Origin of the sequence: Streptomyces sp. NPDC047108 (assembly GCF_040643575.1) — a bacterium.
GTDB lineage: Bacteria > Actinomycetota > Actinomycetes > Streptomycetales > Streptomycetaceae > Streptomyces.
The window spans coordinates 1-56358 of sequence record NZ_JBEYUP010000011.1 but is presented as its reverse complement, the minus strand read 5'-3'; the positions used below and the strand labels follow the sequence as shown (position 1 = coordinate 56358).

Annotated in this window: 53 protein-coding genes and 1 pseudogene (1 of these 54 only partly in view); 25 read left to right on the top strand and 29 right to left on the bottom strand. The window is 71.7% G+C overall.

Annotation, left to right across the window (positions count from 1 at the left end; genetic code table 11):
* A protein-coding gene (locus ABZ822_RS21640) for a Gfo/Idh/MocA family oxidoreductase (RefSeq protein ID WP_360856435.1) crosses the window boundary here: on the bottom strand, positions 1–1486 show its 5' portion. Its footprint begins 20 nt before the window's first position; the window shows 1486 of its 1506 coding nt (coding positions 1–1486); the start codon lies at positions 1484–1486; its stop codon lies off the left edge, out of view.
* 164 nt (positions 1487–1650) lie between these two features.
* Positions 1651–2235 carry a TetR family transcriptional regulator gene (locus ABZ822_RS21635; RefSeq protein WP_360856756.1) on the bottom strand — a complete coding sequence of 195 codons (585 nt, stop codon included), beginning with the start codon at positions 2233–2235 and terminating at the stop codon, positions 1651–1653.
* Between the two features lie 122 nt (positions 2236–2357).
* On the opposite strand from ABZ822_RS21635, the gene ABZ822_RS21630 reads away from it, so the two are divergent.
* Together ABZ822_RS21630 and ABZ822_RS21625 are read left to right on the top strand one after the other, a co-directional pair.
* A complete protein-coding gene (locus tag ABZ822_RS21630; RefSeq protein WP_360856432.1) occupies positions 2358–2834 on the top strand; it encodes a tautomerase family protein in 477 nt (158 codons plus the stop codon).
* 87 nt (positions 2835–2921) lie between these two features.
* Positions 2922–3593: a PaaI family thioesterase gene (locus ABZ822_RS21625; RefSeq protein WP_360856429.1), complete on the top strand. Its 672-nt coding sequence runs from the start codon at positions 2922–2924 to the stop codon at positions 3591–3593.
* A gap of 51 nt (positions 3594–3644) precedes the next feature.
* Here ABZ822_RS21625 and ABZ822_RS21620 read toward each other — a convergent pair whose 3' ends face one another.
* Positions 3645–4109, bottom strand: a complete 465-nt coding sequence (locus tag ABZ822_RS21620; RefSeq protein ID WP_360856426.1) for a MarR family transcriptional regulator — start codon at positions 4107–4109, stop codon at positions 3645–3647.
* 101 nt (positions 4110–4210) lie between these two features.
* On the opposite strand from ABZ822_RS21620, the gene ABZ822_RS21615 reads away from it, so the two are divergent.
* The gene (locus tag ABZ822_RS21615) at positions 4211–6034 is read left to right on the top strand and encodes an ABC transporter ATP-binding protein (protein WP_360856423.1); all 1824 of its coding nucleotides are present in this window, start codon (positions 4211–4213) and stop codon (positions 6032–6034) included.
* 192 nt (positions 6035–6226) lie between these two features.
* Here ABZ822_RS21615 and ABZ822_RS21610 read toward each other — a convergent pair whose 3' ends face one another.
* The 6 genes from ABZ822_RS21610 to ABZ822_RS21585 all read right to left on the bottom strand — a co-directional run bounded on the left by ABZ822_RS21610 (position 6227) and on the right by ABZ822_RS21585 (position 11713).
* A complete protein-coding gene (locus tag ABZ822_RS21610) occupies positions 6227–7339 on the bottom strand; it encodes an FAD-dependent oxidoreductase (protein ID WP_360856420.1) in 1113 nt (370 codons plus the stop codon).
* A 62-nt stretch (positions 7340–7401) separates the two neighbouring features.
* Entirely contained in the window at positions 7402–8610 is a 1209-nt protein-coding gene (locus ABZ822_RS21605; RefSeq protein WP_360856418.1) for an LLM class flavin-dependent oxidoreductase, read from the bottom strand.
* Complete coding sequence (locus tag ABZ822_RS21600; protein WP_360856415.1) at positions 8610–9650, bottom strand: ABC transporter substrate-binding protein; 1041 nt, start codon at positions 9648–9650, stop codon at positions 8610–8612. The genes ABZ822_RS21605 and ABZ822_RS21600 overlap by 1 nt, the downstream gene beginning before the upstream one ends.
* Positions 9651–9762: 112 nt before the next feature.
* Entirely contained in the window at positions 9763–10542 is a 780-nt protein-coding gene (locus tag ABZ822_RS21595) for an ABC transporter ATP-binding protein (RefSeq protein WP_360856412.1), read from the bottom strand.
* Positions 10515–11387 (bottom strand): ABC transporter permease, encoded by an 873-nt coding sequence (locus ABZ822_RS21590; protein ID WP_360856409.1) that lies wholly within the window; start codon positions 11385–11387, stop codon positions 10515–10517. Before ABZ822_RS21590 ends, ABZ822_RS21595 begins: the two co-directional genes overlap by 28 nt.
* A 242-nt stretch (positions 11388–11629) precedes the next feature.
* Entirely contained in the window at positions 11630–11713 is an 84-nt protein-coding gene (locus tag ABZ822_RS21585) for a putative leader peptide (protein ID WP_360856753.1), read from the bottom strand.
* A gap of 237 nt (positions 11714–11950) precedes the next feature.
* Here ABZ822_RS21585 and ABZ822_RS21580 point away from each other — a divergent pair, with 237 nt between their 5' ends.
* The 7 genes from ABZ822_RS21580 (at position 11951) to ABZ822_RS21550 (ending at position 19576) form a co-directional block, all read left to right on the top strand.
* The gene (locus ABZ822_RS21580; RefSeq protein ID WP_360856406.1) at positions 11951–12373 is read left to right on the top strand and encodes a secondary thiamine-phosphate synthase enzyme YjbQ; all 423 of its coding nucleotides are present in this window, start codon (positions 11951–11953) and stop codon (positions 12371–12373) included.
* Between the two features lie 252 nt (positions 12374–12625).
* Positions 12626–13354 carry a Crp/Fnr family transcriptional regulator gene (locus tag ABZ822_RS21575; RefSeq protein WP_360856403.1) on the top strand — a complete coding sequence of 243 codons (729 nt, stop codon included), beginning with the start codon at positions 12626–12628 and terminating at the stop codon, positions 13352–13354.
* Between the two features lie 240 nt (positions 13355–13594).
* On the top strand, positions 13595–14443 hold the full coding sequence (locus ABZ822_RS21570) for a hypothetical protein (protein WP_360856400.1): 849 nt from the start codon (positions 13595–13597) through the stop codon (positions 14441–14443).
* Positions 14440–16551, top strand: coding sequence for a hypothetical protein (locus ABZ822_RS21565; protein ID WP_360856397.1), 2112 nt, complete (start codon positions 14440–14442; stop codon positions 16549–16551). The genes ABZ822_RS21570 and ABZ822_RS21565 overlap by 4 nt, the downstream gene beginning before the upstream one ends.
* 65 nt (positions 16552–16616) lie before the next feature.
* Positions 16617–17735: a PE-PGRS family protein gene (locus tag ABZ822_RS21560; protein WP_360856394.1), complete on the top strand. Its 1119-nt coding sequence runs from the start codon at positions 16617–16619 to the stop codon at positions 17733–17735.
* The gene (locus tag ABZ822_RS21555; RefSeq protein ID WP_360856391.1) at positions 17732–18238 is read left to right on the top strand and encodes a Pycsar system effector family protein; all 507 of its coding nucleotides are present in this window, start codon (positions 17732–17734) and stop codon (positions 18236–18238) included. Before ABZ822_RS21560 ends, ABZ822_RS21555 begins: the two co-directional genes overlap by 4 nt.
* Before the next feature lie 468 nt (positions 18239–18706).
* A complete protein-coding gene (locus ABZ822_RS21550) occupies positions 18707–19576 on the top strand; it encodes a M48 family metalloprotease (protein WP_360856388.1) in 870 nt (289 codons plus the stop codon).
* A gap of 490 nt (positions 19577–20066) precedes the next feature.
* Here the strand turns inward: ABZ822_RS21550 and ABZ822_RS21545 are convergent, their stop codons facing one another.
* From ABZ822_RS21545 to ABZ822_RS21535, 3 genes are all read right to left on the bottom strand, one after another.
* Positions 20067–20903: a serine hydrolase gene (locus tag ABZ822_RS21545; RefSeq protein WP_360856385.1), complete on the bottom strand. Its 837-nt coding sequence runs from the start codon at positions 20901–20903 to the stop codon at positions 20067–20069.
* A gap of 183 nt (positions 20904–21086) precedes the next feature.
* Entirely contained in the window at positions 21087–21791 is a 705-nt protein-coding gene (locus ABZ822_RS21540) for an HAD family phosphatase (protein WP_360856382.1), read from the bottom strand.
* A gap of 79 nt (positions 21792–21870) precedes the next feature.
* Complete coding sequence (locus tag ABZ822_RS21535) at positions 21871–22350, bottom strand: Lrp/AsnC family transcriptional regulator (protein ID WP_360856379.1); 480 nt, start codon at positions 22348–22350, stop codon at positions 21871–21873.
* Between the two features lie 290 nt (positions 22351–22640).
* On the opposite strand from ABZ822_RS21535, the gene ABZ822_RS21530 reads away from it, so the two are divergent.
* Both ABZ822_RS21530 and ABZ822_RS21525 read left to right on the top strand, forming a co-directional pair.
* A complete protein-coding gene (locus ABZ822_RS21530) occupies positions 22641–24152 on the top strand; it encodes an FUSC family protein (protein WP_360856375.1) in 1512 nt (503 codons plus the stop codon).
* A gap of 201 nt (positions 24153–24353) precedes the next feature.
* Positions 24354–25418, top strand: coding sequence for a lactonase family protein (locus ABZ822_RS21525; RefSeq protein WP_360856372.1), 1065 nt, complete (start codon positions 24354–24356; stop codon positions 25416–25418).
* A 144-nt stretch (positions 25419–25562) separates the two neighbouring features.
* Here ABZ822_RS21525 and ABZ822_RS21520 read toward each other — a convergent pair whose 3' ends face one another.
* From ABZ822_RS21520 to ABZ822_RS21500, 5 genes are all read right to left on the bottom strand, one after another.
* Positions 25563–26522: a hypothetical protein gene (locus ABZ822_RS21520; RefSeq protein WP_360856369.1), complete on the bottom strand. Its 960-nt coding sequence runs from the start codon at positions 26520–26522 to the stop codon at positions 25563–25565.
* A 192-nt stretch (positions 26523–26714) separates the two neighbouring features.
* Positions 26715–27809: a BadF/BadG/BcrA/BcrD ATPase family protein gene (locus ABZ822_RS21515; protein ID WP_360856366.1), complete on the bottom strand. Its 1095-nt coding sequence runs from the start codon at positions 27807–27809 to the stop codon at positions 26715–26717.
* 151 nt (positions 27810–27960) lie between these two features.
* A complete protein-coding gene (locus ABZ822_RS21510; RefSeq protein ID WP_360856363.1) occupies positions 27961–28638 on the bottom strand; it encodes a uracil-DNA glycosylase in 678 nt (225 codons plus the stop codon).
* A gap of 257 nt (positions 28639–28895) precedes the next feature.
* On the bottom strand, positions 28896–29981 hold the full coding sequence (locus ABZ822_RS21505) for an exo-alpha-sialidase (protein WP_360856360.1): 1086 nt from the start codon (positions 29979–29981) through the stop codon (positions 28896–28898).
* 93 nt (positions 29982–30074) lie between these two features.
* A complete protein-coding gene (locus ABZ822_RS21500) occupies positions 30075–31172 on the bottom strand; it encodes an NADH:flavin oxidoreductase/NADH oxidase (RefSeq protein ID WP_360856357.1) in 1098 nt (365 codons plus the stop codon).
* A gap of 123 nt (positions 31173–31295) precedes the next feature.
* Here ABZ822_RS21500 and ABZ822_RS21495 point away from each other — a divergent pair, with 123 nt between their 5' ends.
* On the top strand, positions 31296–31652 hold the full coding sequence (locus tag ABZ822_RS21495; RefSeq protein ID WP_360856354.1) for a helix-turn-helix transcriptional regulator: 357 nt from the start codon (positions 31296–31298) through the stop codon (positions 31650–31652).
* A 57-nt stretch (positions 31653–31709) separates the two neighbouring features.
* On the opposite strand, the gene ABZ822_RS21490 is transcribed toward ABZ822_RS21495, so the two are convergent.
* Together ABZ822_RS21490 and ABZ822_RS21485 are read right to left on the bottom strand one after the other, a co-directional pair.
* Positions 31710–33233, bottom strand: a complete 1524-nt coding sequence (locus ABZ822_RS21490) for an FAD-dependent oxidoreductase (RefSeq protein WP_360856351.1) — start codon at positions 33231–33233, stop codon at positions 31710–31712.
* A gap of 77 nt (positions 33234–33310) precedes the next feature.
* On the bottom strand, positions 33311–34108 hold the full coding sequence (locus ABZ822_RS21485; RefSeq protein ID WP_360856348.1) for a DUF305 domain-containing protein: 798 nt from the start codon (positions 34106–34108) through the stop codon (positions 33311–33313).
* A 149-nt stretch (positions 34109–34257) separates the two neighbouring features.
* On the opposite strand from ABZ822_RS21485, the gene ABZ822_RS21480 reads away from it, so the two are divergent.
* Positions 34258–35739, top strand: a complete 1482-nt coding sequence (locus tag ABZ822_RS21480) for a hypothetical protein (protein ID WP_360856345.1) — start codon at positions 34258–34260, stop codon at positions 35737–35739.
* 253 nt (positions 35740–35992) lie between these two features.
* Here ABZ822_RS21480 and ABZ822_RS21475 read toward each other — a convergent pair.
* The 7 genes and pseudogenes from ABZ822_RS21475 to ABZ822_RS21445 all read right to left on the bottom strand — a co-directional run.
* Positions 35993–36601: pseudogene (locus tag ABZ822_RS21475) on the bottom strand (helix-turn-helix domain-containing protein); the annotation flags it as partial.
* 204 nt (positions 36602–36805) lie between these two features.
* The gene (locus tag ABZ822_RS21470) at positions 36806–37510 is read right to left on the bottom strand and encodes an HAD-IA family hydrolase (RefSeq protein WP_360856342.1); all 705 of its coding nucleotides are present in this window, start codon (positions 37508–37510) and stop codon (positions 36806–36808) included.
* 80 nt (positions 37511–37590) lie between these two features.
* A complete protein-coding gene (locus ABZ822_RS21465) occupies positions 37591–38328 on the bottom strand; it encodes a phosphatase PAP2 family protein (protein WP_360856339.1) in 738 nt (245 codons plus the stop codon).
* 63 nt (positions 38329–38391) lie between these two features.
* Positions 38392–39327: a M56 family metallopeptidase gene (locus tag ABZ822_RS21460; protein WP_360856336.1), complete on the bottom strand. Its 936-nt coding sequence runs from the start codon at positions 39325–39327 to the stop codon at positions 38392–38394.
* Between the two features lie 174 nt (positions 39328–39501).
* Positions 39502–40158 carry a DUF5134 domain-containing protein gene (locus tag ABZ822_RS21455; protein WP_360856333.1) on the bottom strand — a complete coding sequence of 219 codons (657 nt, stop codon included), beginning with the start codon at positions 40156–40158 and terminating at the stop codon, positions 39502–39504.
* 223 nt (positions 40159–40381) lie between these two features.
* Positions 40382–40768: a VOC family protein gene (locus ABZ822_RS21450; RefSeq protein ID WP_360856330.1), complete on the bottom strand. Its 387-nt coding sequence runs from the start codon at positions 40766–40768 to the stop codon at positions 40382–40384.
* Between the two features lie 221 nt (positions 40769–40989).
* The gene (locus ABZ822_RS21445) at positions 40990–41673 is read right to left on the bottom strand and encodes a glycerophosphodiester phosphodiesterase family protein (RefSeq protein ID WP_360856327.1); all 684 of its coding nucleotides are present in this window, start codon (positions 41671–41673) and stop codon (positions 40990–40992) included.
* A 213-nt stretch (positions 41674–41886) separates the two neighbouring features.
* Here ABZ822_RS21445 and ABZ822_RS21440 point away from each other — a divergent pair, with 213 nt between their 5' ends.
* The 4 genes from ABZ822_RS21440 (at position 41887) to ABZ822_RS21425 (ending at position 45981) form a co-directional block, all read left to right on the top strand.
* Complete coding sequence (locus ABZ822_RS21440) at positions 41887–43284, top strand: DUF6421 family protein (RefSeq protein WP_360856323.1); 1398 nt, start codon at positions 41887–41889, stop codon at positions 43282–43284.
* A 23-nt stretch (positions 43285–43307) separates the two neighbouring features.
* Complete coding sequence (locus ABZ822_RS21435; protein ID WP_360856750.1) at positions 43308–44063, top strand: SDR family NAD(P)-dependent oxidoreductase; 756 nt, start codon at positions 43308–43310, stop codon at positions 44061–44063.
* On the top strand, positions 44042–45130 hold the full coding sequence (locus ABZ822_RS21430; protein ID WP_360856320.1) for a low specificity L-threonine aldolase: 1089 nt from the start codon (positions 44042–44044) through the stop codon (positions 45128–45130). The genes ABZ822_RS21435 and ABZ822_RS21430 overlap by 22 nt, the downstream gene beginning before the upstream one ends.
* Positions 45131–45279: 149 nt before the next feature.
* Positions 45280–45981 (top strand): phenylalanine--tRNA ligase beta subunit-related protein, encoded by a 702-nt coding sequence (locus ABZ822_RS21425; protein ID WP_360856317.1) that lies wholly within the window; start codon positions 45280–45282, stop codon positions 45979–45981.
* Positions 45982–46049: 68 nt separating this feature from the next.
* Here the strand turns inward: ABZ822_RS21425 and ABZ822_RS21420 are convergent, their stop codons facing one another.
* Together ABZ822_RS21420 and ABZ822_RS21415 are read right to left on the bottom strand one after the other, a co-directional pair.
* A complete protein-coding gene (locus tag ABZ822_RS21420) occupies positions 46050–46778 on the bottom strand; it encodes a lysophospholipid acyltransferase family protein (protein ID WP_360856314.1) in 729 nt (242 codons plus the stop codon).
* Between the two features lie 190 nt (positions 46779–46968).
* Complete coding sequence (locus ABZ822_RS21415; RefSeq protein ID WP_360856310.1) at positions 46969–47406, bottom strand: DUF4395 domain-containing protein; 438 nt, start codon at positions 47404–47406, stop codon at positions 46969–46971.
* A gap of 76 nt (positions 47407–47482) precedes the next feature.
* Between ABZ822_RS21415 and ABZ822_RS21410 the strand changes: the two genes are divergently transcribed.
* The 6 genes from ABZ822_RS21410 (at position 47483) to ABZ822_RS21385 (ending at position 54338) form a co-directional block, all read left to right on the top strand.
* The gene (locus ABZ822_RS21410) at positions 47483–47908 is read left to right on the top strand and encodes a thioredoxin family protein (RefSeq protein WP_360856747.1); all 426 of its coding nucleotides are present in this window, start codon (positions 47483–47485) and stop codon (positions 47906–47908) included.
* 245 nt (positions 47909–48153) lie between these two features.
* Positions 48154–48678, top strand: a complete 525-nt coding sequence (locus ABZ822_RS21405) for a flavin reductase family protein (protein WP_360856308.1) — start codon at positions 48154–48156, stop codon at positions 48676–48678.
* A 245-nt stretch (positions 48679–48923) separates the two neighbouring features.
* Positions 48924–49709: an electron transfer flavoprotein subunit beta/FixA family protein gene (locus tag ABZ822_RS21400; protein ID WP_360856305.1), complete on the top strand. Its 786-nt coding sequence runs from the start codon at positions 48924–48926 to the stop codon at positions 49707–49709.
* 60 nt (positions 49710–49769) lie between these two features.
* A complete protein-coding gene (locus ABZ822_RS21395; RefSeq protein ID WP_360856302.1) occupies positions 49770–50732 on the top strand; it encodes an electron transfer flavoprotein subunit alpha/FixB family protein in 963 nt (320 codons plus the stop codon).
* A 183-nt stretch (positions 50733–50915) separates the two neighbouring features.
* Positions 50916–52220: an aldolase/citrate lyase family protein gene (locus ABZ822_RS21390; protein ID WP_360856299.1), complete on the top strand. Its 1305-nt coding sequence runs from the start codon at positions 50916–50918 to the stop codon at positions 52218–52220.
* A 198-nt stretch (positions 52221–52418) separates the two neighbouring features.
* Positions 52419–54338 carry a protein kinase gene (locus ABZ822_RS21385; RefSeq protein ID WP_360856296.1) on the top strand — a complete coding sequence of 640 codons (1920 nt, stop codon included), beginning with the start codon at positions 52419–52421 and terminating at the stop codon, positions 54336–54338.
* Positions 54339–54436: 98 nt separating this feature from the next.
* Here ABZ822_RS21385 and ABZ822_RS21380 read toward each other — a convergent pair whose 3' ends face one another.
* Positions 54437–55486 carry a LacI family DNA-binding transcriptional regulator gene (locus ABZ822_RS21380; RefSeq protein WP_360856293.1) on the bottom strand — a complete coding sequence of 350 codons (1050 nt, stop codon included), beginning with the start codon at positions 55484–55486 and terminating at the stop codon, positions 54437–54439.
* A 139-nt stretch (positions 55487–55625) separates the two neighbouring features.
* Between ABZ822_RS21380 and ABZ822_RS21375 the strand changes: the two genes are divergently transcribed.
* Positions 55626–56358 (top strand): ROK family protein (locus ABZ822_RS21375; protein WP_360856290.1); only part of this gene is annotated, 733 nt, incomplete at its 3' end.

Genomic DNA, 56358 nt, shown 5'->3' with positions numbered 1-56358 from the left:
AGTCCACCCCCGGCCGTGCCGCCTTCCACAGGCCGCGGGTGAAGTCCGGGATCTGCTGCGGTGCTCCCTTGGCCTTGATCGAGGCATGGCTGAGCGGTACCGGCGCGGTCCAGGTGGCCCCGTCGTACACGTCGAAGTCGGGGACCAGACCGAGCCGCATGGTCTGCATCAGCCGGAAGACCATGATGTAGTCCATCCCGCCGTGGCCCCCGGGCGGATCGGCGTGCTCCTTCCACAACCAGTGGTCCCACTCGGCGTACTTCGAGAAGTCGCCCCACGTGTCGTCGGACATCTCCGGCTCGAGATAGATGCGTTCCGGGTAGTCCTCGAAGACGCCCTTGGTGCCACCGAGGATGTTCAGCCTGCTGTACGGGTGCGGGTTGGACACCGCGTGCTCCAGCCGGATGACCCGACCCTTCGCCGTCTGCACCAGGCTGATCGACATGTCGCTCTCGACGTACGACTCCTTCCAGCTCGGGTCGCCCGGGGGCATGTGCTGCTCGCGGTAGGCGGCGAGGCCGAGGGAGGGGGAGCCGAACGTGGTGATACGGACCGCACGGTCACCGCGGTTGACGTCCATGTAGTTGGCGACCGGGCCGAAACCGTGGTTCGGGTACAGGTCCCCGCGCAGACGGGTGTGCCACAACCGTCGCCACGGGCCCTCGTAGTACGCCGGGTCGAACATCAGCCCACGCAGATCGTGGATGTACGCCCCGGCGCCGTGCAGCAGATCGCCGAAGAGACCGGCGTGCGCCATGCGCAGGACGCGCATCTCGTTCTTGCCGTAACAGCAGTTCTCGAGCTGCATGCAGTGGCGGCGGGTGTGCTCGGAGAGATCGACCAGCTCCCACAGCTGCCGCATCTCCAGCGCGAGGGGACACTCCACACCGACGTGCTTGCCGCCTCTCAGCGCGGACTTGGCCATGTCGAAGTGCCACTCCCAGGGTGTGGCCACATAGACGAAGTCGAGGTCGCCGCGCTCGCACAGCTTCTCGTAGTCGTGGTCGCCCTTGGTGTAGAGGGCGGGGGCGGGCTGACCGGCGGCGGTCACCTTGGCGGCGGCCTTCTCCGCCTTCTCCCTGACCGGGTCGCACAGCGCCACCACACGTACGCCGGGGACCGCCAGGAAGAGGTCGATCATGCTGCCGCCGCGGTTGCCGAGCCCCACGATGGCGATCCGCACGGTGCTGCGCCGCTCGAACGGTACGCCGATCATGGTCTCGCCCTGGCGCGCGGGCCACGGCTCGTCCGCCGCCCCCGCGGCGTCCGCCTCCACGGGCGCGGCAGCGGCGGCCGGAGTCGCGCCGAGACCCGTGATCCCCATGCCGAGACCGGCACTTGCGGCCCCCGCGCCCCACAGGACGGAGCGTCGGCTGACCGAGTACGGCGGGGTGGCGGCTTCATCGGCGTGATGGCTGCCGTCGGCTCGGTGGTCGTCGGCGGCGGGACCGGCGGCGGGTTCGTCGGGCGGTGCTGAGTCGTTCATCGGACCTCCAGGCAGGCGGATGGACGCGCTGGTGCACGGCGGATGGACGCGCTGGTGCACGGGAACTTCCGGACTTCCGACTGGACCCTGGCGGTTGCCGACGAGGCCGCGCAAGGGGACCGATCGGACACCGATTGGACTCTTCGCGCGGGTAGTTGGACTCGTCAGTCGTCGATCACCGAGGACACGAGCGCCTGGAGTTGCTCGGCGGTGCGGTCGAGCGGTTCGATGCTGCGCTTGGCCCGGCACATGGCGACCGTGCCCTCGACCGCGGCGACGACGAGCGTGGCGATCTGCTCGGCCTGGTGCGCGTCGGCCCCGTGCTCGCGCAGGGAGTCCGCGAGCAGGGCCTCCCAGGCGCTGAAGACCTCGGCCGCGGCGGTGAGCACGGCGGGGGTCTCGCCCTCGGGCGGCTCCTCGATCGCGACGGCGAGGACGGGACAGCCGGCCCGGAAGTCCGTGTCGAGGACGGTCTCGCGCCAGAGCGCGAAGAAGGCGCGCAGCCCGGCAGCGGGTCCCGCCGCCAGCTCGCGCCGCAGCGTACGGCTCAGCAGGTCGCCCGCGAACCGTACGGCCTCCGTGGCCAGTTGCTGCTTGCCCTCGGGGAAGTAGTGGTACGTGGAGCCGAGCGGCGCGTCGGCGTGCTTGGCCAGCGTGCGGACGGAGGTGGCGTTCAGTCCGCGGCGGCGGATCATGTCGGCCGCACCGGCGACGATGCGCCCGCGGACGTCCTGGCTGGGCTGGACCATCTGCGCGTTCTCTCCGATCACCGAGGGCTGGCTATGACGGCCGTCATAGCCTAGCGTGGTGCCGCTGCTATAACAGTCGTCATAGCGCTGGAGTCCTTCCGTCCGTACCCGAGGAGTGCCGCATGCCGTTCGTCCAGCTCACCGCCCCCGAGGGCGCTCTGACCGCCGAGGGGCGCGAGACCATCCGCACCACGCTCGCCCGGACGCTGCTGCGCTGGGAGGGTGCGCCGGACACCGCCCTCTTCCGCTCCGTGACCTGGACGCAGCTGAACGAGCTTCCGCCCGGCGCCCTGACGACCCTGGAGGACGACGAGCCGCGGTTCCGCGTCGATGTCCGCGTCCCTGAGGGAGCTTTGTCCGAACGCCGCAAGGCCGGACTGATCGGTGAGGTGACCGCCGCCGTGCTCGCCGCGGCCGGGCTGGCCGAGGCCGACGCGCTGCGGGTCTGGGTGTTCGTCCACGAGCAGCCGGACGGCACCTGGGGCGCGGGCGGATCCGTGGTGCGCTACGCCGACCTCGTCGCCCTGGCGGCTGACGGGCAGGGTGCGGGTGACGGGCGGGGTGCGGCGAGCGGACAGGGTGCCGGTGCCGCGCACTGACGACGCGACGTAGCCTCGCGTGCGGCCCGGCGTTGCGATCCGGGCCGTGTTCGTGACGGCGCAGAGGTGAACGCGAGGAGCATTCCCATGGCCGAAGTCCTGGAGCCGGGCGAGGAGTTCGGCGGACCCGGTGCACGCGACCGGGCCTGTTCGTGCGGCGGGTCCGCCCCGCGCGGCGAGGGCCTGTCGCCCGGCGGCGTGCGTACGTCCCGCGGTGTGCGCACGTCTGATGGCGACCTGCGTACCTCCGGCGACATGCCTGCGGGCGGCGCGCGGTCGCGGACGTACGCGTGGGACGACCCCACGGTGATCGCGGACGCGGCGGGGCGGTTGAGCGGCCTGGAGATCGTGCGGGCGCTGCTCTCCGGCGACCTGCCGGCACCGCCCATCACGCACACGCTCGGTTTCCGGATCGCCGAGGCCGAACCCGGTCACGTCGTCTTCAGTGCCGAGGCGGCCGAGTACATGTACAACCCGATCGGGTCCGTCCACGGCGGCGTCTACGCGACGCTGCTGGACTCGGCCGCGGGATGTGCGGTGCACACCCTGCTGCCCGTCGGCGCCCGCTACACCTCGCTCGACCTGTCGGTGAAGTTCCTCCGGGCCATGACCACGGAGACCGGCGTCGTGCGGTGCGCCGGGACCGTCACGCATCTCGGGCGGCGCACCGCGCTCGCCGAGGCACGGATGACGGACGGCAGGGACCGGCTGCTGGCCACGGCCACCAGCAGCTGTCTGATCGTCCCCGCTCCGGAGTGAGTCCCGCGGCCCGCGCCTGACGGCGGGGATCCGCCGAATCGTCGGGGCCGCTCAGCAGCGGCGGTCGGGTGCGCCCGTCAGGTCCGCCAGCAACTCCCCGAGCACCGCCCGCTGTTCGGTGCTGAGCGGGGCCAGGACGTCCTCCGCGGCAGCCCGGCGCGCGGTGCGCAGGGCCTTGAGCGTCGCGCGTCCCCCCTCGGTCAGCTCGATGCGCACCACGCGCCGGTTGGCGGGGTCGGGTACGCGGCGCACCGAACCGTTCGCCTCCAGCGCGTCGACGAGGGTCGTGACCGCCCGGGGGACGACCTCCAGTCGCTGGGCGAGGTCCGCCATCCGCGGGGGCTCCGGGAAGTGGGTGACCGTCCGCAGCAGGCGGGACTGTGCGGGGGTGATCCCCAGTGGCTCCAGATGCCGCTTCTGGGCGCGGTGCATCCGTCGCGTCAGCCGCAGCAGTTGCTCGGCGAGCGGGCCGTCGGTGTCGGGCCCGGATCCGGGGCCGTCCTGGGGGGAGCGCATGGGCGTGAGCGTATCAGGACCATGTTCATTGTGAGTATAGGTAACAATGAGCTAAGCTCTCCATCGCACGCCACTGCCGGACGACGTCACCGAAGGAGCCCATGAAGCACGGCGTACCCGACTGGACCCCGCCTCCCCCCGATCCGGAGCAGCCCGCACAGGTGCGGCGCATCCTCCGGCTCTTCCGTCCCTACCGCGGACGCCTCGCCCTCGTCGGGCTGCTGGTCGCCGCATCGTCACTGGTGACCGTGGCCTCGCCGTTCATGCTGCGCGAGGTGCTCGACACCGCCATCCCCCAGGGGCGCACGGGCCTGCTGAGTCTTCTCGCGCTCGGCATGATCGCCGCCGCCGTGGTGAGCAGCATCTTCGGCGTGCTGCAGACCCTGATCTCGACGACCGTGGGCCAGCGCGTGATGCACGATCTGCGGACCGCCGTCTACGCCCGCCTGCAGCGCATGCCGCTGGCCTTCTTCACCCGCACCCGTACCGGCGAGGTGCAGTCGCGCATCGCCAACGACATCGGCTCCATGCAGGCGACCGTGACCTCCACCGCCACCTCGCTGGTCTCCAACCTCACCAGCGTCGTCGCCACGATCGTCGCGATGATCGCGCTGGACTGGCGGCTGACCGTGGTCTCCCTGGTCCTGCTGCCGGTGTTCGTGTGGATCAGCCGCCGGGTCGGCGACGAGCGCAAGAAGATCACCTCCCAGCGGCAGAAGCAGATGGCCTCGATGGCCGCCGTCGTCACCGAGTCGCTGTCCGTCAGCGGCATCCTGCTGGGGCGGACCATGGGCCGGGCCGACTCGCTGACGTCGGCGTTCCGGGAGGAGTCGGAGCGTCTGGTCGACCTCGAGGTGCGGTCCAGCATGGCGGGGCGCTGGCGGATGTCGGTCATCGGCATCGTCATGGCCGCCATGCCGGCGGTCATCTACTGGGCCGCGGGCACGGCGCTCCAACTGGGCGGCCCCGTCGTGTCGCTGGGCACACTGGTGGCCTTCGTCTCGCTCCAGCAGGGGCTGTTCCGGCCGGCCGTGAGCCTGTTGTCCACGGGCGTCCAGGTGCAGGCATCGCTCGCGCTGTTCCAGCGCATCTTCGAGTACCTCGACCTGCGTGTGGACATCACCGAACCCGCCGAGCCCGTACGCCTGGAGAGGGTGCGCGGCGACGTCACCTTCCAGGACGTCCACTTCGCCTACGACCCCGACGCGAGCGGCACCGCATCGGCCAACCTGAGCGGGATCGACCTCGCCGTCCCCGCGGGCAGCAGCCTCGCCGTCGTCGGCTCCACCGGTTCGGGCAAGACCACCCTCAGCTATCTGGTGCCCCGGCTCTACGACGTGACGGGCGGTCATGTGCGGCTCGACGGTGTCGACGTCCGCGACCTCGACTTCGACACGATCGCGCGCGGCGTGGGCGTCGTCTCCCAGGAGACCTACCTCTTCCACGCCTCCATCGCGGACAACCTCCGCTTCGCCAAGCCCGACGCGACCGACGCGGAGATCGAGGCCGCGGCGCGGGCCGCGCAGATCCACGACCACATCGCGGGCCTGCCCGAGGGGTACGGCACCCTGGTCGGGGAGCGGGGCTACCGCTTCTCCGGCGGCGAGAAGCAGCGGCTGGCCATCGCCCGGACGATCCTGCGCGACCCGCCCGTCCTCATCCTCGACGAGGCCACCAGTGCCCTGGACACCCGTACCGAACAGGCCGTGCAGCAGGCCATCGACGCGCTCTCGCGGGGGCGCACCACCCTCACCATCGCCCACCGGATGTCCACGATCCGGGAGGCGGACCAGATCGTGGTGCTGGACGGCGGGCGCATCGCGGAGCGCGGGACGCACGACGAACTGCTCGCCCTGGACGGGCAGTACGCGGCGCTGGTGCGGAGCGACGCCGAACGCGCCCCGGCCGCACCGCTCGGAAGCTGACGCCTGGGGAGCTGACAGCGCGAGGCTCGCGTGGGCACCCGAGGTCCGCGTACGCACCCGAGGTCCGCGTACGCACCCGAGGTCCGCGTACGCACCCGAGGTCCGCGTACGCATCCGAGGCTCGTACGCACCCCGAGTCCCGGCGGACGTCTCCGACGCGCGTATGCCCCCCGGTGGCCCCGTGTCCCGGCCTCAGGCGGCGGTTACCGCCTCCGGACGCTCGTCGCGTTCCAGCAGCTCCCGGATCTCGCGCACCGCGGACCGGCCGAAGCGGTTGGCGCCGATCGTGCTCGCCGACGGCCCGTACCCGACCAGGTGCACCCGCGGATCCCGTACCGCGCGCGTGCCCTCGACGCGGATGCCGCCGCCCGGCTCGCGCAGCCCCAGCGGCGCCAGATGGCCGATCGACGCGCGGAATCCGGTGGCCCACAGGATCGAGTCCGCCGCCACCGATGTGCCGTCCGCCCACACGGCGCCGTCCGGAGTGATGCGCTCGAACATCGGCCGCCGCACCAGCACACCCCGTTCCCGCGCCTCCCGCATCGCGTCCGTGAGCGGAAGGCCCGTCACCGACACGACGCTCTGCGGAGGAAGGCCCTCCCGCACCCGCTCGTCGACGAGCGCCACCGCCTCGCGGCCCTGGTCCTCGCCGAACGGGCCGTCGCGGAAGACGGGCGGCCGCCGCGTCACCCACGTCGTCCCCGCCGCCACATCCGCGACCTCCAGCAGATGCTGGACCGCCGATGTGCCGCCGCCGACGACGATGACGCGCTCGCCCGCGAAGTCCTGCGGACCGCGGTACCGGGCCGTGTGCACCTGCCGCCCCCGGAACGTCTCCTGCCCTGGACAGCGGGGCCAGAACGGACGGTCCCAGGTACCCGTGGCATTGATCAGCGCACGGGTGCTCCACACCCCGGCAGAGGTCTCGACGCGCAGCCGCCCGCCCTCGCCCTCCCGTACGGCAGTGACGTCCACGGGCCGGTGCACCCGCAGGCCGAACTCGGTCTCGTAGCGTGCGAAGTAGCCGCCGATGACCTCCGAGGAGGGCAGGGACGCGTCCGCTCCCGTCAGCTCCATGCCGGGCAGCGCGTGCATCCCGTGCACCTTGCCGTATGTGAGCGTGGGCCAGCGGAACTGCCAGGCACCGCCCGGGCGCGGAGCGTGGTCGAGGACGACGACGTCCCGGTCGGGCTCGTATCCGGCCCGGCGCAGGTGGTAGGCGCTGGACAGCCCCGCCTGCCCGGCGCCGACCACCACGACCTCGACCTCGGTTTCTCGTCCGTCCGGCACCCCAGAGTTGTTCACGCTTCTACCAACTCGTCCGGGGTCCCGGATCTTCCCGCCCAGGGGCCCCGGACGCCGGCGGCTCAGCGGCCCCCGGCCATCAGCAGGGGCGCGCCGCCCGGCGCTGAGGCCGGACGCCCGTTGGCAGCGGGCACCCCGAGCAGCGGCGAGGCGGGGACCTGCGGCAGCAGCCCGCGCTCGGCCAGCAGCGGCGTCACGCCCTCCCCGAACCAGTACGCCTCCTCCAGATGCGGATAGCCGGAGAACACGAAGTGCTCGATCCCGAGCGCGTGGTACTCCTCGATGCGGTCCGCCACATCGGCGTGGCTGCCGACGAGTGCCGTACCGGCGCCGCCGCGGACGAGTCCCACGCCCGCCCACAGGTTCGGCGATATCTCCAGCTGGTCCCGAGAACCCCCGTGCAAGGCACGCATCCGCTGCTGACCGACCGACTCGCTGCGGCCCAGCGCCTCCTGGGCCGCGGCGATGGTATCCGCGTCGAGGTCGTCCAGCAGACGGTCGGCGGTGGCCCACGCCTCACGCGCCGAGTCGCGCGAGATGGTGTGCAGCCGGATGCCGAAGCGGACCGTCCGCCCGCGCTCCTCGGCCGACCCGCGGATCCAGGCGATCTTCTCCTTGACCTGCTCGGGCGGCTCGCCCCAGGTGAGGTACACGTCGGCGTGCTCCGCCGCGACGGGTCCCGCCGCGGCCGACGAGCCGCCGAAGAAGATCTCGGGGTGCGGATCCGGGGGCAGCGCGGTCAGACCGCCGTCGACGGAGTAGTGCTCGCCGTCGAAGTCGTAGGGGCGGCCGCCCCACACGCCCCGTACGACCTCCAGGAACTCGGCCGTGCGCGCGTAGCGCCGGTCGTGGTCCAGATGGTCGCCGAAGCGGCGCTGCTCCGTCGAGTCCCCGCCGGTCACCACGTTCAGCAGCAGCCGGCCCCGCGTGATGCGCTGGTACGTGGACGCCATCTGCGCCGCGAGAACCGGCGAGATCACACCCGGCCGGAACGCGACCAGGAACTTCAGCCGCTCGGTGTGCTGCGCCAGGGCGGCCGTGGTCAGCCAGGCGTCCTCGCACCACGTCCCCGTCGGCGTCAACACGGCCTCGAACCCGAGCTGTTCGGCCGCCTTGGCGATCTGCGTCAGATAGTCGATGTCGGGTGCGCGGACCCCGCTGACGGGGGTGATGCGCGAGCGGCGGACGCCGCCGTCGGTGTAGGCGTGACGGTCGACGAGCGTGCGCCCGTCGCCGCCGGTGGGCAGGAACCAGTGCAGACGGACGGTCATCAGGAGCCCTCCTCGAAGGTGCGCGCGGGGGTCGTGGACGGCGGAAGGTCGCCGTTGAAGCGGGTGTCGACGAAGTCGCCGAAGTCGAACCGGCGCGGGATGAGCTTCAGTTGGGCGAAGGTGTCGGCGATCTCCTGTTCGGAGGCGATCGCCTCCTGGTCGACGGCGACCGGCACGCGGGTGCCGTTGCTCCGCCTCACCGCGTCCAGTGCCACCTCGTAGGGCAGCTTGGTGTCCTTCGCCCAGACCTTCGCCCACTCCTCGGGGTGCTCGTGGGCCCAGTCCTGGGCCCGGCGCAGCCGCTCGATCAGGTCGCCGATGGCGGCGGCCTTCTTCTCGTCCTCGAGGGCACCTGGCGCCGCGACCTGGAAGCCGAGACCGTTGACGACGCCCTGCCCGTCGGTGAGCACCCTGCCCTGCTTGCTGCGCAGCACCTGGGAGGTGTACGGGTCCCAGACGGCCCATGCGTCGACCTTGCCGCCGTTGAACGCGGCCAGGGCGTCGGCCGGTTGGAGATGGCTGACGCGTACGTCCTCGAGCGTCAGTCCGGCCTTCTTCAGGGAGGCGACCAGCTGGTAGTGGGCCGAACTGCCCTGTGCGACGGCCACCGACTTGCCCTTCAGGTCCGCAGGCTTCTTCGCCGGCGAGCCCTTGGGCACCAGGATGGTGTCGCCTCGGGCGTGTCCGTGGGTCGCGGCGACGACCGAGATCTTCGACCCGGCGCCGGCGGCGAAGACCGGAGGGGTGTTGCCGACGGTCCCGGTGTCGACCGCGCCGGCGTTGATCGCCTCCAGCAGGGGCGGTCCTGAGGTGAACGTCGACCACTTGATCCGGTAGTCGAGGTCGTCGAGTTCACCGGCGGCGCGGAGGATGGCCTCCGAACCGCCCTTCTGGTCACCGACATCGAGGGTGAGCGACCCTTTGCCGTCGACGCCGCCGCTCGTGCCTCCCGAGGAGCTGTCGGCGGAGGAGGCGTCGGAGCACGCGGCGAGCAGAAGGGCGAGAGGGAGGAGGGCGAGAGGGGCGGTACGTCGTCGCATGGGATGTCCGTTCGTGCGGGGTCGAGGAGTCGAGGACGCGAGGGGCCGAGGACGCGAGGGGTCGAGGACGCGCGAGTCGTCGGGTTGCAGGGATGGGGTAGGAGACGGGCGGTCAGGCGGCCCTGTCCGCCGGCGCGGGCGACTCCACGCCCAGCCGGTCCAGCAGCCGGGCGCGCAGTCGGGCGAACCGCGGGTCCGCGATGTCACGGGGCCGCGGCAGGTCCACGGGCGTCTCGTACGCGATCCGGCCCTCGTCCATGACCAGGGCGCGGTCGGCGAGCAGCAGGGCCTCGTCGACGTCGTGCGTGACCAGCAGGACGGCGCAGCCGCGGCGCTGCCACAACTCCGCCACGAGCTGCTGCGCCTTGATGCGGGTCAGTGCGTCGAGCGCCCCGAACGGCTCGTCGAGCAGCAGTAGATCGGGCTCGCGGACGAGGGCGCGGGCCAGGGAGGCGCGCTGGGCCTCGCCGCCGGAGAGCGTCCTGGGCCACGCGTCGGAGCGCTGGTCGAGGCCGACCTCCTCCAACGCCCGTTCGGCCACGGCGCGTTCGGGCCGTCCGGGCAGTCCGAGCAGGACGTTGCGCCACACCCGCTTCCATGGCATGAGCCGCGGCGCCTGGAAGGCGACGGCCCTGCGCAGGGGGACGAGGACGGTCCCGTCGATCTCCCGGTCGAGCCCGGCGAGCACCCGCAGCAGGGTGCTCTTGCCGCATCCGCTGCGCCCCAGCAGGGCGACGAACTCGCCCGGCCGTACGTCGAGTTCGAGCCCGTCGATCACCGGCCGCCCGTCGAAGTCACGGGTCAGGCCCGAGACCCGTACGGCCGGTTCGCCGGCGGAGGAGGTGCGCGGCTCGGGGGTGTCGGTCACCGGCCGGTGAACGTCGGTCGCCATTGCAGCAGCAGCCTTTCGAGAGTACGGACGACGAAGTCGGCGAGCAGGCCGAGGAAGGCGTAGACGATCAGGCAGACGACGATCACGTCCGTGCGCAGGAAGTCGCGCGCCTGGACCATCAGGAAGCCGATTCCGGCATCGGCGTTGACCTGTTCGGCGAAGACCAGCGCCAGCCAGGCGATGCCCAGCGAGTAGCGCAGCCCGGTCATCGCGCTGGGCAGCGCACCCGGCAGGACGACATGCCGGACGAGGCCCCAGCGGGACAGCCCCAGGGACTCGCCCGCCTCGATGAGCTGGGCGTCGACGCCGCGGATCCCCGCGTAGACGTTGAGGTAGAGCGGGAAGGAGACGCCCATCGTGATGATGGCGACCTTCGGGGCCTCTCCGATGCCGAACCAGATGATGAAGAGCGGGATCAGCCCGACGAACGGCACCGTGCGCAGCATCTGCACGCTCGCGTCCACCAGGTCCTCGCCGACCCGGAACAGACCCGCGAGCAGCGCGAGCGAGGTCCCGACGAACGTCCCGATGAGCAGTCCCAGCGCGACGCGTTGCAGCGAGACGCCCATCGCCGAGGTCAGCGAACCGTCGGCGACGAGGTCGCCGGCGACCTGGGCGATCGTGCCGGGGGAGGCCAGCACGTCGGCGCGGAGAACGCCCGCGGCACTGAGCGTCTGCCAGAGGGCGAGCAGGAGCAGCGGGCCGGAGGTGCGGCGCAGCCACCGGGGGACACGGACCCGGCGCGCCGTGGTGGAGGTGATGGGCTGCAGCTCGGCGGACGCTTTCACGGGTTGTGCTGAAATGTCGGGCCGCGAGAGGCGCGGCGGGGCATGACTGACGGTCATGAGGACTCCAGGGAGGACGGAGAGGGTCGGGTTACGGGCAGCCGGACACACGTCGGCACCGGGGCCGGGGAACGGCGCGGCGCGCGGTCAGCGCAGCGCGGTGCCCGTGCCGTACGGCATCGGTGCGGCCGGGGTCAGCGGTGCGCGGGGCCGGACCGGCCGCGGACGTACGGACGGGGCAACGCGAGGGAATGCCGGGGAAGATGACGACCGGACGACGGCCGCAGTGGAATGACGGAGCGTCAGCGGCCGCGGTGACAAGCGGCGGAGGCCACCCGCAGCAGGTCGATGTGACCGCGCGTGGTGAGCAGGGCTGAACGCGACATGCGCGGGAACGTAGCGAGAGCGAACGGGCCGGGTCAATGCCGTCTCGCCAAGCGGACGGGACGCGTCCGCCACATCGGCGTCATGCGGACCCGTCATGCGGACCCGACACGCGTGCGGGCCACGCGTGCGGGCGACGTACACGGAGTCGGCGCCACGCGGTTCGGGCGCGTGTACGCCGCGTCGGCTCCGAGCGGACGCGCGATGCCGACGCGGCGGCGAGGATGGAGGATGGGGGTATGTCCGATGCCTTCACCACCCGCATGATCGACGTCGCCACCGGCTCATCCGAGACGGTGCACGACCTGACCTCCGCCTGCGAGAGCTTCCTGCGCGAAGCGGCACAGGACCGCGACGGGCTGCTCCATGTGTTCGTGCCGCACGCGACGGCAGGGGTCGCCCTGATCGAGACCGGCGCCGGCAGCGACGACGACCTGCTGGCCGCGCTGCACGCGCTCCTGCCCGCCGACGACCGGTGGCAGCACCGTCACGGCAGTCCCGGTCACGGCCGGGACCATGTGCTGCCCGCGATCGTGCCGCCATACGCGACGGTGCCGGTCATCGGCGGACGGATGCAGCTCGGCACCTGGCAGTCCGTCTGCCTCGTGGACACCAACCGCGACAATCCGGACCGTCAGGTGCGGCTGTCGTTCCTCGGGTGAGGCGACCGTCGTTTGGGTACCTTCTTGCCTTGGTTCGACAGGAAGAACTCCCCTCCACGTCCCGGCCGTGCGACTTCCGGCGGACGATCGGGACGGCCGTCGAACCTGTGGGGTGGTGCAGGGCGGTGTCCTAGTCTGGAGCACGTAGAGCCGAGGGGACGTGCCGCTGGTGCCACTTGATAGCGGCCTCGAAAATGAGAGAGGTTGCTGGTGGACACCGGTGACACGACAGGTTCCTTACCGGGTGGGCTCATGCCCGCTGCCGTCTCCGGATTACCCGTGTCCCCGGCACCGTCGGGAGCCGCTCGACTGGACGACCAGGTTCCTTTCCTCGCCCGGTTGGAACACCCGGAACGCGTTGTGCTGTTGGAGCTCGGACGCCCCGTGAGCTATGGCCCACGTACAGTCCTGATCCGCCAGGACGATTCGTCCACTCATGTGATTCTCATGCTCGATGGCTGGACCAAGGTCACCCACACTGCAGCGAACGGCTACGAAGCCTTGCTTGCGCTTCGTGGTCCGGGCGACATCGTCGGCGAGGCTTCTGCTGTGAGCGGCCGCCCTCGCTCAGCCACCGTGACGACTCTGGAGGACGTGTCAGCCGTCACGATCGATCGTGACCGCTTCCTGGCCCACCTCGCGGCCCATCCTGCGACCTCGCTCCAGCTTCTCGGTCTTGCTGTGGACCGGACACGAGCAAGTGACCGGCAACGCGTTGAACAGGGAGCGTTGGGGGCACGGGAACGGTTGGCCCTCCTGTTACTGGACTTGGCACGCACGCATGGCGCACAGGTCGCCGAGGGGGTACGGCTGACCAGCGGACTGAGCCAACATGAACTGGCGGGTTCGGTGGGAGCTTCGCGTGAAGCGGTGGCCCGGCTGCTGAGAGAGTTCCGGGAGAGGGGCATCGTACGCACCGGCCGCCGAGGGTTGGTCATCGTCCGTCCGGAACAGTTGCGTCTGATGGGGCGTGGCGGTTAAGGGACAGTGATAGAGGACAACTCCGTGGCGGCGGTCCCCGTACAGCTTGATTTTGCGCAAGGCGCCCGTCTCTCGGGTCTGCAAGGGGGCATTGAGGGCCGAACTGCGAAGGATGGGGGTCCGTTTCATCAACTCTTGTGCGCCATCGGTCACAGAAGTTGTGTGACAACGTTCCTCCTCCACTGTCAGACCGTCACGGGATAGTGCTTCGGATCGAGCCGAGCCGTCCGAGAGGCACTCATGACACTGGCCCTGACAGAACCTGTGAACCGCAGCATCCTGCTGTTGGACATCGAGAACTACAGCCGCCGCGACGACGTGGAGCAGGCGTTCTTACGCCGAAGTCTCCACAGCCTGGTCGAAGACACTCTCGCTTCCGCTGGCGTCGAGCCGAACATGCAGTACCGGGAGGATCGCGGGGACGGACTGATCATCCTGGTCAGCGCAGAGGTCCCGAAGACGGCTCTCCTGCGCTCGCTGTTGGTCACGGCTCCGGACTCGCTGCGGGCCTACAACCGCATGGCGTCCAGCAGTGCGCAGATGAGGCTGCGGATGGTCCTGGCTTCCGGAGAGGTGGCCCTGGACGCTTACCACGGCACCGTCGGCGGGCTCGTCGGACACGACCTGAATCTCTCGTGCCGACTGCTGGATGCCGCAGTCCTGCGCGAAGCGTTGAAGCAGAGTGATCAGGACTGTGTGCTGTGCGTGTCGGCAGCCGTCTATCAAGGCGTGGTGCGCCACGGTCATCGCGGGCTGCGGGTCGAGGACTTCCACCGCGTGGACGTTGCTGTAAAGAACGACCGGCTCGAAGCGTGGTTGCACGGACCGCCCCCGCGAGGCGCGTCCTCCTCCTCTCCGACGTCGGCGCAGGCGCGGGACCGCGCCCAGGACGGGGGCCGGGGCGAGGGCACCTCCGCACCTGGCGGCTCGGACACCGGTGGCATGCGGATCATCACTGTTGACGGCGGCTCCCTCAGCGTCGGTGGCAGCCTGGTCGGTGGCCATCAGACGGGCGTGAGCGGTGGCAGCGTCACCGGCGACGTCGTTCTGGGTAACGTCCGGCGCGAGAGCAACGGTGGACGGGCATGAGCGAGGCGGCCACCGTCCACGAGAAGCCAGACCAGCATGCCGAGGAGCCCGCTGCGGGCAACGACGAGCCAGAACAGCCCAACGAACAGCGGCCTGAGGAGGAGAACGACCGCCCCCAGGACCCGTGGGCCGCCCGGCGTGAGCTCCACCGTCACGCGCCCACCGTCATCGGTGGCAGCCTGGTCGGTGGCCATCAGACGGGCGTGAGCGGTGGCAACGTCACCGGCGACGTCGTTCTGGGGACGAAGGTCGAGCACCACTACCGTTTCGGCGCGGCCACCCACACTTCCGGCAGCATCCCCGCCAACGAACTCCACGAACTGGCAAGCGTGTTCGCGGGATACGAGGAGCTGGTGCACCCGCTCCTCGACAAGCTGCGCGACGAGCGGGTCCTCGTGCTGTCCGGCGCACCCTTCAGTGGCCGGCGCAGCGCTGCCCTGATGCTGCTGCACGCCCTGGATGCTGTACCGATAAGAGCCCTCGACCCGAAGACCAGGCCGACCGCGCTCAACGAGCAAGTGATCGGAGGCACGCACGGTTACCTTGTCACCGACCTGGCGACCGGACATGACGCTCCACTGCGCGACATAGACCTATGGTCCGTGCGGGATGAACTCAAGCGGAACGATGCCTACTTAGTCATCACGGTTGATCTGTTCGCCATCCTGCACGGTGTCGATGTCGTCGAGTGGAAGCCGCCGTCTCCTGAGTCTGTCCTCCGCTCCCACCTGCACACCCTGGTGGACGACCCGCCACGCGAACGCGGTCTGCTCGGTCTGCCACCTGTCCAGGAGTTCCTCGGCCGGACCGACCACCAGTTGCGCGAGGCCGCCGAGTTCGCGAAGGCGCTGTGCAGCCACGCGGAGGGCAAGCTGAGCCTCGATGAACTGGCCTCCTTCGGATCAGCGATGGTTCGGGAACAGGTTCGAGAGTGGTTCGGAGATGACGAGACCTCCTTGAGGGACAAGGCGTTCCTGATTTCTCTCGCGGCGTTCGACGAAGCCGCGTATGCGCTGACCGCCGAGGTTAGCGACGACCTTTACGCACGGTTCCAAGGCACCGAAGACGCCAATCGGAGGCCTCGGGTCGGGGTCTTCGGGACGTCCATCACCAAACGACTGCGGCTTGCACGTGCCACCGAGTACTGGCAGGAAGAGCACACTGAATGGGGCCCGGTCACCCAGCGCATGGCCTGCTTTGAGGAACGCAGGGTTGCCGCCGAGGTGCTCCGAGAGGTCTGGACCGGCCACCCCTCTGCACGGCCAGGCCTGATCCGGTGGCTCGAGCGGCTCGCGGAAGATGGACGACCGCTGGTGCGCACCCGAGCGGCGGTGGCTGCGGCGGTTCTGGCCCAGGCGGATCTGCCGTCCGCAATGGCGTTGCTCATCGAGGGCTGGGCAAAGTCAAAGCGCTACCGCGACAGGCTGGTGGCCGCCAATGCACTCGCGACGGCGCACGCGGTGGGGGCCCCGAACATCCCCGAGATCTTGCGGACCTGGTGCGACGGCGATCCATCCGAGGCAGGCCTGCGCTGGACCGCGATCCGCGGATACGCCCTGGTGGGCGCGATGATGCCTCGCGAGGCGCTCGCGGCCCTGGCCGACGCCGCCCGGACGGGTGAGGACGTGCAGGAGGCCAGGCATGTCGCGGAGTCCGCCGCGCTGCTGCTGACCGACGAGTCCTCCACGGTCCGGGAGCAGGTGCTGCGGCACATGGTCGAACTGCTGCAGGACGAGCCGCCTGTTCGGCGTCTGGCACTGCACGCCTTCGTACTCGCCTGCACGCACACCGACGATCTGCTGATCCTGCAGTGGTACGCGACAGCCGACGAGCGGGGCGGCACCGAGGACGCCCGTCACCTCTGCCAGTTGTGGCGCATGGTCCTGAACGACCTGCGCTACACGGGTGAAGCCTTGCAGGCTCTGGGCGACTGGGTCCGCGAGGCGGACCAAGCCCCGCAGGTCGAGCGCTACCTGGCGGTGCTGTTACCGGCACTCGCTGTCACTGGAGATGACCGGAAGCGCCTCAAACACCTGCTCGCGACGGTGCGCGGCCGACGGGGCGGCGCCCCACCGGCCGTGGCGGGTCGCCTGTCCGCCGCGCTGTAGGTGTGCCGCGGCCTGCCACCGCTCATCCACGACGTACTTGAACGCAGAGCAAGGAGAGAAGAGCCATGACCGACTCCCGCGACTTGGACTGGGACCAGGGAGTGGACCGGCACAGCGTCCTGCCCGACCCGGTGGTCACCGTGCGCACGCTGTCCCGGTTCAATTACCGCAGGAACCATAGTCGGATCGACAACGCCCTGGTGTTCACCACAGTCAAGGGCGGCTTAGAGGCCTGGCTCCCGCCCCGCCGCCCATCCCGCTCGGAATGCGCGGCCAAGCGGTACACCGCCGTCTACGAAGTGGACATGGGCGTCCACCACTGCACCGCCAGCCTGCTGTTGCCGAGCGACAACGACGCCTTCGACTTCACCAGCGCACTGGAGACGACTTGGCAGGTCACCCTGCCGGGTCGGTTCGTTGCTAGCGGCGTGCGGGATGTGCCCGCCCTGCTCACCCGGCGACTGGAGGAGTTGATGCGTCCGGTCAGTCGCGACTTCCCGATAGACCGCAGCGCCGCCGCTGAACGCGCGGTGCGCCAGGTGGTGACGGATGCAGGGTCACTGGCCGACGATGTCGGGCTACGTGTGACGTGGACCATCCGGCTACGACGGGACGACGACGCAATCGACCACCAGCGGGAGTTGCGCCGGATCCGGTACAGCGACGAAGAGTTGGTTGACTCCCACGACTTGGCGATGCGCGAGGACCGCCTCAAGGCAGAGCGTGACAACGCCCGGGCGCGGCAAGGACACGAACTGGCCATGCTCCAGTACCGCCAGGAGGCGGAGTTGCGGAAGCTAGAAGCCGAGAAGATCCGCTACTACCAGTACTACCTCCAGCACGGCGGGGTGGCGACCTGGGCGCTGCACTTGGCGCAGCACCCCGAGGACTCGCGACTGGTGATGGAGAACCTGCGCGCGGATCAACTGGCCCTCATCAAGAGCCAGACCGAGGTCGCATTGGAAGTCCTGAAGGGGGAGGACATGGAGGACTATCAGCGCTCGGGTCTGAACAAGCAGGCCGTGCAGATCATCGAGGAACTCCTCACCCACAACCTGCCGGGTGCTGCCCCGGCGCCGCCCGAGTTGGGCTCGCTGTCCTGGGGTGGGAACGCCGGCCCCGCGGAGCCGTTCCGGGAACCGGCGGGCCATTTCCCCGCCGAGGCCCCGGCGGAGGGGGCGTGAGCGGCACGATGGCGGGCGGGTCTGGTGCCGGGGGCCGTCTGCTCGCCGAAGTGAGAGTGGAGACAGCCCGTGCCGACAGCAAAGCAGCCCTGCTGCTGGGTGCACTCAGCATGGCGGTGGGCCTGTTCGGGGGCATCCTGGCGGCTCGCGGGGAGGTGTTATCCGGGCTCTCTGTCACAGGCACCGCTCTGCTGTGGGCTGGCCTGGCAACTCTGGCCGGATCGTTGGTCTGCCTGCTCTTGGCCGTCCTGCCGCGGTACGGCAGCAGCCGCTGGGCTCCGGGGCGGCCTCTGACCTATTTCGACGACATCCGCCGTGCAGCGGATCATGGCTTGCTGATCGAGGCGCTCGATGCCACCGAGGCGGACCCCAACGCGGGTCTGTTGGAAGCGCTCACCCAGAACAGCAGGATCGTCGGCAGTAAACACCGCTGGATACGCGCAGGCCTGGCCGCTTACTGCACGGGGGTGGTGCTGCTGCCCACCGCGCTGACTATTCGCTGAAGCCGGCGGCCCGCCGCACCATTCGAATACCTCCGCACGCAGGGAAGACTCACCATGGCGACTCCATTCGACCCGACTGGTTCCGATCGCGCTCTTCACTCCGAGCCCCCGCAGTATCCGGCTGCGCCTTCCTCGCCGCCGCCCTACCCGGGCGACGGAGCCTTGCCACCGCCTACCGGTCACGAGATGTTGCGTGACCTCGGCGACCGGTCCGTGGCCCGGCCCAAGGCGGTGGACGAGTCTCCGCCCCTGGCGAAGTATCCCGAGCGCCCCGCCCTGCGACTCCCTGGCGCCCGCCGCCCTACGGACCCGTGCCAGAAGTCCCGCTCCGCAGGACGTCATCCTCAGGAAACGGACTTCGGCCAGCTGGGCCGGGTACATCTTGTCGATCGACACCGGTACACCGACGCCACTGCCATGGGCCGAATAGTGATGTACCTGCCGTGGTTCGCTGCCAGCTTGCTTCTCGTGGCCCTGATCGCCTACGCCTTGCTTCCCACCACGGGCTGGGTCGTTGTCCTGTGCTGGATCGCAACGGGCCTACTGGCCTTCCACCGGCCTACCGAGCGAGTCGTTGCCCGGCACTTGCTCGACTTGCGCTACCCGACTCCGCGGGAACGAGACCGGCTGGAACCGGTCTGGCGGGCGGTCACCGCCAGGGCGGGCGTCGACGGCAGGGCCTACGAGTTGTGGATCCAGGACTGCGACAACATCAACGCCCTGGCCGCGGCGGGGCACATCGTAGGCGTTACCCGATTCTCCCTCGAGCACCTGTCCAGCGACCACCTTGCTGCCGTCCTCGCTCACGAGTTGGGCCACCATGTCGGCGGACACGCTTGGACGTCGCTGCTGGGTGAGTGGTACTCCGCTCCGGGACGGATCGGTTGGGCCGCTCTCAGGTGGCTGGCCCGGCACGGGCCCAGCATCGTCCGGCGGCTCAACAATTGGGTGGCGCTAGTACTCGTTCTGGCCGTGGGCAGTGTTCTGATCGCGCTGGCGTTGTCCTACTGGTTCGTCCTACTGGCGCTGGTGGTGGCGCCGTACCCGATGGCGGCGCTGTCGCGCCAGGCCGAACTACGGGCGGACCGTTATGCGGCGGCACTCGGTTTCGGCCCCATGCTCGCCGAGGTGCTGCACACGATGCAGAGAGGGAATTCGGATGCCCAGCATCGCAGCGTGGCCGCCTCCTCCGGCTGCCACGGCTCGAGAGGCATAATCGGTGCGGCGGGGAACGTTCAAACCGGCCGACTGGTCCTGTTTGACAGGCTCCTGGCTTCACACCCTGACTACCACACACGCCTGCACCATCTGGCCCCCCACCTGGCGGGGTGGCGGTGACGCGCTACCCTTCCGCGTCCCTTCAGCAGGCGAGGTCCCTTAGGGTGATCTCCGCGCTCGCCGGCGACGACGCGTCGGCTACGCCTCTGCTAATACGTCAGTGTGCGGCTACTGGATTGGCCGACGGGGTGGGCATTTCCCAGCGGCGGGCTTGGGACCGTTCGTAGAACGGCACCCTGGTAGCGTGCCGGGGTTTCCTTGCAGGCTTGGGTGGACACCTAACGCGACCATCCGGACCGCTGGGTGCGGCTGTCCTTCCTGAAGTGACGTGAACTGCACCGCTGTCCATGCACGGCGGACCGTAGGGTACCCGCAGCTGAGGCTGAACGGCGAGTGGAGAGCCCGGACGCCGAACGCCCTCCGCCATCTGCCTTGTGCATGCCCCTGGATGGCTCCGTGGACGAGGCCGGGCCCCGCACGGATGCATCCGTGCGGGGCCCGGGTCATCTGTCCATCATGGTCCCCCGTGGACCGACGTGCTCCCCGCGCGTCAGTCGCGCTGCGCGCTCTTGGGGAGCTGACGCAGCTTCATGGTGGTGTGGGTGCCGTACGCCCAGTCCAGCATCTTCTTGGCGTCCGGGTACCGGTTGGCGTCGTTGAGCAGAACGCCTACGACGGTCCGGCCCTCGCGCTTGGCGGCGAACACCAGGCACGCTCCCGCGGCGGTCCCGGTCCCGGTCTTGATGCCGATCGCACCGTTGTAGGAGCCGAGAAGCTGGTTCGTGTTGTACCAGGTGTACGTGCGGCCGTTGGTCGCCTTCTGCTTGGTGCTGGCCGCCTTGACGACGCCGCTGAAGGTGCCGTTCTTCATCGCGTGCCGCGCGAGCTTCGCCAGGTCACGGGGCGTGGAGAGGTTCTTCCCCGTGGGCGATATGCCGTCGAAGGAGTCGAAGTCGGTCTTCGACATGCCCAGTTCGTCGGCCTTCTTGTTCATCTTGGAGATGAACGACTTGGTCCGCTTGGCCTTCGTGCTCCCCGTGCCGAAGGTGTCGGCGAGCGCGTACGCCGCGTCGCACCCCGACGGGAGCATCAGCCCGTAGAGGAGCTGCCGGACCTTGAGCTTGTCACCCGTCTTCAGGTCGGCCGTGCTCGCGCCTTCCCGGGCCACGTAGTCCCGGTAGGCCTGCTTGACGGTCACCTTCTTGTCGAGATCGACGCCCCGGGTGTCCAGGACCACCATCGCCGTCATGATCTTGGTGGTGCTGGCCATCTGGCGCCGGGTGTCGGCGCTCTTGCTCCACAGCTTCTTGTTGGGCCCGCTGTCGAGCAGATACGCGCCCTTGGCGGTGATGCCCGACGGGCCCGCCGCGGCCTGGGCCGTGTTCATCGGCACCAGAACCGTCACGGCGGCCGTCGATGCGACGACCGCCACCCCCCACCGGCGAACCGCCGGTCTGCCCCCTGTTGTCAATTTATGCTCCGTTTCGCTCTTTGTTCGAGTGAACGGGGGCATAATCGCACGTTCTTGGATCAGGGGGATCTGGTGGGTGGCAGATTGAGTAGGTGATCCTCAGGAGGCTCGGGTGACCCAGTCGAACGCGGCGCCCGCGTCGAACTCGCCCTGTCCGCCCGGGAAGAGCAGACCCACCCTCGCGAAGGCGGGGTCACCCGCCGTTCCCGGCACGTACGGGACGGCGATGCAGCGCATCCCCGCACGGTGCGCGGCCTCGGCACCCGGCGGAGCATCCTCCACGACCACGCAGTCGCCCGGGTCCGCGCCCAGTCTGCGGGCCGCCTCCAGGAAGACGTCGGGCTCCGGCTTGCCGTGTGCGACCTCCTCCGCCGAGACGACCGTGCCCATCAGCGGGGCCAGCCCCGTCGCGCCGAGCACCGCCTCGATCGCCTCCCGGGACGACCCCGACGCCACCGCCGTACGGACCCCGGCCGCATGGAGCGCACCGGCGAAGGCCCGCATCCGCGGAAAGGCCTCGGTGGAGGCGGAGGCGAGCGCGAGGTAGTGGCGGTTCTTCCCCTCCAGGAGCTCCTCGACCGGGGCGTCGATGCCGTGCTCGCGGATCAGCACCTCGAGCGTCTCCCGGGTGCCGATCCCGATGAAACGCGTGTGCTCCTCCCAGGTGAAGCCGGTGACGCCGTACTCGGTGAGAAGGCGGCGCCCCGCCTCGAAGTAGTTCGGCTCACTGTCGACCAGCGTGCCGTCGAGATCGAAGATCACTGAAGGGGTCCGGGGCGGCTGGGGCGTCTGCGGGGCACTCATGCCCCCAGCATGCAAGAGCGGCGACGGGGGAGTGCGGGCGGGAGCGCGGTACGTGGCAGGGGCGAGGCAGGGCCCACGGTCAGCGGGGTGCTTCCCGCCCCACCGCCTCGACCAGCGGCAGCATCCGGTGCGGGACGCGCTCGCGCAGCGCCACCTCGGTGCGGGTCCGCACCACGGCCGGCATCCGGATGAGCCGCTGGATGACGTCCTCCAGGTGCACGTTGTCCCGTGCGACCACGCGCGTCATCAGGTCGCCGCCGCCGGTGATCGAGAACGCCTCGATGATCTCCGGCACTTGGGCGAGCGCGTCGCCCACCTCGTCCAGGTGCCCCTGGGTGACCTCGATGTGGACGAAGGCCAGGACCGGGTGGCCGAGGGCGGCGGGGGAGAGCCGCGGGCCCGAGCCCGTGATCACGCCGTTCCGCTCCAGCCGGTCGATCCTGGCCTGCAGCGTGCCGCGCGCGACGCCGAGGATGCGGGCGTACTCACGGGCGCTCGTCCGCGGCTGTTCCAGCATGAGCCGCAGGATCCGGGCGTCCAGTGCGTCCACGGCGGTCATGGGCCATCGGCCTCTTTCGGTGCAGGTCGGTCTGCGTTCGACTGTACCAATGGCTCAGTGAACGGGGAGCCGGTTGAGCCACTGACCCGACAGGTGCTTTCCTAGCGGGAGAGATGGCGCTGCATCGGGGCTGCGCCGGACGGCGAGAACGCCGCTTCCGGACCCCACGCGGCGCCATTTGTCGTGTTCACGGGCCTGCGGCGCGCCCCCGCTCGCAGATGCCCGGCAGGTCCGTACGGGATCGGTGAGGTCCGTCACGGATGCCGAGGGAAGGAGTGGGGTCCACCCCGATGAAGAGGATGTTCGCGGCTCCGGATCCGGCACTGCTGCGGCTGCGCACCTCCCTGCGCGCCGTCATCGGTGTCGGCCTTGCCGTCTCCGCCGCCGAACTCTGCGGACTGTCGCTGCCCGCCTCGATCACGGGCGGTCTCGCGGCGCTGCTCGCCTTCTTCAACGTGGCCGACCCCACCGTCCGCCGGCAGATGGTGACCACCGCCCTGCTCCCGGCCGTCGGCCTACCCGTCCTGACGCTCGCCACCGTGCTCCACGACCGCCCGATACTGCGCGACGCGGCCTTCCTCGCCGTCGTGCTGTGCGGCGTCTACGCCCGGCGCTGGGGCCCCCGCGGCACGGCGCTCGGCATCTTCGCGTTCATGATGTTCTTCGCCACCCAGTTCCTGGACGCGGTGCCGGGCCGGCTTCCGCAGCTCTACGCGGCCGTGCTGCTGGCCGTCGTCGCCGCGGCCGTGGTGCGCTTCGGCCTCTGGTGCATCGAGCGGCGCACCCCGCCGCCCGCCGCTCCCGCCCCGCTCGCCGGGGCCGGTCTCGCGCGGACGACCACGCGTCAGGCGTTCCAGTGCGTCCTCGCCTGTGCCCTGGCGCTGGGCGTCGGCCAGGCCATATCGGACGACCGCTGGTACTGGGCCGTGGGCACCGCGTGGTGGATCTTCGTCAACACGGCCTCCCGCGGCGAGACCGTGGTCCGCGGGTTCCGCCGGGTCGTGGGCACGGTCGCGGGGATCGCGGCGGGCTTGCTGGTGGCCGTACCGCTGCAGGGTGCGCCGCTGCCCTCGGTCCTGCTCGTCGCCGTCTGCGTCTTCGGGATCTTCTACACGGCCGCGCCCTCGTACAGCTGGATGATGTTCTTCGTGACGGTCATGGCCGGACTCCTCTACGGGCTGCTCGGCGTCCTCCATCCCGGGCTCCTCGCTCTGCGCTTCGAGCAGACCATGGTGGGCGCGTTCGCGGCCGCCATCGCCGTGGCCGTGGTCCTGCCGGTCACGACGCACGCCTCGACGGGCGCCTGGATCGGGCGCGCGCTGGTGTGCGTGCACCGCTGCACCGAGGAGGCGGCACGGCGCCTCGCGGGCGACCCGGACGCCGACCCGGCGGCCCGCGTCGCCGAACTGGAGCTGCTGCTCGGCCGGGTGCGGACCTCGCTCGGTCCGCTGGTGCACCCGCTCAGCCCGCTGAAGGCGCGCAAGGCGCGTGCGCTGCGGGTCATCGAACTGCTCGACGCCTGCGCCCGGCAGGTCCGCGGGCTCGCCGGAACGGCCGCCGACCCCGAGGCCTCGCGCGACCAGCGGCTGACCGCTGCCTGCCGGCGGGTGGAGGCGGCTGTCGAGGCACTGCTGGCCCCGGCACGGACCGAGCACGCCACCCTCCCCGCCCCGTCCGGCGAGGCACACCACCACCCCGGAGTCGATCGGGCTCTGGGGCATCTGCACGCCCTGGAGGGCGCTCTCGCGGGTCTCGCCGCGCCCCTCAGGAGCCATCCCCGCGCTCCGCTGACCTCCTCCTGAGCCGTCGCGGCGCGCGCTGCGCACGGGCATCAACCCGCCGGTCCTGCCGACCGGTTGACGCCGCGCGGTCTTCGTTCTGGTCTAGACCTACTGCTACGGTCGGAGCGGTCGGAACGGCTGCCCGCGGGACGCCGGACCGGCCCGGATCCGTCCGGACTCGCCCGGACGGGACGGCGGAGCACGTGGCGGAAGGGGAGCGCGGTGGGCGGAAGCGGCGCGGTACGGCCGGTACGGGCGTACATCGGCTCGTTCACCTCGGCGGGCGGCGACGGCATCACCACCGCCACCGTCGACCCGGACTCAGGAGCCCTCACCCCGCTCCACACCACCGACGCCGTCGCCGACCCGTCCTTCCTCGCCGTCGCCCCCGGCGGTGACGTGCTCTACGCGGTGAGCGAGACCCGGCACGGAACGGTGGCCGCGTTCGACCTCACCCGGGACGCGGAGCGGCGGCCCCTGCTGCGCGACACCGCCCCGGTGCACGGCCGCGGACCCACCCATCTCGCCCTCGCCGACGGCCATCTCCTCGTCGCCAACTACGGCTCGGGCAGCGTGACCACGCTCCCGCTCCGCGCCGACGGCACCTTCGACCGGGACGGCCGCGTCCTGCGGCACGAAGGCGGAGGGCCGCACCCCGAGCGCCAGGAGGCGCCGCACGCGCACGCCGTCCAGCCCGACCCGACGGGCCGGTGGGTGCTCTCCGTGGACCTCGGCACGGACTCCGTCCGCGTCTGTGGGCTCGACCCGGACGCCGGGGCCCTGGCCCTGCACCACGAGGTGCCGCTGCGCCCGGGCTCAGGGCCGCGCCACCTCGCCTTCCATCCGCGCGGCGACCGCGCGTACGTCATCAACGAGCTGACCCCGACCCTGACGACCTGCCGCTGGGACGGGGTGACGGGCGAGTTGACGCCCTTGGCCGAGACGGCCGTTCTGCCGACGGAGGGGAGAGGGGGTGAGGTCGTCCATCCCTCGGAAGTGGTGATCGCGGACGACGGCCGCTTCGTCTGGACGGCGAACCGGGGGCACGACTCCCTCACGGTCCTCGCCCTGGACGCGGCAGGGGACCGGCCGCGCCGTGTCGGGCACGTGCCCTGCGGCGGCCACTGGCCGCGCCACCTGGCCCTCGACCCTACGGGCCGGCGCCTCTACGCGGCGAACGAACGGTCCGGCGACGTCACCTGGTTCGACGTGGACCGGGCGACGGGGATTCCGCGACGGGCGGGCTCGGTGCCCGCCCCGGCGGCTTCCTGCGTCGTCTTCGGCTGAACGCCGGATTCCCCGCCCGCCCGGCGGTCCGACGAAGAACGGGCCACCTGCGGTGGCCCGTTGGACCGGCCGGGTCCGGTGGCACGGTGGACCGTTGACGGTCCGGTAGCGGGCGGACCGGCGGTCCGCCGACGCCATGAGGCGTCAGCGGACCGGCGAGGTGCCCTGGAGCTGAGGGTGCGAAATGCCCAGCGCCGTCGCGTACTTCCCGAGGACCAGCCGTCCGATGGTCGGGTACGCGCCCAGCGGCTCGGCCGAAGCGCATCCCGCCTCGTCCGCCGCAGCCTTGAGCAGGCCCTGGGCGACCTCAGGACCGACCAGGTACGGCGCGAGCGCGAGCTGTGCCGAGCCGGAGTTCCGGAGCTGCTCGGCGGTGTTGGCGATGGCGCCGTCGACGTCGAGGGCGGCGGCCAGGACCGGTACGGCGAGACGCGCGGCCAGCAGCATGCCGGTGATCCCGGCGGCCTGGACCGCTTCGTCGCCGCCGACCGTGGCGAGGATGATGCCGTCCGCGGCGGTGGCCACGGTGAACAGGCGGGCGCGGTCCGCGCGCGCGAGACCGGCCTCGGAGAGGCGGACGTGCAGCGCCTCCGCGAGCAGCGGGTGCGGGCCGAGGACGTCGGTCAGCTCGGCCGCGGTGCGGCTGTCGATCACGGCCTGGCGTATCCGGCGCGTGAGCGCGCTGTCCGGGCCGGCCAGCAGCGGGACGACCACGGCGACCGGAGCGTCCAGGTCCGGCATCTCCGGCGCTTCGGCGGCCTCCTCCTCGGAGAGCTGCTCACGCAGCAGAGCGATGCGCTGGGCACGCTCGGACCGCTCGGCCGCGGCGGTGCTGAGCACCGTCCCCAGCGAGGGAAACTCCTGGTCGTCGCCGTCCACATAGCCGATACGGGCATCGAGGCCGGGCAGTTCGGACCGCGCGATGCTGAGGATCTCCTCAGCCTGGCCGCGCGTCTCGGAACTGGGGGTTCCAGGAACGGCAAGGACAAGCGCGGGCGCACCCTCGGGAGCCGCCAGCGGCTCAGGTCTGCGGTGTCGCCCAGGCTGGCGGGGACGCGGCATTCGTACGGGCAGGCCGGAAGCAGGCCCTGTGGGGTGGCTCATGGCGCCGCATGCTAATGCCTTTGGGGTCGGATGCGTTCGGGGAGGGTGCGACTGTGCGGCATCCGTCCCGAAATTTCCGCTGGAACATCGGTTGAACTGGGAATCGTCGAGCGTTCGACGGGCCGGACCGCCCCGGCTCGTGGCGGGTGGGTACGGTGTGAGGCCGCGGCGCACCCGGTGTTCGCCGGTGGGTTATGTGCCGGATTCCAACGGTTCGGGAGGATCCGGCGGTCGGTGCAGCGGCAGATGCAGCAGTCGCGGATCGGCCGGGAAGCGTAGGTCGTCCGTGGCCAGGGCCGCGGCGATGCGCAGGGCGCCGTCCAGCGGGTCGCCCGCGGCCGGGATCAGTCGCGCGGACGGCAGAGCGCGGGCGATCGCGTCGCGTACGGGGCCGAGCAGCGGCTCACCCATCCCGAACAGCCCGCCGGTGAGCGCCACGTCGAACGGCGCCTCACCGCCGTCGTCCACCGGGCGGACCGCGGCCGCCGCTTCCGCGATGCAGCGCGCCGCCTCCCCGAGGATGCCCGCGGCGACCGGGTCCTCCACGGCGCAGCGGCCGACCTCCGGGGCGAACGAGGCCAGGACGGCGGCCCGGTCGGTCCGCGGATACAGCAGGCCCGGCAGTTCAGGAGCCGGCCCGAACACCGCTTCCAGTCCGGCCAGCAGTGCGGGTGACCCCCGGTGGCGGCCGTCGAACGCGCGTAGCGCCGCCTCCAGTCCGGCCCGGCCGATCCAGGCACCTCCTCCGCAGTCGCCGACGAGGTGGCCCCAGCCGTCGGCCCGCCGCCATGCCCCCGGCCGCCCGCCCGGGGTGCCGAGCGTCGCGCCGAGGGCGATCAGGCCGGTGCCTGCCGCCACGACGGCGCCCGGGCGCTGGCCGAGCGCACCGGCGTACGCGGTCACGGCGTCGGCCGCGAGCGCCAGCCGCCGCGTGCCGAGGGCCGTGGTCAGGGCGCCGGGCAGGGTGGCACGCAGATCGTCGCCGAGGGTGGCCATGCCGGCGGCGCCGACCGCGACGGCGGCCACCCGTGCCCCGCCTTGGCCGGCCTCCCGGCCGTCTCCCTCACGGCGCAGCAACTCCTGTGCGGCGGGCAGCAGTTGTTCCAGCAGGTGGGCGGCGTCGATGCCGCCGGGGCCGGTGCGCACCGGTTCGCGGGACATCACGGTCCCGAGGGGGCGTGGGTCCCCGGCGCGGGCCAGGGCGATCCGCAGGCCGGAGCCACCGGAGTCCACTCCCAGCACCCACGGCGGCGCGGTGCCTGCCCGCGGTGTCGCCCGCGCCGTCATCCGACCCGTCCGGTCCGGGCAGCACGGGCAGCACGGGCAGCACGGGCAGCAAGGACCAAGCCGTCGCGTGACGAGTCGCGTGACGAACCGGCTCCGCAGATCGGGCCGATGCGACCGCACGGGGGTGCAAGGCGGTCCGCGGGCGCCTCGGTCACGGCAGTCGCCAGTCCACCGGCTGCGCTCCCTGCCGCGCGAGCAGATCGTTCGCGCGGCTGAAGGGCCGCGAGCCGAAGAAGCCCCGGTCGGCGGACATGGGGGAGGGGTGCGAGGACTCGACCACCGGCAGATCGCGCAGCATGGGACGGAGGTTACGGGCGTCCCGGCCCCACAGGATGGAGACCATCGGCCTGCCGCGCGCCGCGAGCGCCCGGATGGCCTGCTCGGTGACCTCCTCCCAGCCCTTGCCGCGGTGCGCCGCCGGTCGGCGGGGCGCCGTGGTCAGCGCCCTGTTGAGCAGCAGGACGCCCTGCGCGGTCCACGGCGTCAGGTCGCCGGTGGAGGGCCGGGGCAGCCCGAGGTCGGTGTGCATCTCCCGGAAGATGTTCTCCAGGCTGCCGGGCAGCGGACGCACCTCGGGGGCCACGGAGAAGCTGAGCCCCACGGCATGTCCGGGAGTGGGATACGGATCCTGGCCGACGATCAGCACGCGGACGTCGTCGAACGGCTGCTGAAAAGCGCGCAGCACATTCGCTCCCGCCGGCAGATAGGTCCGCCCGGCGGCGATCTCGGTGCGCAGGAAGTCGCCCATCGCGGCGACCCGTTCGGCAACCGGCTCCAGAGCCTTGGCCCATCCCGGCTCGACGATTTCGTTCAACGGTCGTGCAGCCACGGGGCGTCACTCTACTGGCTCGGAGGACCGCCTCCTCGCGTGATGCCGACGGGCCCGTACGGTTCAGGCCGCACTCCGTACGGATCGAGCCAAAGCGCTCCACGGCCACCCGCTCACACCGTACGGATCACCCGCTCCTCACCGGAGCCCGCCACCGTCCGCAGGCGTCACCGCCGCCACGGCGTCACACCCTCGCGCCTCGCCATCCCCTCACGCCCTCACGCCCTCACGCCTTCACGCCTTCACGCCGACGAGGATCACGCCATCACCGCCGCCCGGACACACAGCACATCGGGCAGGTGCGAGGCGACCATCTGCCAGCTGTCGCCGTCGTCCGCGCTGGCGAAGACCTCGCCGTTGCGGTTGCCGAAGTAGACCCCTGCCGGGTCTCCGTCGTCGGTGCACAGGGCGTCCCTCAGCACCGTGCCGAAGTGCGCGCCCTCGGGGAGCCCCGTGGCGAGCTTCTGCCAGGTCGCTCCCGCGTCCTCCGTGCGGTAGACACGGCACTCCCGCCCGGCGGGGACCCGGTCGGCGTCGGCGTTGAGCGGGAAGACGTACGCCACACCACCGCGGGTCGGGTGGGCGGCGACCGGGAACCCGAAGTCGGACGGCAGCCCTTCGCCGATGGACGTCCAGGTGGCCCCCGCGTCGTCGCTGCGGTAGACACCCCAGTGGTTCTGCAGATACAGCCGGTCCGGATCCTCCGCATCCTGCGCGACCTTGTGCACGCACTGGCCGAACTCCGGGTTCGGGTCGGGCAGGAAGACCGCCTGGACACCGGAGTTGGACGGGGCCCAGCTCGCCCCGCCGTCGAGCGAGCGGTAGACCCCGCCCGTCGAGACCGCGACCGTCACCGCGCCCGCGTCGCGCGGGTCCGTGACGATCGTGTGGACCGCGAGTCCTCCGCCGCCCGGCACCCAGTGCTCGCGCGTCGGGTGGTCCCACAGCGACCGGACGAGCTCGAAGGTCTCCCCGCCGTCCTCGGAACGGAACAGCGCGCCGGGCTCCGTCCCCGCGTACACGACGCCGGGCGCCGCGGGTCCCGCCGGGTGCAGTTGCCAGACGCGCTCGAGCGAGGCGCCGGTGTCCTGAGGGAACTTCACCGCCGGCTGCAGCGGTTCCTTCCAGGTCCGGCCGAGGTCGTCGGAGTGGAACACCGAGGGGCCCCAGTGGTTGTTCGTGCCTCCGGCGAGCAGGCGGGGCGTGGCGCCGCGGGTGTCGATGCCGACGGAGTAGACCTCCTCCGCGTTGAAGTGCGGACCGTCGATCTCCCAGCTTCCGCCGCTCCGCCTCCCCACGAACAGCCCTTTGCGCGTGCCCACCGCGAGTAGTACGTCGTTCACTTCCGGCCACCTTCCGGGACGCCGTTGTCACCAGGTCAGGCCAGTCTGCACCCGGCCACTGACAACGGCGCCCCAACGTGCCGCCCGCATCGCTCAGGCGGCGCGGTGGTACTGCCGCGGACTGCTCACCTCGCCCCCGAGGTCGCGCGCGGCATGCCGCGCGAAGTAGGGGTTGCGCAGCAGCTCACGGCCCAGCAGGACGGCGTCGGCCCGGCCTTCGTCGAGGATCTTCCCGGCCTGGTGCGGGTCGGTGATCTCGCCGACGGCGGCGGTCGGAAGGCCGGTCCTCGCCTTGACGGCCTCCGCGAACGGGACCTGGTAGCCAGGCCCGGTGGGGATGCGCGCGCCGGGCGCGTTCCCGCCGCTGGAGACGTCCAGCAGATCGACGCCATGGGCCCGCAGGTCCTCCGCGAAGCGCACCGTGTCGTCCGCGGTCCAGCCCGTGCGGTCGTCGTCGCCGTTCTCCGTCAGCCAGTCGGTGGCCGAGATGCGGAAGAACACCGGCAGGTCGTCGGGCCACACGGCGCGCACGGCGTCCACGACCTCCAGCGCGAAGCGGGTGCGGTTCTCGTACGACCCGCCGTAGGCGTCCGTGCGGTGGTTGGAGTGCGGCGAGAGGAACTCGCCGATCAGATATCCGTGGGCGCCGTGTATCTCCACGACCTCGAATCCGGCCGCTCGCGCCCGGCGCGCGGCGTCCGCGAACTGCCCGGCGATCTCCCGGATCTGCTCGGTGGTCAGCTCGTCCGGCACCGGGTGTCCGTCCGCGAACGGCAGCGGGCTCGGCGCGACGGGCTGCCAGCCGTGGCCCTCCGGTCCGACGGGAGCGCCGCCGAGCCAGGGCCGCTCGGTCGACGCCTTGCGCCCCGCGTGGGCGAGTTGGATGCCGGGCACGGTGCCCTGCCCCTTGAGGAAGGCGGTGATGCGCCGGAACGCGTCGGCCTGGCTGTCGTTCCAGATGCCCAGGTCCGCGGGGCTGATCCGGCCCTCGGGGCTGACGGCCGTCGCCTCGACCAGGATCAGGCCGGTGCCGCCGGAGGCCCGCGCGGTGTAGTGCGAGAAGTGCCAGTCGTTGGGCACGCCCGTGAACGGCCCGGAGTCGTCGGCGGAGTACTGGCACATCGGTGCCATCCAGATCCGGTTGGGGATGGTCAGCGACCGCAGGGTGAAGGGCTCGAAGAGGGCGCTCACGACAGGCTCCGTTTCGCAAGGGTGGCTGGGCCGGGCACTCGTACGATAGGCATCGTAGTACGGCATGTGTCAAACTACGATGGTTCTCGTACAATGGCTGTTCCGAGACGAGGAGCCGCCGCGATGACCGGGACCACCACCACGCCGGGCCGCACGCTCGACCACCCGGCGCGCGAGGACATCCGCCTGGAGGGCGTGCTGCACGCGCTGTCCGATCCGATGCGCCTGTGCATCGTCCGTACGCTCGCGGGCGGGAAGGACCCGCTGTCCTGTTCCGTCTTCGACCTGCCCGTCAGCAAGTCGACGACCACGCACCACTTCCGGGTGCTGCGCGAGAACGGTGTGATCAACCAGGCGTACCAGGGCACGGCCAAGATGAACGGGCTCCGCCGGGACGACCTCGACGCGCTCTTCCCCGGCCTGCTCGACAGCGTCCTCGACGCCGCCGCACGCCAGATCGACCGGCTCGGCACGCACTGACGCGAAGCCCCGCGTCGCCGACCTCCCGTGCCGGCCCGGCGCCTGCCTCGCTGGAGGTCAGCCTCCCGCGCCCGCCGTCTCCTGGCCCGGACCTCGTGCGCCGGCGCCCTGTGAGTCCGTGCCTTGTGCGTCCGCGCCCTGCGCGCCCGCCTCCGTCCCGGTGCCCGGCGCGCTCCCGACGGTGCCTGCCGCACTCCGGACGGTGCCCGCCGTGCTCGCGCCGTTCGCCGTACCCGCCGCCGCGGCAGCAAGCAGCCCCGCCCAGTCCGGGATCTTCACGACCGTACGCCCGAGCGACCTGCCGAGCGCCGCCTCCGCCGTCTCGATGCCCTGCCAACCCGGCCACTCGACGGGCGCCTGCCCCAGCCTCCGCAACTCCTCCACCGCGTCGTCCGGTACGCGCCGGGCCATCAGCGACCCCGCGTCCGCCAGCACCGAGGCCGCGGTCTGCTTCGCGCACGGCCTGTTGGTGCCGATGACCCCGGTCGGGCCGCGCTTGATCCACCCCGCGACGTACTCCCCGGGCGCGGGCGCGCCGTCCCGCAGCACACGCCCTTCCTCGTTCGGCACCGTCCCGCGCTCCGCGTCGAAGGGAAGGCCCGGCAACGGCACGCCCCGGTAGCCCACGGACCGCAGCACCGTCCCGGCGGCGATCTCCTCGTACGTGCCGGTTCCCGTCACCCCGCCGTGCCCGTCCGGCACCGTCCGCTCGAACCGTACGCCCGCCACGCTCTCGCCGTCCGGCCCCGCGAGCACCGCCACCGGGCGCAGGAAGAACCGGAGATGGATACGGCGGCCGCCGCCCTCGGGCTGCGGCCGCGCGGCCCAGGTCCGCAGCACCTCGACGTTGCGCCGGTTCACGGCGGGCAGTCCCGACGGGTCGGCGAACGCCGGGTCCAGCGCCAGCTCCTCCGGCCGCACCACGACCTCGGCGCCGTTCAGGGCCCCGAGTTCGCGGAGTTCCTTCGTCGTGAACTTCGCCTGGGAGGGCCCGCGGCGGCCCACCATGTACACGTCGCTGATACGGCTGTCGGCGAGCGCGCCGAGTGGCCCCTGCGGCATGTCGGTGGGCGCCAGGTCGTCCACCGACCGCGCGAGGACACGGGTGACGTCCACCGCCACGTTCCCCACGCCGATGACGACCGCCGCCGGTCCGTCGAGCGGGAACCGGTGGGTCGCGGCGTCGGGGTGGGCGCTGTACCAGGCGACGAAGTCGGTGGCCGAAAAGCTGCCCCGCAGCGTCTCGCCCGGGATGCCCAGATGCCGGTCGGTCGCCGCGCCCACGCAGTAGACGACCGCGTGGTACAGCTCGTGCAATTCCTCCGCGCCCAGCCCGCCCTCCCCGATGTGCACGTTGCCGAGGAAGGAGACGGCGGGGTGGTCGAGGACGGTACGCAGGTTGTTCTGCAGCGACTTGATCTTCTCGTGGTCGGGCGCGACGCCGTACCTCACCAGGCCGTACGGGCAGGGCAGCCGGTCCAGCACATGCACCCGCACGTCCGGTTCGGCCTGCTGCTCGACGAGGGACTGCGCGGTGTAGACCCCACTCGGACCTGAACCGACGACGGCGACGCGAAGCACGGCGGGCTCCTTCCCGCAGGGTGATTCCAGCATCGCACCGGGGCGCGCCGGGCGGGAGGTGCCCTGCCGCCACGTCTCTAGCGCATCCCTCGCATGCGGTTGATCTCACTCGTCTGCTGCGCGATGACGTCGTTCGCCATCTCCTCGACGAGGATGTTGTCGCCTTCGGAGAGCACCTCCGTGGCCATGGTGACCGCGCCCTGGTGGTGGGTGATCATCAGCTTCAGGAACAGCGCGTCGAAGCCGGGGCCCTTCGCCGCGCGCAGCCGGTCGAGCTGCTCCTCCGTGGCCATGCCGGGCATGGAGCCGTGGCCCGCGTGCTCGTCCGCGCTGCCGCCGGTGTTCGCGTCCTCGCCCCCCGTGCCGTGCTCCCCGTGCTCCTCGTGCTTCCCGTCCTCCCCGTGTTCCCCGTGGCCGTCCGAGCCTTTGTCCCCGCTGTGTTCGCCCTTCCCGTCGTGCTGGGCCAGCCAGCCCTTCATGGCCTTGACCTCGGGTCCCTGGGCCGCCGAGATGCGTTCGGCCACGCGCTTCACGCGTTGCGACTCCGCCCGGTCCTCGACGAGAGCGGTCATCGTCAGGGCCTGCTGATGGTGCTCGATCATCCGCTGCGCATAGGAGAAATCGGCCGAGTTGGGGGTGTCGTCGCCGACGGCCTTCTTCGCCTCCTGCGCCGACAGGGTCTCCGCCGCCTCACCCGGCTTGCCGGGCGCCACCACCGAGGGCTCCTTGCCCTGCGCGTCGGCGTCCCCACCGTCCGACTCGCAGCCGCCCAGGGCCAGTACGGCGGCGAGGACGGTCGTCGTGGCGGCCAGGACGCGGACGTGCGATCTTCTGCGGCGGTGGATCACTGCGACCTCCTGAGAAGTGCGGATCATTCGGAGCTGTCCGGGCACGTCAGCGACTATCGCTGATCGCCTTCGTTTTTTACATGTTCATTGACACCTGTTGTTGTGTACATGCGAGCAGCGATACTGCCGGGGTCCGAGAACCGTTCACCACCGAACGGACACCAGGGAGGACGCAGATGTCGTTGCACACCACCCGCGTGCGGCGCAGACGTCTCGGCGTGGCGGCGGCCGCATTCGGCCTGATCGCTTCGTTCCTTGCCGCTGCACCCGCGGTCGCGACCCCCGACCCGGGGGACGGGCCCACTGCACGGGAACGCGTGAGCTCGAGCGAAGCCGCCGATACGAGAGCCGCCATCGAGGACGGCGAGATACCCCCCGTGGACGAAGTGGTCCACAGCGACAACGTTTCCCATCTGGCCAACATCCCCAAGGACGCGCTCCCCGGGACCAATTCGGACCTGGCGTTCCAGGGCAAGTACGCCTTCGCCGGCAATTACGACGGCTTCCGCATCTTCGACGTCAGCAACCCCAAGGCCCCCAAGACGGTGAGCCAGGTGCTGTGCCCGGGGTCGCAGAACGACATCACGGTCTCCGGCGATCTGCTCTTCCTCTCCACGGACTCCTCGCGCAGGGACGACTCGTGCAGCAGCACCACGCAGCCCGCGACCGAGAAGTCCTCCTGGGAGGGCATGAAGATCTTCGACATCAGCGACAAGCGCAACCCGAAGTACGTCGCCGCCGTCGAGACCGCCTGCGGTTCGCACACCCACACCCTGGTGCCCGAGCGCCGCAACGTCTACATCTACGTCTCCTCGTACTCGCCGAGCGAGACCTTCCCCGACTGCAAGCCGCCGCACGACGGCATCTCGGTCATCAAGGTGCCGCGGAACGCGCCCGAGGCGTCGGCCGTGGTGAACTTCCCCGTGCTCTTCCCGGACGGCGGCAACCCGGGTGGGTCCACCAACCCCGGCGTCTCCCAGACCACCGGGTGCCACGACATCACGACCTTCCCCGAGCTGAAGCTGGCGGCGGGTGCGTGCATGGGTGACGGCATCCTGTTCGACATCTCACGACCCGAGAAACCACGGGTGATCGACCGGGTGCAGGACAACGTCAACTTCGCCTTCTGGCACTCCGCGACCTTCAACGAGCGCGGCAACAAGGTCGTCTTCACCGATGAGCTCGGCGGTGGCGGCGCGCCCACGTGCAACGAGGCGACCGGGCCGAACCGCGGCGCCGACGGCATCTACGACATCACCAGCAAGGGCGACCACCGCAAGCTCGCCTTCCGCAGCTACTACAAGATCCCCCGGCACCAGGCCGACACCGAGAACTGCGTGGCCCACAACGGCTCGCTCATCCCGGTGAAGGGCCGCGACATCATGGTCCAGGCGTGGTACCAGGGCGGCGTGTCCATCTGGGACTTCACCGACTCCAAGCGGCCGAAGGAGATCGGCTACTTCGAGCGCGGTCCGATCTCCGCGGACACGCTCGTCGGCGGTGGTTCGTGGTCGGCGTACTACTACAACGGCTACATCTACTCGAACGACATCGCCAAGGGCTTCGACGTCCTCCGGATCGACGACCGGCGGACGGACCCGGCCAAGTGGGTCCGGATGAAGGAGCTCAACGTCCAGACCCAGCCCGACTACCTCTGACGGGAACGGGGTTCCGGCTCCGGCGCGGTCAGGTGTCCGACGCGGGCACCGTCTCCGGCGCGGCCACCGTCTCCACGGCGGTGACCGCGTCGGGGCCCCGGACGGCGTCGGCGCCCCGGACCGCGCCGGAGCCCCCGCTCCTCCCGGAACCCGGTACGGCATCCGGACCCCCGGCGGCAGCGGAACCCTCGATCGCCCCCGCCCCCGCGGCCGGTTCGGGCGTGCTCACCTGTTCCGCCGCGCGGACCGTCGGCCCGCCGGGCGGCTCGTCGCCCGGCGGGCTGCCCAGCTCCCACGCGAGCCCGTACCGCTGGAACAACTCCGCGCGCAGCCGGGCCAGGGGCATCGGTGCGCCCGGGATGAGCAGGGCGAAGACCGCGCCCATCAGCAGCGCGCGCAGCATCGTGTAGTCGGCGGCGGGATCGGACGAGCCGTAGCGCTCGATCGTGTCCCGGAGCAGCCCGGCGAGCCGCTGCTGATCGGGGCACTGCACGAACCCGCCCTCCGCGAGGATGCCGGCCATGTGCGTGCGCATCAGCATCGGCCGCTCGGCCGCGACACCGAGAAGGGTGTCGATCGCGCGCGCCAGCCGCTCGCGTCCGTCGTCGGCCCGCGGTTCCCGCTCCAGCGCGGCCTCCAACTCCCGGTGCATGAGCCAGTGGACGGCCGACTGGAGAAGCTGGCGCTTCCCGGGGAAGTAGTACGAGACCAGCCCGCGGGCGGCGCCCGCGCGATCGGCGATGTCGGCGAGCGTCGTCGCCTGGAATCCGCGTTCCCCGATCAGGTCGACCGTCGCCTGCAGCAGCCGCTCCCGGGAACGCCGGCGCAACTCTTCATTGACCGCTGCGCTGCGCGGGGACATCCTGTAACTCCTGCGTTGACTGGCTACGAGCCAATATACTCAGTGTGCCTTCGGAATCGCCCCTGTTCACAGGGGCTTTCGAAGCATCCGCCGTCTCGGGCGACGCGGGGGATCGCCCGAGACGGCGACCTTCGCGGGGACATCGTTGTCAGCCGGTCCGGGCCGAACGGCCCCCGGATCGACGCCCTTTCACGCCCCCTTCCGTCACCGCTGCGCACCGACCTGCTCCAGTACGGGCCGCAGGCCCGCGGGCCGCCGCTCCACCGGCAGATGGTCCACGAGGTGCACGGTGCAGCCCAGTTGGGAGGCACCGCCGTCGGCGCGCCGGTCGTCCCCGACCATCAGCACCTCCCGCGGCGCCGCCCCGATCGCCTCGCAGGCCGACCGGAAGAGCCGCGCGTCCGGCTTCTGCACCCCGTGCTCGTACGACAGGACGTAGGCGTCGACGAGTGCGTCGAGGCCGTGGGCGCGGAAGACCGGCCGGAGGTCCCAGCCGATGTTGCTGACCACGGCGGTGCGCACGCCGCGGTCACGCAGTGCCTTCAGCACCTCCGCCGCGTCGGGGTAGGGCGACCAGGCGGCGGGCTCCATGTGCCGGTCGTACAGCGGTCCGTAGAGCTCGGGCCAGGGGATGCCCGCCTCACGCGCCACCCCCGTGAACGCGGCGCGATGAGCCTCGGCACTGCTGTCCCGCTCGGCCCACACCGATGCGAGGCGGTCCGGGACGGTGATGGGCGAGGCGCCGCCCGGGAGGGCTCCCGCTCGCTCCAGTCGCCCGGCCCAGTGGCGCAGTTCCTCCTCGCCGGCGGCGATGCCGGCGCGGCCGAGGACGGTCCGAAGCCAGGACTCGGTCGGTTCGACGCGGAAGAGCGTCCCGGAGAAGTCGAACAGCACGCCGCTGATCGCCATGCTCGAAGTCCTTTCCGTGTCCTGCCCGCCGCGTCCCGTGCAGGCCACGTCGTCCACGTCGTCCACGTCGTCCACGTCGTCTATGTCGTCTCCGGCGTTTCCGGAGGCGCGCCCCCGCCGCTGTCCGCCGGATCACCTCCGGCTGCCGCCGGACCGCTCGCGGCGCCCGAAGGCCCCCACCAGGTGCAGGCGGCAGCCGTCAGCGCGGCCAGCGCCACCCCGAAGAGCGAGCCCGCGAGCACGTCCGAGAACCAGTGGACACCCACGTACAGCCGGGTGAACCCCACACCTGCGACCGAGATCGCGGCGAGGGCCGTCGCACCCCACAGCCACCACCCCTTCGCGCCCGCCCGCAGCGCCAGCCACCACAGCAGCGCACAGCCCAGCGCCGCCGTCATGGAATGCCCCGAGGGGAAGGCCGAGTAGTGCGCGGTGGCCACGGGGTCGGGCCAGTGCGGACGTTCGCGCCCGACCGCGAACTTCAGTGCCTGCTGCAGCGCGGAACCGGCGGCCGTCGCGATCAGGACGCACACGGCAGTCACGCGGTCGCCCCGCCAGAGGAACCACAGTGCGGCGGAGACGAGCAGGGCGCGTACGGTCCACGGATCCCACACCCAGTCCGTCAGGACGCGGTTGGCGCGGGTCCAGCCGGGGTGGTCGACCGCGGAGTCGTGCAGATCGACGGCGACCGTGCGGTCCCAGGTGAGCAACGGCGTCCAGTCGGCCGCGACCAGGGCCAGGACGACCGTGCCCAGCAGGCCGGTGATCCCGGCGACCCGGAGAGGGACGGTGGGGCGGCGGGGAGGTGGCGCTTCCATGCGGAGATCTTCGCGGACGGCCGGGGCGGATCGCCAACTCAGCACGTGCACGGCCCCGTAAGGTCAGCGCAGCACGCCGAGGGCGGGGACCAGCGTGACCAGCAGCGGGACCACGGGGACGAACGCCGCGGCGGCGGTGAGCCGCAGCCTGCGCGCGGGGGTGAGGCGGGACGGGGCGGCCAGCAGCCGGTCGACGCGGCGCGGGACCTCAGCGTGCGGTGTGGGACAGGGCCCGAACACCCCGCGGTCCTCGTTGAGTTGGACCAGGGCCAGGGCGATCGTCAGCCGTCCGAAGCGGCGTGAGGCCACGTCGTCGGCCGCCAGCTCGACCAGCCGGTGCATCTCGTCGCGGAACCCGGCGAACACCGGCACCTGCGGGAACCCCTTCGCCAGGGCGGACGAGCAGTACAGCAGCCAGTCGTGGCGCGCCCGCTGGTGCCCCTGCTCGTGGGCGAGTACGGCGTCGAGCTGGCGCCGGTTGAGCCGCCGCAGCGCCGCGGTGGTGATGACCAGCCGGGGGGCCGCGCCGGGCATCCACCAGGCGCCGGGCCGCTCTCCCTCGAGGACCACGAGGCGGTCACCCGCCTCCACCTCGCCGGGCAGCCGGGGGGAGCGCACGAGCAGTTCCCTGCGCTGCCGCTTGCGCTGTGCGCGGGCCGTGCGCACCTCGCGGGTCAGCATCGCCGCGGTCCACGCCCCGCCGCACGCGAGCACGGCGGCCATGGCACCGGCCCAGGGACCGTAACCCTGCAGGGCGTACGCCTCGACCACGCCGCTGGGCGCCGGGGCGAACACGTGCCCCCGTACGGCTCCCCATGTGGCGGCCGCGCTGAGCGCCATCGCGAGCGCGCAGCACAGCAGCACCGCCGCGACGACGCACTGCCAGACCCACAGCGCCAGCACGGGTTCGCGGTCCGGCCACTCGGCGCGGGCCAGGAGACGGGGGCCGACGGCCGCGGCGAGCCCGCCGAGTGCGAGCAGCGCGAGCGGGAGCATCATGCCCGCCAGCCTACGAGCGGGGGCTACCGGCAGGTATGGCAACGACGGCGAAGTGACGGACACCACGGCAGGTGCGCGGAACTCGCGGTCCCGGGTGCGGGGACGCGCCCGGAGAGGTCACGGAGGGTCGGGGCTCGGCCGGTCCCAGCCGGTGCGGCGGGTTCTCGGACGCCCTCAGACGGCCAGGAGCATCGCGAACATGCCCATGCCCATCGACACCCGGCACGCCGTGGCCAGCTCGGGATGGTGCGCCCAGCGGGTGCGCCCCGGCGGGTCCGTCGGAGACGCCGGAGGCGGTGGAGGCAGCCGTCCGGCGCAGGGGGCGCCGAGAGGCGCCGCGCCCGCACCGGTCCCCGCACCGGTCCCTGCGGCGGGCGGTACGAGGGCGATGCCCGTCCGCAGGACGTACACCGCGAAGTAGACGAGCAGGGCGGCCGTCAACAGGGCTGCGCCGGCGCCGGGTTGGGCTGCGGCATGAGCTCCGTGCCCCGACTGCCCCGACTGCCCCGAGTGCCCTGGGGCCAGCGCCATGTGGACCATCGCCAGCGCGCCGACGACGTGGTGCAGATGATGACGTCCGTGCCGGGCGAGCAGCAGGGCGTGGAGTGCGGCGGCGGTGAAGACGGCGGCGAAGACGAGCTGGTCCCACGACTGCGGGTCGCGGACCGTGGACGGGACGGCCATCGCCGCCATGCCGATCCCCATCAGCGCCTCGCCGCCCGCCCCGCTCCGCTGCCCGGGGCCGCCACCGCGGGTCCGCAGCAGACACAACACTCCGGCCGCACCGCACAGGGCGACCAGTAACCAGCCGACCAGCGGCGGTCCGTGCACAGCGCACCTCCCCGTACGCGACAAGACCGCCGGGAGCATGCCCTCGGGGGACGTCGCGCACGGGAGCGCACGGGAGCACGGGAGGGGGCGCGCCGGTTCCGCGGGCCTCGCACCGACCGCCCGCGGTGCCGCAGCTCCTCCGTCACGGGACGGGTCGGGCCTACGGGAGGGGGCGGGCTCCACGGGAGCGGGCGGGGCCCTGGGCGTGACCCGGAGGCGTCGCTCAGGGCCGGTAGCGCATCGGGTGGTCCTCGGGGACCTCGACGACCGCGATCCGCACCCCGTCCGGGTCGGCGATCCACATCTCGATCAGCCCCCACGGTTCCTGGACCGGCGGCCTGAGGATCTCCACGCCCCGCGCCGCCAGCTCCTCGTGGGCCGCCGCCGCGTCCGCGACCTGCAGCCAGATCTGGATCCCCGGCGCGGGCGGCCGCTCGGACCGCCCCGAGACCTCCAGATGGCCGTTGCCGAGGAAGTACACCGTGCCGCGCTCGGGGCCCGTCCCGAACTCGCGGAACACCGCGAGCCCCAGCGTCTCTCCGTAGAAGGCCCGCGACCGCTCCGGATCGGTGGGCCGCAGAAGGATCCGGCTGCTCAGTACATGCACCATGAACGGGACCCTACGCAGACGGACCGGCCCGGAAACCCGCGACAGGCACGTCGGCCCCCCCGCTCACCCGCGGCCTCGGAGCGAGCCCCAGCCCCCGTACAAAGCGAGCCCCAGCCCCCGTGCACAGCGAGCCTCAGACCCCGTACAAGCGGAGACGCGCCGGGCGTGCCGCCCCTGTGCGGGGCGGTACGGCCGCGGCGCGCCTCTCGTCCGTCCGCCGCCTACGCGGTGAAGCGGCTGGTGCGCTTGATCTCCGGGAAATCGGTGGTGGCGCCGTCCAGGCCGAGGGCGCGGACCAGCCGCAGATGGTCCTGGGTGTTGACCACCCACCCAACGATCCGCAGCCCGGCGGCGCGGGCGCGCTCGACGACCTCCAGGGTCAGCCGGCGGATGTTCAGCACGAGCGTGCCCGCGCCCACGGCCACCGCGCGGTCGACCACGTCCGTGCCGTAGCGGCTCGCGACCAGGGCGGTGCGCACCCCCGGGACCAGCCGGATGATCTCGGCCAGGGCTGCGTCGTGGAACGAGATGACCTCGACCCGGTCCACGAGGTCGCGACGGTGCATGACCTCGGCGAGGGCCTGGGCCGCCGCGACGTCCTTGATCTCCGCCTGCAGCGGAGCCTTCACCGCGTCGAGGACCTCCTCGAACACCGGGATGCGCTCGCCGTGGCCGGCGTCGAGCTCCCTCAGCTCCGCCAGCGTGCAGTCGCAGATCTGGCCCGAGCCGTCCGTCGTCCGGTCCACCTCGGCGTCGTGCATGACCACGAGGGCGCCGTCCTTGCTGAGGTGGAGATCCAGCTCGATGACGTCCATGCCTTCGCGATCCGCGCGTACGAATGACCGGAGGGTGTTCTCCGGCTCTACGCCCATCACGCCACGGTGTCCGATGGTGAGGAATGTCAAGGATGTCTCCGTTCGGGCGGGGTCGACCGGCGGTGCCGCAGCCTAATGGCTCTCACCGTTCTGTGACCCATGCCGCGCCAGAATCCTTCGTACGGGAAAAACGCCTGCGTAGGAGGGGGTCAGGCAGGATAATTTTCGGTCTCTCCGCTTGTGCGGGATATCCTGGTACCCATACGGTGTCTTGACGCTAGGTTCTCCCGTGGAAGGTGGGCTATGACGGAAATTCTTGTGCAGGACCGCAAGGGCGGTGAAGGTGCCGACGCGCAGCGCGTGATCGACCACCCGGCCTGGCCTGTGCTCAAGGATGCCGTGGAGCGGATCAGGGCCTGGCAGTCCAAGGACGGCTCGATCGACTTCGCCGCCGAGGGTGCGCCCGACCAGGCCACGGTGGAGACCGCGCTCGACCGCGCCATTTCGGCCATCGGGCAGCTCTCCCCGCTGCTGCCGCACGACGCGGACTACCACCGCGCGCTCGTCGCCGACCTGTGCCGGTGGGCCGAGGGCGGCTTCGCCGAGCCCGACTTCCTCGACTCCCTGCTCGCCTTCCACCCGGCGCAGCACCGAGCCGACGGGCTCCAGCACCTCGTCGTCTTCCCGATGTACACGCAGAACGGGAACCCGGACCGCAACCTCGAGGCCGTCGTCCTGCGCGTCGTCTGGCCCGAGTGGCTGGCCGAGCTGGAGCGCACCCGCTACGACAACCCGCTGTTCCTCGGCATCACGTTCGAGGACTTCACCGGCGGCTACGACACCAACTCCGCCGTCCTCTTCCCGGAGACCATCGCCGTCCGCGAGGCCCCCGAGCGCTTCACCTGGGGCGCCATCTTCTGCGACCGCGAGGCCGCCCGCTTCCGCCGGGTGACCGAGGCCGCCGTGGACATTCTCAAGCTCGACCTCCCCGAGGACATCCGGGAGATGGTCGGGGACCAGGAACGCTGCCAGCAGGCATTCGTGCTCTGGGACATGGTCCACGACCGCACCCACAGCCACGGCGACCTGCCGTTCGACCCCTTCATGATCAAGCAGCGCCAGCCGTTCTGGATGTACGGCCTGGAGGAGCTGCGCTGCGACCTCACCGCCTTCAAGGAGGCCGTGAAGCTTGAGGCGGAAGGTTTCTCCCAGGCGCGCGACGTGCAGTACGCGGTGATCTTCGACCGGATGTTCCGCTTCCCGGTCTCCGGCGACCGGGTGCGCAACTACGACGGTCTCGGCGGCCAGCTCCTCTTCGCCTACCTGCACCAGCACGACGTGGTCCGCTGGACCGACAACACCCTGCACATCGACTGGGACCGCGCGCCGCAGGTCACCAACGAGCTGTGCGGGGAGATCGAGAAGCTGTACCGCGAGGGCATCGACCGGCCCAAGCTCGTCCACTGGTTCGCCGCGTACGAGCTCGTCGCCACGTACCTGTCCCCGCATCCCGGCTCCACCTGGGCCAAGGGGCCCGACGCGCTCGACGTCTCGCTGCCGCCCCGCAAGCTCGTGGACGACGTGCTTCCGGACGAGTTTCCGCTGAGCATGTTCTATGAGGCACTCAAGAAGAAGCTCAAAGGCGTGATCGCCTCCACCAAGGGCATCACTGCTCACAGTGACCAGCAGGTGGCCGCGTGACCGAGGCGCGAGAGGCGGACGGCATGACCAGCAAGAACAAGGGGTCCCTCGACGGATCGGTGATCGCGGTGGCCGGCGCGGCAGGGCCCGCCGGGCGGGCGGCGCTGATGCGTCTCGCCGAGCACGGGGCGACCGTCGTCGCCTGCGACGCGGATCCCGCGCGGCTGGTGGAGGCCGTGGACGCCGCCCGCTACGCCCACGGCGGGGCCACCGTCACGGGCGAGACCGTCGACCTGCTGGACGCCGACGCGACCCGGGCCTGGGCCGACCGCACCGAGAAGGAGTTCGGCCGGATCGACGGCCTGGTCCACCTCGTGGGTGGCTGGCGCGGCTCCAAGACCTTCGCGGACGCCCCGCTCGCCGACTGGGAGCACCTGCACAACCTGCTCATCAGGACCGTGCAGCACACCTCGCTCGCCTTCCACGACGCGCTGGGGCGCAGCGGCCGCGGGCGCTACGTCCTGATCAGCGCGGCGGGCGCCAGCAAGCCCACCGCGGGCAACGCCGCCTACGCCGCCGCCAAGGCCGCGGCCGAGGCCTGGACCCTCGCGCTCGCCGATGCCTTCAAGAAGGAGGGGGGCGAGAGCGGCCCGCAGGCCGCGGCTGCGATCCTGGTGGTGAAGGCGCTGGTGCACGACGCGATGCGCGCGGAGCGTCCCAACGCGAAGTTCGCGGGCTTCACCGACGTGAGCGATCTGGCCGAGGCCATCGTCGGCGTCTGGGACCGGCCCGCCGAGGAAGTGAACGGACACCGCCTGTGGCTGACCCCGCAACCGTGACCTCCGACGCCAAGCGGCGCCACGATCCCGAGCTGCGCGGCTTCGCCAGCGACAACTACGCGGGCGCGCACCCCGAGATCCTGGAGGCGCTCGCGCTGGCGAACGGCGGGCACCAGGTCGCGTACGGCGAGGACCAGTACACCGAGCACCTGCAGCGCGTCATACGCAGCCACTTCGGGCCGACGGCCGAAGCCTTCCCGGTCTTCAACGGCACCGGCGCCAACGTCGTCGCCCTCCAGTCGGTCACCGACCGCTGGGGTGCAGTGATCTGCTCCGCCACCGCCCACATCCACACCGACGAGTGCGGGGCGCCGGAGCGCGTCGGCGGTCTCAAGCTGCTGCCCGTACCGACGCCGGACGGCAAGCTCACGCCGGAGCTGATCGACCAGGAGGCGTTCGGCTGGGAGGACGAGCACCGGGCCATGCCGCAGGTCGTCTCGATCACCCAGAGCACCGAGCTGGGCACCGTCTACACCACCGACGAGATCCGGGCGATCTGCGACCACGCCCACCAGCGCGGCATGCTGGTGCATCTCGACGGTTCCCGGCTGGCCAACGCGTCGGCCTCCCTGGACCGTCCGATGCGCGCCTTCACCAACGCGGCGGGCGTGGACATCCTCTCCCTCGGCGGGACGAAGAACGGCATGCTGTTCGGCGAGGCCGTGGTGGTGGTCAACCCGGACGTGGCCCGCGCGATGAAGCATGTGCGCAAGCTGTCCATGCAGTTGCCGTCCAAGATGCGTTTCGTGTCGGTGCAGTTGGAGGCCCTGCTCACCGGTGACCTCTGGCTGCGCAACGCCCGTCACGCCAACACCATGGCCCGCCGCCTCGCCGAGGCGGTGAGCGAGGTCGACGGTGTCGAGATCGTGTATTCCGTGCAGTCCAACGCGGTCTTCGCCAAGCTGCCGAACGAGGTCTCCGAGCGCCTCCAGCAGCGCTACCGCTTCTACTTCTGGGACGAGGCGGCGGGGCTGGTCCGCTGGATGTGCGCCTTCGACACCACGGAGGACGACGTGGACTCCTTCGCGAAGGCCCTCGCGGAGGAGATGGGCGCCACACAGTCCTGATCCTGAAAGGGTCCCGAACCTGCCCTGGATGGGTATGCACCCGGACGCAATTCGATTGACTTGCGTCCGGGTGCCTGCTTACGGTCCCAGGGACCATGGAGCTGACCCGGGCTGTTCCCGGCGCACCTGAGGACCCGGAAAGGCCGTCCATGACGCTCGCCCTCACCGTCTCCGACGAGGTCCGGTCTCTCGCGCCCGGCTTCGCACCCCTCGCCGTCGAGGCGTACGGGCTGACCAACGGGCCGAGCGACGACGCGGGTTCGGCGCTGCTCGACGACGCCGCGCGGCGGCTGGCCGAGCGCCTCGACGGCCGCACCCCGCACGAGCACCCGCACATCGCCGCCTGGCGCACGGCCTACACCGCGTTCGGCTCCAAGCCCTCCCGCACCCGCAACTCCGCGGAGGCCCTCGCCCGCCGGGCTCTCGCCGACGGCGGACTGCCGCGCATCAACCGGCTGGTCGACCTCTACAACGCGATCAGCGTCGCCCATCTCGTCCCGGTGGGCGGCGAGGACATCGGCCGCATCGAGGGCGGGATGCGGCTCGTACGGGCCGTGGGCGACGAGCCGTTCGACACCGTGGCCGGCGGCGAGCCGGTCGTCGAGCACCCCGATCCCGGGGAGGTCGTCTGGCGCGACGAGCGCGGGGTCACCTGCCGCCGCTGGAACTGGCGCCAGGGCGTGCGGACCCGCCTCACCGAGGAGTCGGTCGACGCCCTCTTCCTGCTGGAGGGGATGGAGCCGATGACGTCCGGCGAACTCGCCGCCGCGGCGGCCGAACTCGCCGCATCGCTCGCCGCGGCGTGCCCGGACGCACGGATCGAGATCCGCGACGTCCCCTCGTCGGTCTGAAGCCGACGCCCCCTGGCCGATGTCACACGGCAGGGGGCGCGGCGGTGCTCCGGGGTCGCTCGGGGGCCTCAGCGGCGGTCGAGGCGCGTGGCCTCCGACGGTGTCGGGGCCGTACCCCCGAGGTGCGCCGGGATCCACCAGGTGTCCTCGGGGCCCTTGGGTCGTACGGGGTAGGCGCGCTGGCAGGCCTCCAGCAGATCCTGGACCCCGTGGCGCAGCCGCTCGGTGACGCTGACCGCCGTCTCGGAGGCGTCCGCGGTGATCGGCTCGCCGACCCGCATCGTGATGGGGATGTGGTTGCGGCCGAGGTTGCGCGGACGCCCCTTGGTCCACAGCCGCTGGGTGCCCCACAGCGCCATCGGCAGCAGCGGAACGCCCGCCTCCTGCGCCATCCGCGCCGCACCCGACTTGAAGTTCTTCAGCGTGAAGGACGGCGAGATCGTCGCCTCCGGGAACACGCCCACGATCTCGCCCGCACGCAGCGCCTTCACCGCGTGCGTGTACGCGTGCTCGCCCTGCGCCCGGTCCACCGGAATGTGCTTCATCGCCCGCATCAGCGGGCCCGAGACGCGGTGGCGGAAGACCGACTCCTTCGCCATGAAGCGCACCAGGCGCTTGGCGGGCAGGGCGGTCAGCCCGCAGAAGACGAAGTCCAGGTACCCGATGTGATTGCTCACCAGAACCGCCCCGCCCCGCCGCGGAATGTGCTCGGTGCCCTTGATGTCGAAGCGCAGATCCAGCGCCTTGAACATGGTGCGGGCGAGGCCGACGACCGGCGGATAGACGAGTTCTGCCATGTGGGGGACCCTTCTGCGCGGCCCGGGGAGGGTTCTCCCGGCGAAAGTTACGCGGCCGTAGGTCTGCCGCATGCGCCGATCGTGCCCCATCACCCGGCGCCGGACCAGTCCCGCACCCAGCCCTTCGCGGAGATCCTCGTCACGTCGAGCGCGCCGACGGACACGGCCGGTGGCCTTCCCTGACGCCCGCTCAGCTCACCGAGCGGCGCAGCAAAAGGTACATCTCGCACCCCAGGCAGTAGCCGAAGACGGCATTGAGGAACGCGGCGGCGAGCGCGCACGCCGTGGCCGCCAGGCCCAACCAGTCCTGGTCCAGGCCGAATCCGACGAGGGCGACCACGGTGAACACCAGGCCGACGGCCTGCGCGAAGCGCGGCGGAGCCGGGTGCTCGAACTCCCGCGGCGGCGCGAGGCGCGGCCGGACCAGCGCCCGGAACAGCAGACCGTAGGGCGAGCGGGACACACCCGCGACCGCTCCCACCGCGAAGGCCAGTGCCTGCCACTCCAGGAGCCAGGGGAAGCCGGTGGCGAGCGCGGCGGCAAGGACCACGGTCGTCACCGCCGCGCCGAACCGCGGTCCCCGTACGTCGATCTCCCCGGCCGGGCCTGCTTCGGTGCGCGCACTCATGCCGCCCAGCATGCACCGGCGGAACCCGTCCGCGACCGCGGGAATTCTTGCAATCCTGTGAACGCTGAGGCCGGTGATGACCGGACTCATGGTGTGCGTGGCGGTGCTCGTGGCGGCGAGCGCCTACGGCCTGCTGCACACGCGGCGCGGCGGGAGGCTGAAGGTGCGCGGGCGCGACGGCGAAGTGACGCTCGGGGCGGACCGCCTGGGGGCGAGGCTGGGCGAGCGCGCGACGCTCGTGCAGTTCTCCAGCGCGTTCTGCCAGCCCTGCCGGGCCACCCGGCGCATCCTCGCCGATGTGGCCGGGATGGTGGACGGCGTCGCCCATGTGGAGATCGACGCCGAGGCGCAGCTCGGTCTCGTACGGGACCTGCACATCCTGCGGACGCCGACCGTGCTCGTGCTCGACGCGGAAGGCCGGATCGTGCGCCGCGCCGCGGGGCTGCCCCGCAAGGCGGACGTCATCGCCGCCGTCGGCGAGGCGGTCGCATCCGCCGGGTGAGCCCGCGTCATACCCAGCACGGCCGGGTGACCCGCGCGGACGGGCGTGATCGATGTCCCATCTCCCGTGGGCCGCTTGACGTGGTGGTTCGCGGATCGCCACGCTGATGCGATGCAGTCGGTCTTCCTTCTCTACGGACGTTCGTACGTGGATCTCGTGCGGCACGCGAGTGCCCGCTGTCCGGGGCGGCTCTGAGCACCACGTATCCCGCTCGCCCGCCCGGACCACGACTGAAGGACAACTGCATGACGGCCACGCACGACCTCGGCACGTCCCCGCCGCGCGTCGACCGCGCCCTCGCCACCTCCGATCTGCTGCGCTCCGCTTTCCGGCGGCACGCCGCCGGTGTCTCCGTGATCACCGCGCAGGGAGACCGGCCCGTCGGCTTCACCGCGACCTCGCTCACCTCCGTGGCGGCCGAGCCGCCGCTGATCTCCTTCGGGGTCGGCACCGGCTCCTCGAGCTGGCCGGTGATCGCCGGGACGGGGTACGTCGGCGTCCACGTCCTGGGCGAGCACCAGCAGGAGCTGGCCGCCACCTTCGCCCGCAGCGGCGCCGACCGCTTCGCACCGCCCACCGTCTGGCGGCCGGGACCGCACGGTGTGCCCGTGCTCGACGGCGTACCGGCGTGGCTGGTGTGCAGGGTGGTGGCGCGGATACCGGCGGGCGACCACCGGATCGTCGTCGCGGAAGTGGTCGCGGGTGACCCGGACGGCGCAGGGCGCCCCCTCGTTCACCACCACGGCCGCTTCACGGGTCTGCGGGACTGACCGTGTGCGCCACTGCCCGGTGGAGGTGCGCATGCCGGTTACGGAGCGTTGGGAACGTCACAGTTCACCGGCCTTGAATACGGGGCAAGTGCACACTGTACTGACGAGTAATATTTCTGGTCGGAGCGCGGGCCGCCCCAACCGGGATACGCCCCGAAAGGCGCCTATGCTGCCAACTAGGCAGGCCCCTGGCCCTGACGTGGGGAACCCCGCGGAAATTAGACGATGCAGTAGGAGAGCCGGTCGTGAGCTTGAGGATCGTTGTCTGTGTGAAGTACGTGCCCGACGCCACCGGCGACCGGCACTTCGCCGAGGACCTGACCACCGACCGCGAGGCGGTTGACGGCCTGCTGTCCGAGCTCGACGAGTATGCGGTCGAGCAGGCCCTCCAGATCGCCGATGACGCCGACGACGCGGAGATCACCGTGCTGACCGTCGGCCCCGAGGACGCGCGCGACGCGCTGCGCAAGGCGCTCTCCATGGGCGCCGACAAGGCCGTCCACGTCGAGGACGACGACCTGCACGGCACCGACGCGCTCGGCACCTCCCTGGTGCTCACCAAGGCCATCGAGCACATCGGCTACGACCTGGTGATCTGCGGTATGGCCTCCACCGACGGCACCATGGGCGTGCTCCCGGCGATTCTCTCCGAGCGCCTGGGCGTGCCGCAGGTGACGCTGCTGTCCGAGGTCTCCGTGAACGACGGCAAGGTCACCGGCCGCCGTGACGGCGACGCCGCGACCGAGGAGCTGGAGGCTTCCCTTCCGGCGGTCGTGTCCGTGACCGACCTGTCGGGCGAGGCCCGTTACCCCTCCTTCAAGGGCATCATGGCCGCGAAGAAGAAGCCGGTGGAGTCCCTGGACCTGTCGGACCTGGGCCTGGAGGCGGACGAGCTCGGCCTCGAGGGCGCCTGGACCAAGGTCGACGACGCCACGCAGCGCCCGGCCCGTACCGCCGGAACGATCGTCAAGGACGAGGGCGAGGGCGGCAAGCAGCTGGCCGAGTTCCTTGCGGGCCAGAAGTTCATCTGAGCAGCTTCGGCCACCACCCCATCGCCCCCAGATCCTTCGCACCCGCAGGAGAGCAATCCCATGGCTGAAGTTCTCGTCTACGTCGACCACGTGGACGGCGCCGTCAAGAAGCCGACCCTGGAGCTGCTGACGCTGGCCCGCCGCATCGGCGAGCCCGTCGCCGTCCACCTCGGCGCCGGTGCCGACTCCGCCGCCTCCACCCTCGCCGAGTACGGCGCGGTGAAGGTCCTCGCCGCCGACGCCCCCGAGTTCACCGACTACCTGGTCGCGCCGAAGGTCGACGCGCTGCAGGCCGCGTACGACGCCGTCTCCCCGGTCGCCGTGCTCGTGCCGTCCTCCCCGGAGGGCAAGGAGATCGCCGCGCGCCTGGCCGTCCGCATCGGCTCCGGCATCATCACCGACGCCGTCGACCTCGAGGCCGGCGACGAGGGCCCGGTGGCCACCCAGTCGGTGTTCGCCGCCGCCTTCACCACCAAGTCCCGTGTCACCAAGGGCACCCCGGTCGTCACGGTCAAGCCCAACTCGGCCGCGCCCGAGGCCGCCCAGGCCGCCGGTACCGTCGAGCAGCTCGCCGTCACCATCGGGGAGAAGTCCACCGGCACCAAGGTCGTCTCCCGCACGCCGCGCGAGTCGACGGGCCGCCCGGAGCTGACCGAGGCCGCGATCGTGGTCTCCGGTGGCCGCGGTCTGAACGGTGCCGAGAACTTCCCGCTGATCGAGGCGCTGGCCGACAGCCTCGGTGCGGCCGTCGGCGCCTCCCGCGCCGCGGTCGACGCCGGCTGGTACCCGCACACCCACCAGGTCGGCCAGACCGGTAAGTCCGTCTCGCCGCAGCTCTACATCGCGGCGGGCATCTCCGGTGCGATCCAGCACCGGGCCGGCATGCAGACCTCGAAGACCATCGTGGCCATCAACAAGGACGCCGAGGCTCCGATCTTCGACCTGGTCGACTACGGCGTGGTCGGCGACCTCTTCCAGGTCGTCCCGCAGCTCACCGAGGAGGTCAAGACCCGCAAGGGCTGACCCCCGGGCCGTGAGGCCGTTCCGCCGTGAGGCCCCCGTACGCCGTGCGTACGGGGGCCTCACGGCTGCACAGTGAGTGTTGACCGGTGAGCCGACCCGCGGATAGCGTCATTCAACAGATTGTTGATTGATAGGGCTCGGGGCCTGTTGATCGGCGTGCAGCGGACCACGGAGGGATGTCGCATGGGGCAGGACGAGACCGTTCGCGCGGGGCGGTACGCGGCCGTGGCCACCAGCCTCACCGGCGCGGTGCACGAGGAGATCGGCGCCTCGCTGGCCGTCGTCGACGCGGACCTCGCCCGCCGCTTCCCCGGCGACCCCGGCACCCGTCAGCCCGTCCACACCGTCTACGTCCCGGCCGACGCCTTCGCCGCGGACATCATCCGCTCCTGGGGCGACCAGGCACTCGCCGCCCTCGACGAGCACGCCCCCGACGCCGCTTCTTTCGCTGCCGTCCTCGGCCTGGACGACCGCCTCGCAGGGCCCGTCCACGCGCGCGTGCGCGCCAAACTGGAGCGCGAGCCCGTCGAGGACCTGCGCATCGACTTCGAGGACGGTTACGGCCCCCGGCCCGACGCCGAGGAGGACGGCGCCGCCGTACGGGCCGCCCGACTGGTGGCCGAGGCGTACGAAACCGGCACCGCGGCCCCGTACATGGGCATCCGCATGAAGTGCATGGAGGCCGCCGTCCGCGACCGCGGCATCCGCACCCTCGACATCTTCCTCACCGGGCTCATGGACGCGGGCGGACTGCCCGGCGGACTCGTCCTCACTCTGCCCAAGGTGACGTACGCGGAGCAGGTCACCGCGATGGTGCGGCTCTGCGAGGAGTTCGAGAAAGCGCGCGGCCTCGAACCCGGCCGGATCGGCTTCGAGATCCAGATCGAGACGACCCAGTCGATCCTCGGGCCCGACGGCCGGGCCACGGTCGCCCGCATGATCGACGCGGCCGAGGGGCGCGCGACCGGCCTGCACTACGGCACGTTCGACTACAGCGCCTCCTGCGGGGTCAGCGCCGCCTATCAGTCCATGGACCACCCGGCCGCAGACCACGCCAAGGCCGTCATGCAGGTCGCGGCCGCGGGCACCGGCGTACGTCTCTCGGACGGCTCCACCAACGTCCTTCCCGTGGGCCCTGGTTCGCAGGTCCACGACGCCTGGCGGCTGCACCACGGACTCGTACGCCGATCCCTCGCGCGCGCCTACTACCAGGGCTGGGACATGCACCCGGGCCATCTGCCGACCCGTTACGCCGCCGTCTACGCTTTCTACCGCGAGGGCCTGGAGCAGGCGGCGGCCCGTCTCACCGCCTACGTGAACCGGGCGGGCGGCGACGTGATGGACGAGCCCGCCACCGCCAAGGCCCTGAGCGGCTATCTGCTGCGCGGCCTGGACTGCGGTGCGCTGGACGCCGACGAGGTCACGGGGCTCACCGGCCTCGCCCGCACCGACCTCGACGGCCTGGCCGGACGGCCCGTCGCGAGCTGACGTCCCGGTCCGGTCCCGGTATCTTCCCGGTCCGGCCGCGGGCCCCGACTCCTGGGGCGCGGTGGCCGGTTGGGGGCGCATCGGTGCATCGAAGGTGCGGACTCCGGACGCGATGAGGGCGGTGGCCCCTAGGCTGGGACCGGAACGGTCGCGGTCGGGCACCGGCCGGGCCGTCGGGCGAGCATCGGGGGAGCAGCAGTGTCGGCGGGGGAGCACGGACAAGGCAACGGACAGGACAGCGGGGCGAAACGACTGCTGGCGGGCCGCTATCGCGTGGTGCGGCAGCTCGGGCGTGGCGGGATGGGCGTCGTGTGCCACGCGGTGGACGAGGCACTCGGCCGCGAGGTCGCGGTCAAGGAGCTGCGTACCTACCACGACGCGTCCGGGCCCGAACTCGCCGATCTGCGGCTGCGGATGCAGCGCGAGGCGCGCGCGGCGGCCCGCGTCCGGCACCCGGGCGTCATCGCCATCCACGACATCGCGGAGGACGAGGGGCGTCCGCTCATCGTCATGGAACTCATCGACGGCCCCTCGCTGGACGACATCCTGCAGGAGCAAGGCGTCCTCGACCCGCGGCGTGCCGCGTCGATCGGCGCGAAGGTCATGGACGCGCTGGACGCCGCCCACCGGGCCGGTGTGCTGCACCGCGACGTCAAGCCGGGCAATGTCCTCCTGGGCGGTGAAGGACGTGTCGTCCTCACCGACTTCGGCATCGCCACCATGGAGGATCCGGGCGACGGGGCCTCGACGCGGCTGACGCAGAGCGGCGACATCGTCGGCTCCCTGGACTACCTGGCGCCCGAGCGCGCGCAGGGACAGCTCCCCGGACCGGCATCGGACGTCTGGTCGCTCGGCGCGACGCTGTACGCGGCGGTGGAGGGTTCGTCGCCCTTCCGCCGTACGTCCACCTGGTCCACACTCACCGCGATCGTCGCCGAGCCACTGCCCGAGCCCCGTCGCGCCGGGCCGCTCGCGCCGGTGCTGCGCGAACTCATGCACAAGGACCCGCAGTCGAGGCCGGACGCGCAGCGGGCCCGCGAGCTGCTGCAGGCGGTGGCGGAGGGACGGCCGTACGAGGGCTGGGCGGGCGACTCCGCGACGACGCATCTCGGCGGTCCGGTGCCGGGCGCCGCGGGCGGCGGGGTAGCGGGTGCCGGAGCGGGCGTGGGGGCCGAATCCTCGGGTTCGGCCGCATCACAGGCCACCGGGGCCGGCGAACTTTCGGAGCCGGGTGCGCAGTCCGCGTCGGCGGGACCGTCCCAAGGTTTCGGCCCGGCGCCCGAGTTCGTGGGTCCGTCGGAGGAACCGGAGCCGTCCGTGCCGCCGGCCGCCGTCCACCCCGGAGGGTATGCGGTGAATGCCGGGGACGACGGATCGTTGGTGACCGGGCAGCGGCCGGAAGCGGGTGCTGGGCGTCGTCGCCGTGCCGTCCTCGCCGCGGTGGCCGCGCTCGTGGTGCTGACCGGTGCCGGCGTCACCGCCGCCGTCATGATGAACGACTCGGGGACGCCGGAGACCGTCGCAACCGATGCCGCCGCGTCGTCCGCCCGTGAACCGGGCGAACGGGCCGGTGACGACGGCCGGTCCGTGGGAGAGAAGGCCGAGCGGTCGGACTCCGCGGACGGGTCGGACCGCGCGTCCGCGTCCCCGGACACCCAGCCCGCGGGCGGCGGCGAGGACGGAAAGTCCGGCGACGACCCGGCCTCGGACGACGGCGGAGGCTCGGACGCCGACGGCGGTGCGACCGGAGGCGGTTCGGGCGACGGAGGGTCCGCCGGGGGCGACTCCGAAGGCTCCACCGCGGGCGCGGGCGGAGGCGGCGGCGAGCCCTCTCCCGCACCCGTGTGCCACGGCATCGGCGGCGGCAAGTACAACTGCCAGGTCTGGCGCACCGCCACGTCCTACGACGCGGCCGGCCGCGAGCGCGGGGTGCTGCAGAAGGGCACCAACTACTTCTACTGCCAGCAGCAGGGGCGCCGCGAGACGTACGACCGCTGGACGAACGTCTGGTGGGCCAGGACCGACGACGACAGCGGCAACGCGGGCGTCTACGTCAGCGACGTCTACATCAAGGGCGGGGACAACGACGCACCGGTCCCCGGCCTCCCCGTCTGCTGATGCGTGAGCGGATGCGGACGCGGACGCGGATCCGCATGCGGATGCCCACGCCGTCCCGGGCGGGGTGGGCACCGCCGGGCGCCGCGAGCGCGGTCGTCTCAGGCGGCGTCGGCGGCGGGCGGCAGTTCCCCGGATCCGCGCGGGATCAGCCGCGTCGGCAGGAGGAAGCTCATGGGTTCTTCCGCCACCCCGCCCTCGAGCCTGCGGAAGAGCTGCTCGGCCGCCGTTCGCCCCAACTGGGCGGAATCCTGGGCGATCACGGTGACCGCGGGGGAGAGCAGGTCGGCCAGTTCGAAGTCGTCGAAGCCGACGAGGGCGACCGGCCGCAACCAGCCGTTGAGGACGCGTACGGCGGTGACCGTCACGCGGTTGTTGCCGCAGAAGAGCGCGGTGACGGGGTTCGGCCCCTCCAGCATCGCCCGGGCCGCGGACCGTACGCGCTCCGGTTCCGTGGAGCCGAGCGCCACCCAGGACTCGTCGACCGGGAGGCCGGCCGACGCCATCGCCGCGCAGTAGCCGCGGTGCCGCTCGGCGGCGGTGTGGATGCGGGGCTGGTCACCGATGAAGCCGATCCTGCGGTGCCCGTGGGCTATGAGGTGCGCGACGCCGTCGCGCGCGCCGGTGAAGCTGTCCGTGAGGACCGCGTCGGCCTCGATCCGGCCCGCGGGGCGGTCCACGAACACGGTGGCCACGCCCGCGGCGATCTCCGGCTCCAGATAGCGGTGGTCGTCGCTGGCGGGCACGATCACCAGCCCGTCGACCCGGCGGGCGCAGAGCGCCAGGACGAGTTCCTGCTCGCGTCCCGCGTCCTCGGCGCTCGAGCCGTGGATCAGGAGGGCGCCGTGCGCCCGTGCGGTCTCCTCGACGGCGCGGCTCATCGGGCCGTAGAACGGGTCGGCGAGATCCTCCAGCACGAGCCCGATGCTCGCGGTGCGGCCCTTGCGCAGGACGCGGGCGCTGTCGTTGCGCCGGAAGCCGAGGGCGTCGATGGATTCCTGCACGCGGCGGACGGTGTCGGGCGTGACGCCGGGCTCGCCGTTCACCACCCGCGACACCGTCTTGAGGCCGACACCCGCGCGTGCGGCGACGTCCTTCATGGTCGGCCTGGTGCCGTAGCGGCGCTTGGTGCGAGGTGCGGTGTCGGCCACGTGCGCGTTCCTCTTCGTCCATGGGCGGTTGCGCTATGAGCATAGGGCCTGGACAACGTTGTCAAAAGCGGTGAGACTGAACCGCCGGAACCTGAGACCGAACCGTCGAGAACGCTGCCCACCAGGAGAGACGACACCGATGCAGAACGACCTCGTCGCCGCCCTCGACATCGGTGGTACCAAGATCGCCGGGGCGCTGGTCGACGGTGAGGGGCGGCTCCTCGTACGCGCCCAGCGTCCGACCCCGGCGCGCGAGGACGGCGAGACCGTGATGGGCGCGGTGGAAGCCGTGCTCGGCGAGCTCGCCGGCGACGCGCGCTGGGGCGGGGTGACCGCCGTCGGCATCGGCAGCGCGGGGCCCGTCGACGCCTCCGCGGGCACCGTCCGGCCGGTGAACGTGCCGGGGTGGAGGGACTATCCGCTGGTCGGCCGCGTCCGGGCGGCAACCGGCGACCTGCCGGTGACCCTTGTGGGTGACGGTGTCGCCATGACGGCCGCGGAGCACTGGCAGGGCGCGGCCCGCGGCCGTGCCAACGCGCTGTGCATGGTGGTCTCGACCGGCGTCGGCGGCGGGCTGATCCTCGACAACCGGCTCCACCCCGGCCCGACCGGGAATGCCGGGCACATCGGGCACATCAGCGTGGACCTCGACGGCGACCCGTGCCCGTGCGGGGCGCGAGGGTGCGTGGAGCGCATAGCGAGCGGGCCGAACATCGCCCGCCGTGCGCTCGATGGCGGCTGGAGGCCGGGGCCGGACGGCGACGCGACCGCCGCGGCGGTCGCGTCGGGCGCGCGCGCGGGGGATCAGGTCGCGCTCGCCTCGTTCCGGCGGGCGGGCCAAGCCCTGGGGGGGGGGGTGGCCGGGACCGCCA

Coding starts and splice junctions, on each gene's coding strand:
- ABZ822_RS21635 (WP_360856756.1), bottom strand. CDS start 2,235: ATGGTCCAGCCCAGCCAGGACGTCCGCGGGCGCATCGTCGCCGGTGCG.
- ABZ822_RS21630 (WP_360856432.1), top strand. CDS start 2,358: ATGCCGTTCGTCCAGCTCACCGCCCCCGAGGGCGCTCTGACCGCCGAG.
- ABZ822_RS21625 (WP_360856429.1), top strand. CDS start 2,922: ATGGCCGAAGTCCTGGAGCCGGGCGAGGAGTTCGGCGGACCCGGTGCA.
- ABZ822_RS21620 (WP_360856426.1), bottom strand. CDS start 4,109: ATGCGCTCCCCCCAGGACGGCCCCGGATCCGGGCCCGACACCGACGGC.
- ABZ822_RS21615 (WP_360856423.1), top strand. CDS start 4,211: ATGAAGCACGGCGTACCCGACTGGACCCCGCCTCCCCCCGATCCGGAG.
- ABZ822_RS21605 (WP_360856418.1), bottom strand. CDS start 8,610: ATGACCGTCCGTCTGCACTGGTTCCTGCCCACCGGCGGCGACGGGCGC.
- ABZ822_RS21600 (WP_360856415.1), bottom strand. CDS start 9,650: ATGCGACGACGTACCGCCCCTCTCGCCCTCCTCCCTCTCGCCCTTCTG.
- ABZ822_RS21595 (WP_360856412.1), bottom strand. CDS start 10,542: ATGGCGACCGACGTTCACCGGCCGGTGACCGACACCCCCGAGCCGCGC.
- ABZ822_RS21590 (WP_360856409.1), bottom strand. CDS start 11,387: ATGACCGTCAGTCATGCCCCGCCGCGCCTCTCGCGGCCCGACATTTCA.
- ABZ822_RS21585 (WP_360856753.1), bottom strand. CDS start 11,713: ATGTCGCGTTCAGCCCTGCTCACCACGCGCGGTCACATCGACCTGCTG.
- ABZ822_RS21580 (WP_360856406.1), top strand. CDS start 11,951: ATGTCCGATGCCTTCACCACCCGCATGATCGACGTCGCCACCGGCTCA.
- ABZ822_RS21575 (WP_360856403.1), top strand. CDS start 12,626: ATGCCCGCTGCCGTCTCCGGATTACCCGTGTCCCCGGCACCGTCGGGA.
- ABZ822_RS21570 (WP_360856400.1), top strand. CDS start 13,595: ATGACACTGGCCCTGACAGAACCTGTGAACCGCAGCATCCTGCTGTTG.
- ABZ822_RS21565 (WP_360856397.1), top strand. CDS start 14,440: ATGAGCGAGGCGGCCACCGTCCACGAGAAGCCAGACCAGCATGCCGAG.
- ABZ822_RS21560 (WP_360856394.1), top strand. CDS start 16,617: ATGACCGACTCCCGCGACTTGGACTGGGACCAGGGAGTGGACCGGCAC.
- ABZ822_RS21545 (WP_360856385.1), bottom strand. CDS start 20,903: ATGAACACGGCCCAGGCCGCGGCGGGCCCGTCGGGCATCACCGCCAAG.
- ABZ822_RS21540 (WP_360856382.1), bottom strand. CDS start 21,791: ATGAGTGCCCCGCAGACGCCCCAGCCGCCCCGGACCCCTTCAGTGATC.
- ABZ822_RS21535 (WP_360856379.1), bottom strand. CDS start 22,350: ATGACCGCCGTGGACGCACTGGACGCCCGGATCCTGCGGCTCATGCTG.
- ABZ822_RS21530 (WP_360856375.1), top strand. CDS start 22,641: ATGAAGAGGATGTTCGCGGCTCCGGATCCGGCACTGCTGCGGCTGCGC.
- ABZ822_RS21520 (WP_360856369.1), bottom strand. CDS start 26,522: ATGAGCCACCCCACAGGGCCTGCTTCCGGCCTGCCCGTACGAATGCCG.
- ABZ822_RS21515 (WP_360856366.1), bottom strand. CDS start 27,809: ATGACGGCGCGGGCGACACCGCGGGCAGGCACCGCGCCGCCGTGGGTG.
- ABZ822_RS21495 (WP_360856354.1), top strand. CDS start 31,296: ATGACCGGGACCACCACCACGCCGGGCCGCACGCTCGACCACCCGGCG.
- ABZ822_RS21485 (WP_360856348.1), bottom strand. CDS start 34,108: ATGATCCGCACTTCTCAGGAGGTCGCAGTGATCCACCGCCGCAGAAGA.
- ABZ822_RS21480 (WP_360856345.1), top strand. CDS start 34,258: ATGTCGTTGCACACCACCCGCGTGCGGCGCAGACGTCTCGGCGTGGCG.
- ABZ822_RS21470 (WP_360856342.1), bottom strand. CDS start 37,510: ATGGCGATCAGCGGCGTGCTGTTCGACTTCTCCGGGACGCTCTTCCGC.
- ABZ822_RS21465 (WP_360856339.1), bottom strand. CDS start 38,328: ATGGAAGCGCCACCTCCCCGCCGCCCCACCGTCCCTCTCCGGGTCGCC.
- ABZ822_RS21460 (WP_360856336.1), bottom strand. CDS start 39,327: ATGATGCTCCCGCTCGCGCTGCTCGCACTCGGCGGGCTCGCCGCGGCC.
- ABZ822_RS21450 (WP_360856330.1), bottom strand. CDS start 40,768: ATGGTGCATGTACTGAGCAGCCGGATCCTTCTGCGGCCCACCGATCCG.
- ABZ822_RS21440 (WP_360856323.1), top strand. CDS start 41,887: ATGACGGAAATTCTTGTGCAGGACCGCAAGGGCGGTGAAGGTGCCGAC.
- ABZ822_RS21435 (WP_360856750.1), top strand. CDS start 43,308: ATGACCAGCAAGAACAAGGGGTCCCTCGACGGATCGGTGATCGCGGTG.
- ABZ822_RS21425 (WP_360856317.1), top strand. CDS start 45,280: ATGACGCTCGCCCTCACCGTCTCCGACGAGGTCCGGTCTCTCGCGCCC.
- ABZ822_RS21420 (WP_360856314.1), bottom strand. CDS start 46,778: ATGGCAGAACTCGTCTATCCGCCGGTCGTCGGCCTCGCCCGCACCATG.
- ABZ822_RS21415 (WP_360856310.1), bottom strand. CDS start 47,406: ATGAGTGCGCGCACCGAAGCAGGCCCGGCCGGGGAGATCGACGTACGG.
- ABZ822_RS21410 (WP_360856747.1), top strand. CDS start 47,483: ATGACCGGACTCATGGTGTGCGTGGCGGTGCTCGTGGCGGCGAGCGCC.
- ABZ822_RS21405 (WP_360856308.1), top strand. CDS start 48,154: ATGACGGCCACGCACGACCTCGGCACGTCCCCGCCGCGCGTCGACCGC.
- ABZ822_RS21395 (WP_360856302.1), top strand. CDS start 49,770: ATGGCTGAAGTTCTCGTCTACGTCGACCACGTGGACGGCGCCGTCAAG.
- ABZ822_RS21390 (WP_360856299.1), top strand. CDS start 50,916: ATGGGGCAGGACGAGACCGTTCGCGCGGGGCGGTACGCGGCCGTGGCC.